This is a genomic window from Paenibacillus sp. MY03, assembly GCF_002165585.1.
Lineage (GTDB): Bacteria > Bacillota > Bacilli > Paenibacillales > Paenibacillaceae > Pristimantibacillus > Pristimantibacillus agaridevorans.
The window spans coordinates 1-57671 of the sequence record NZ_MXQD01000043.1 but is presented as its reverse complement, the minus strand read 5'-3'; the positions used below and the strand labels follow the sequence as shown (position 1 = coordinate 57671).

Sequence of the window (57671 nt, the reverse complement as noted above, 5' to 3'; positions counted from 1 at the left end):
GCGGAAAACCCCGCTTTAATGAGCCGCGCGATGCGAGATCCGCAGAATAAAGCGGAAAACCCCGCTTTAATGAACCGTGCGGTGCGAGATCCGCGCTAACGCTCCAACTATCTGCGGAAGTGGCGGGTTTGATAGTTGTAGTTATGGGCTCTTCCGCCTCAAGCTATCGTTATCCGGCGGATACCGAATAACAGATCGTTTAAAGGATAATGAGGGGGAAGCAAATCTGAGTTGCGGCACACAAAAGTTGGCGCTAGCACGGAAAGGACAGTCAGGATGATCTACCCTGACGGTTTTACTTAGCGGGAGTAAAGTTTGAACGGATACGTTGCACAGACCGAGGTTCGACCTTGCTGCAGTAGACATCAGGTTCTGTAGTCGCACCGTTATTTTTACCGAAAATTTGTCCCTAGGCACTTGAAATCGGATGGGAAGTTGAGTATGATAAAAATGGTTGTTAGCACTAGAGGCTCACGAGTGCTAACGAATTAAAATCATGCGACAAATTTAGAAGGAGGCTATTTTCAATGATTAAACCTTTGGGTGAACGCGTATTGATCGAACCAATCGCGAAGGAAGAAACGACTGCAAGCGGCATCGTATTGCCGGATACGGCGAAGGAAAAGCCGCAAGAAGGCAAAGTCATCGCGGTAGGCAGCGGATCGCTGAAAGACGGCGTACGCGTTGCATTGGAAGTAAAAGAAGGCGACCGCGTTCTGTTCTCCAAATATGCGGGAACTGAAATCAAATACGAAGGCAAAGAGTATTTGATCATGAAGGAAAGCGACATCCATGCGATTTTCGGCTAAGAGAGCCGGGTTCCAATAAGATTTAGATTCCGTATACTTTATTCTAACCAATCGGGAGGTTAACGATTATGGCTAAAGAAATTAAATTCAGCGAAGACGCTCGCCGTTCCATGCTGCGCGGCGTTGACGCTCTTGCTAATGCAGTAAAAGTAACGCTTGGTCCTAAAGGCCGCAACGTGGTGCTCGAGAAGAAATTCGGCAGCCCGCTTATTACGAACGACGGCGTGTCCATCGCGAAGGAAATCGAGCTGGAAGATGCATTCGAAAACATGGGTGCACAACTGGTTAAAGAAGTAGCTACAAAAACAAACGACGTTGCCGGCGACGGCACGACGACTGCAACCGTTCTGGCTCAAGCGATGATTCGCGAAGGTCTTAAAAACGTAACAGCCGGCGCTAACCCTATGGTTATCCGCAAAGGCATCGAGAAAGCCGTTAAAGCGGCCGTAACGGAGCTCAAAGCGATCTCCAAGCCAATCGAAGGCAAACAATCCATTGCGCAAGTTGCTTCCATCTCCTCCGCTGACGAAGAAGTGGGCCAACTGATCGCGGAAGCAATGGAGAAAGTCGGCAACGACGGCGTTATCACTGTAGAAGAGTCCAAAGGCTTTAACACGGAGCTGGAAGTGGTTGAAGGCATGCAATTCGACCGCGGCTACATCTCCCCATACATGATCACGGACACGGACAAGATGGAAGCGGTGCTCGACAACCCTTACATCCTGATCACGGACAAAAAAATCACGAACATTCAAGAAATCCTGCCTGTCCTGGAGAAGGTTGTACAATCCGGCAAGCAGCTTCTGATCATCGCGGAAGACGTGGAAGGCGAAGCGCAAGCGACGCTGGTTCTGAACAAACTTCGCGGTACATTTACTTGCGTAGCGGTTAAAGCTCCTGGCTTCGGCGACCGTCGCAAAGCGATGCTGCAAGATATTGCTGCCCTCACTGGCGGCCAAGTGATTACGGAAGAGCTCGGCCTTGAGCTCAAAGGCACTACAGTAGAGCAACTGGGTTCTGCTCGCCAAGTTCGTATCACTAAAGAAAACACGATCATCGTGGAAGGCGCCGGCGACTCTGCCGACATCCTTGCCCGCGTAAACCAAATTCGCGTTCAATTGGAAGAAACAACTTCCGACTTCGACAAAGAGAAGCTGCAAGAGCGTCTGGCCAAGCTGGCTGGCGGCGTAGCGGTAATCAAAGTCGGCGCGGCTACTGAAACCGAATTGAAAGAGCGCAAGCTCCGCATCGAAGACGCCCTGAACTCCACTCGCGCAGCGGTGGAAGAAGGTATCGTATCCGGCGGCGGCACGGCTCTGGTTAACGTATACAAAGCGGTTGCAGCTGTTGAGGCTAATGGCGACGAGGCGACTGGCGTTAACATCGTCCTGCGCGCTCTGGAAGAGCCAATCCGCACAATCGCGGCAAACGCAGGCCAAGAAGGCTCCGTTATCGTTGAGCGTCTGAAAAACGAGCCAGTAGGCATCGGCTACAACGCGGCAACTGGCGAGTGGGTCAACATGTTCGACGCCGGTATCGTCGACCCTGCTAAAGTAACGCGTTCCGCACTGCAAAACGCTGCTTCCGTAGCGGCTATGTTCCTGACAACTGAGGCTGTCGTAGCCGACAAGCCTGAGCCGAAGGGCGCTGGCGGCGCAGGCATGCCTGACATGGGCGGCATGGGCGGTATGGGCGGAATGATGTGATGAAATCATTATCGAAGTAATTCGATGATGAGCGACCGCGCATTAGCGGTAGATTTCATCGCCGATGGAGCAGAGTACGCTCCATGCGGTAATCAAGCTTAAACATAGCTCCCCGTGGTCACATTTTGGTTACACAGCAAAAATTAGAGGTTTCGCATGAGTTCACCAAACTTTTGCGAAGCCTCTTTTTTGCGTGGTCCCATGAAGGTAAAGATTAAAGTGATGCAGGTCCTCAGAGATGCACTGTATGCTCTACAGGGTTCAGCATCATATATTGAGCCTCAGCCCGCATCTTCTGCAACTCTTCAATGTATTTATCCCCAACGCTCGTATTGACTTCTTCCAGCACTAATATGTACGCGTCGATTTTTATTATGGCTTCTTCAGGGCTCTCGATCTTGGTATAGGTGAGTCGTACTTTATTTTCTTCAAAACGTATGTCCGGTTCATTGAAGAGGCCTCGATGACCGTCTACGATGTTGTAGTACATGCTCTGTTTGATTCGTTTCAAGACACTATCTTGTACGGGTAGAGGAGAGGAATCATAGCTCTCTGCAGGAATCGCGCAGGCAATTGCAAGCATCAGAATGAAGAAAATAGCTATTCCAAGTGTTGCCCAAAGTTCCGCTACAAGTGAGAATTCACTGTCATTGAAGTAGAGTATACAGACTTTACCTACCAGGTATATGACAAGCATCTTAAGAAGGAAGAACCGGGGCTCACGTAAAAACTTCATGCTATTCGCTCCTTTTGGTTAGGCAGAAAAAGAGGCATAACCAGTCGGCTATACCTAATAACTAATCTCGAAAGGCGGTTTTGTTGCAAGAGTAATGAACTCTCTTGTTTGTCCCATATTTGCTTCCATAGGATTCGTAAGCGTTGAATACCAACTCTGTATTCCTTCACGATTGTCCCCTCGAAGAATGATAGATGATATCGATTTCCCCAATTTTATCATAGTAAATTAGTCTATATATGAAACTTAAAGTTTTCTTTATAATTCGACAGTGTTTCTATCGACGATGATAACATAGTAGGAAAATAGTAACTAAATTTACGTAATTACTGTCGTAATTTGGTTGTTACGAAGGGAAGGTTAACGTAACTGGCAGGGGCTATAGGTCTTTGGCATTGGGAATGAGAGAGTCAGTATGGCAATTAAAGAGATTCATAACAGCTTCTAGAAGGGATGAAAGAGTTTGAAGCAGGCAATAAAACGTGGATGGAAGATAAAATCACGGATTCTGGCGTTGATGCTCGTTATCAGCATGATTGTTGGCTTGCTGCCAGTGAACTTACTTCCTGTGCAGCAGGCGGCAGCGGCCGAAACAAACGAGTTTCAAGATGTTAAACCAACGGACTGGTTCTACGATGCGGTTCTCTATGTCCAGAAGAATGGCATATTCAACGGGACGGGTGTTGACAGCTTCTCGCCCCAGGGTACGATGACGCGTGCCATGTATGTGACGGCGCTTGGCCGAATGGCAGGCGTGGATGTTAGCGAATATCCAATCTCGACCTTTGCCGATGTGCAGACGGGGATTTGGTATGCCCCATATGTAGAGTGGGCTGCTAAGAAAGGGATTACCGACGGCACGGGCAACGGGAACTTTTCTCCAGATGCAACCGTATCCCGGGAGCAGATGGTGACGATGACTTTGCGGTATTTTGAAAGCCATCAGATTCCCTATCAAACGAGTAATCTCGTAACCACGAAGCCTGCCGATCTCGCCAATGTGTCTTCTTGGGCTGTTGATGCGGTCATCAAGCTGTGGCAAGCAGGCTTGTTCGTCGGGGATGCCAATGGCAATTTCAACCCGCATGACCAAGCGACCCGTGCGCAAGCTGCCGTTACCTTCATGCGCAGCAATGTGGTTGTGGAAGCGTGGCAAGGGCAGAATCAAGCGACGGCGACGCCTAAGCCGACACCAACACCAACATCAACGCCTGAACCCAGCAGCAACACCGGCGGCAACAATGGCGGTGGCAATGGCGGTGGCGGAGGTATTAGCATTACTGAGTATGCGATTACGTTCGAGAGCAACGGAGGTACAGCGGTAACTGGCCAGACGGTGAGACAGGGCTCCAAGGCAGCGGTACCTGAAGTGCCGACAAAGGAAGGTTACACATTCGGCGGCTGGTATAGCGACAGCAGCTTGGCAATTCCCTACGACTTCACGGAAGCGGTGACGAGTAAGCTTGCGTTGTACGCGAAGTGGACGATTAAAAGCTTTACGGTGAGCTTTGACAGTAACGGCGGACCATTGGTTAATAGTCAGCCAGTGAATTATGGCGGTACGGTTACGGAACCTGACGCACCGACGCGGGAAGGTTATACGTTCGGCGGTTGGTTCAGCGACAGCAGCTTGACAGTCGGCTACAGTTTCGCGACGCCGGTAACGGATAACATGACGTTGTACGCCAAATGGACGGCTAAATACACAGTGAGCTTCAACAGTAACGGCGGATCGACGGTGATTGAGCAGACGGTGAACGAAGGCGCTAAAGCTGCGGCACCTGGCGCGCCGACGAAGAAGGATCATGTGTTCGGCGGCTGGTACAGCGATAGCAACTTGACGAACGCATACGACTTCACAACAGCGGTGGTGACGGGGCATATCACGTTGTATGCGAAGTGGACGATTGTTCAAAAAAACCGCTACACGGTAAGTTTCATCAGCAACGGTGGTACGGCAGTGGCTGACCTGACGGTGGAAGAAGGCGCCGTGGCTGCGGCACCCGACGAACCGACGCGGGCAGGTTATACGTTCGGCGGCTGGTACAGCGATAGCGGCTTGACGAGCCATTACGGCTTCACGACAGCGGTGATTGGCCCTATCACGTTGTATGCGAAATGGACGATTAATAGCTACACAGTGAGCTTCAATAGCAACGGCGGATCGGCGGTGAATAGCCAGTCCGTGAATTATAACGGCATGGCTGCGGAACCTGGCGCTCCAACCCGGACAGGTTATACGTTCGGCGGCTGGTACAGCGACGGCAATTTGACGAACGCCTACAGCTTTACGGCAAAGGTGACTGGCAATCTGACGTTGTATGCGGAGTGGACGATTAATAGCTACACAGTGAGCTTCAACAGCAACGACGGCTCAGAAGTGATTAGTCAGTCTGTAAATTATGGCGGATCCGCGACGAGACCTGCCGCCCCGACACGGGCAGGCTATACGTTCGACGCCTGGTACAGCGATAGCGACTTGCGGAGCCCTTACGGCTTCACGGCAGCGGTGACCGAAGACATCACGTTGTATGCGAAGTGGACGGCAAATAGCTACACGTTAAGCTTTGATAGTGACGGCGGAACGGCGCTAGCCTCTCAGACGGTACAAGCAGGAGAAGCGCTGAGTAAACTGCCTGCCCCGGCAAAGGACGGGTATATTTTCCAGGGCTGGTTTAGGGACAGCGATCATTTGCTAATTTTCGCAGAAGGAAGTTCCATTATCGAGGATACGACCTTGTATGCGAAGTATATGGATAGCGTGGATAATGCCGTACAGACTACGCCTAGCCACTCGATGCTGGATGTTTCGCCGAACTTCACGATTGCTGTTATAGATGCATCGGGCAATCTGACGGCATCCGAGGTTAAAGCGGGCATGACGTTCAAGGATATAGCGAATCCCGACTTCGCGGGGATTACTGTCACCCAAGGGAACGATCGCTTCACGGTAGCTTCGGCAGCCGAAGGCGGCGAGTTCGTCGAGGGCAACACCTACCAACTTACGTTGACGGACGACAACCTGCGTTTCCAAGGACAAGATGCGACGACGCGCATCTATGTGTTTAGCGTTGCCAAGCAAGAAGTCATGAATATTCCGCTCAATCCGAACTTGATCTATCTGGCCTTCGCCGAAGTCTCGGATATGATGCTGGATGGCGCGAATGTGAATTCGCCAGCCATACCTGTCGTCACGACGACGGTGGGCGGCAGCGGAAATACGCTGGCTGAGGCGAATGCAAGCAGTGGAACGTTCGTATATAGCGGGAGCGCCTCGATTAAAGTTGGCGATACCGTCGCCATCTATCAAGGGGTTCGCCCTGATCTTCGCACGGTAGAAACAACCGGCGAAGACGCTGGCGATGTTGCCTATGTCCAGATCACAGCGGTAAGCGGTACAACCTACGCTTATGGTCGTGCGGACTCGGATCAAGTGTTGTTCAAACCGGATGTGCTGCCGGTGAGCGTAGAGGCCGATACGGATGGAAATCCCGATAACAACTCCATCACGGTCGAGCACACCTTGATGAACTACAGCGACAGTATGTATGAGCCGCTTGGCTTGGATGAGCTGACTACGGTGGATGTGGGCGACTTTATCGGGTTTTATGAAGGCGAGTTCGCCATTAATGGTGAATTCGCTGATGAAGATTTGAGGATCGTCGGCTACGGGCTCATCACCTCCATTACGTCTGCGGCAGAGATGGACATCATTACGTATACCGATGCTACGGTAGAGGACGTTACAAATTCGTTCAACCTCTATCAGGAGCAAGCGATTAACGGAGACGTGCTATTGTCGGATGAGCAGATCGCGAGGCTCGAAGCGCAAATCGAGCAGCAAGCGATCGAGAGCGGATTCGTCGATCAAGCCGCGAACTATCTGAGCGCCATTGCTTTGGAGACGAATGACTTCAAGGCACAGTCGAAGGTAGGTATACTATCGGCAGACACGGTAACGGTGGAGAACTTGACCGTCGTTGCTTCGCTCGGCACGAAGCTGAAGCACATTAACGGCCGAACCTCCGGCGTGAGCGCTACCCTGCAAGTAGGAGCCGATATTGTCGTCAATGGCGAAGAGGGCGCCCTTGTCATCCATATGACGGGTACCTTCATTCAGGAGATGAGTCTGGATCTCGGCGTTAATTCGGAGACGAAATGGCACTGGTATACCGTAAATACTTTTTTTGGTAGGATCCCTTTATTCCCTGTCATTGATGATTATGTGATTACGGCGAATCTGGATGCCTATAGCTATACGGGGCTCAACATCACAGCGGAGATGGCTCTTGTCGAACACGACAAGCTGGGAGCTGCACTGGATGACTGGCTGGATGCGAAGACCTCGGGACTCTTTAGTCAAGTGCGGGACATCGCGACAGAGATCGAAGCGATCATGGCGGGCGTGCAAGATACCGACGTGGATGTGGAGACTCTGAAGGAACAGTATAAAGAGATGTTGGAGCAAGACACGGAATGGGTTCCGCTAATCGAGAAGGAAATTTTCGAGGCGAGCATGCGCGTAGCTTTAGGGATTGTAGAAATCAAATTCGAGGCCAAGTTTGTGGTCAGCGCTCAGGTCAACCTGACGATCGGGGCGGATTTCTACTATAAAATGGCGAAGCGTTACTCGGTGACTTTGCGCGTACTGAGTTTTACCGGCACGAGCAATACAGTCAGCTTGCCGGGAGACGGCGATTATCAGTTTACCTTCTATGTGATGGGGACGCTCGGATTACGAGCCGGTATTAATCTGGAGGTAAAAGCGGGGATTGGAAGCGTCGAATTAAATAGCATTGGGATTTCTGCAGAACCCGGTGTGTATTTGAAGCTATGGGGTTACTTCTATTACCAGTTAAAAAATGTGAGCGGGGTAAAAAGCACGAAGTCTTTGGGCGCCCTGTATGTTGAGGTAGGCATCTATTTGGAGGTTGAGCTCGGCGCCCAATTGGGCGATGGTTTGCTCTCGACCGGCGTGGAGCTGGTCGATGAAGAGTGGCCGCTGTATACAATCGGGGAGACCAATAATGTCTACAACTTTGACTATTCGCAGGATGAGGCGCCCCTATTGAAAATGGCAGCCCGGGTGACCTCCGTTGCAGTACCGGAAATGCTGTTCACCATGCGCATGTTTGATTTGAAGTCAGGCGAAACGGATACCGAGAAGTATGACCTCTCGAGGTTCGATATCCAGGTGGACAATCCGAATTTCAAGTATGATCCGGATACCCAAAAGATCGAAGTGGTGGACAAAAAGATTCCGGTGAGCGAGGGAAATCTGGTCATCACCTGGAAAGGAGCGCCGCTGTCGTTCACGTCGGAACCGCTCAGGCGCAAGATTCCGTTAAATTGGATGGCTCGAACCGGCGACTATATTCTAGAGCTGTACCCGCGGAATGGCGGAGCAACTCAGGTGATTGCCGCCCCTTATAACGCGGCGATAAGCGTAACCGATCCGGTATATACGGGATACACCTTTGACGGCTGGTATACGGCTCCTACCGGCGGAACGAAGATCACGATTCCGAGCCAAATGCCTGCCGAGGATATGATTCTGTTCGCGCGCTGGACCGCGAACACGAATACTCCGTATACGGTTAAGCATTACTTGATAGACCCGAACACCGGGACATCGACTTCGCCTGTGATTACGGAAAACTTGACCGGAACAACCGACACGAGAATCGTGATCAACTCCGAGAGGTTCAAGGATCAAGGGTATACGAATGGCACGGTAAGCGGAGCATTGCTCAAAGGCGACGGCACGACGGCTATCAGGGTTGAATATTATCCGACGAACCGAAAGATGACCTTCTCTTTGGGCTATGAAGGTGCACCGACAGGCAGTTCGATAACGGAACCGTTCGGCAAGAACATCGCCGGTCGGATACCGGTGCCGACAAGACCGGGTTATACGTTTGCCGGTTGGTCTCCGGAGGTTCCAAGCGTAATGCCGACTACGGACACGACTTATACGGCAAGGTGGACAGCCAAAACGGACACGCCTTACCAAGTCGTACATTTGCAGCAAGATATAAATATTCATAGCGGCACTTATACCGTTGTGGATAAAGAATCGTATCGCGGCACGACCGATGCCACGGTAAATTCGGCGGATGTAACGCCAAAGGTCTATGAGGGTTTTACCTTTGATCCGACTGCTGCGCAGACAGCTAGTATAGCGGGCGACGGCTCAACGGTGCTGAAGCTGTATTACAAGCGCAATAGCTACAACATGACGATAAATTACAATGGTTCCGGCGAAGCGAGCAAGGTAGTTAGCGTACCGTTTGGGGCAACGACGGGGCTACACCTTGGCACACCGGTTTGGCAGGGGCGTACATTCGCAGGGTGGATCTCGGACCCTCCGATAGCGGAGTCTTCGACAACGATGCCTGCCCATAATGTCGAATTTAAAGCACAGTGGACGCGGAACGGCTACACGGTAAGCTTCAACAGCAACGGCGGGTCGCCGGTGAGCAGCCAGACGGTAGAATATGGATCCCAAGCAAGCGAACCGGATCAACCGACGAAGGAGGATTTGGTGTTCGGCGGCTGGTATCGTGACAGCAACCTGCAGACTGTCTATGTCTTTACCGCACTGATCACAGATAATCTCACGCTATATGCGAAGTGGCTGCGCGGTTACACGGTAAGCTTCGACAGCAACGGCGGGTCGGCGGTGGCTGACCAGAAGGTGAACGAGGGAGACAAGGCTGCGGCGCCTGCCGCACCGACGAAGGAAGACTTTGTGTTCAGCGGCTGGTACAGCGACAGCGAGTTGACGAGCGCCTATGACTTCGAGGCCAATGTTGTGACGAGCAGCTTCCCGCTGTATGCAAAGTGGACGAGTGTTCCAAAAGTCAGCTACACGGTGAGCTTCAACAGCAGGGGCGGGTCGCAGGTGGCTACCCAAACGGTGTACGAAGGCGCCGTAGCTGAGCAACCTGTCGCACCAACGCAAGAAGGTTCTACGTTCGAAGGCTGGTACGACAGCAGCAGCTTGACAAACCGCTTCAGCTTCTCGACGCCGATCACGACTAACCTCACGCTGTACGCGAAGTGGACGGATAACATCTACACGGTGAGCTTCAACAGCAACGGCGGGTCGGCGGTGGACAGTAAATCGGTGATTCATAGCAATACAGTGACGCAACCTGTCGCACCAACTCGGGAAGGTTATAGATTCGATGGCTGGTACAGCGATATCGAACTGAACAATAGCTACATCTTCACGACTTCGGTGAGGGCTAACCTCATCTTGTATGCGAAGTGGACGGCCATCTACACGGTGAGCTTCAACAGCAACGGCGGATCGTCTGTGGCTGACCAGAAGGTGGCAAGGGGCGGCACTGCTTACGTGCCTGATCCATCGACGCGGGCAGGTTATACGTTCGGCGGCTGGCACAGCGACAGCGAGTTGGCGAACCGCTACAGATTCGATACACCGGTGACGGGCAATCTGACCTTGTACGCCTTGTGGACATTAAACGTCCACACGGTGACCTTTAACAGCAACGGCGGGCCAGTCGTGGAGAGCCAGGCGGTGGTTCCAGGAAGCAGCGCCGTGGCGCCTGCCGTACCGAATCGTGCAGGCTACAAGTTCGAGGGTTGGTACAGCAACAGCAGTTTGACGACGGTCTATAACTTCTCGGCAAAGGTGAACGCTAACCTTACCTTGTACGCGAAGTGGTCGCAAACATCGTGGCTGCAAGTCGGCGACGAGATGAATGCGGGAGCGGGGGATCAGTCCAAAGTCGTAATCGACAGCCAAGGCATTCCTTATCTGGCTTATGTGACTTGGAATTCCGAAGTATTCGTGATGAAATACGTGGATAACGAGTGGCGGTCCGTCGAAAGTCCAACCGCTCTCGAGAAATCGGGTTCGAGTACTGTATCGCTTGCCATAGACAGCTTGGACACGCTTTACGTTGCATATTCCAATCTATCCCAAAAAGCGGTCGTAAAGAAATATCATGAGGGCGCTTGGCAATCCGTAGGCAGCATAGAAGGAAGGGGGAACCATCCTTACATCGCCATAGACAAGGATAACACTCCTTATATAGCTTACATCGATGACTCCCAGAGCTCCTATAATTCCATATATGTGGCGAAGTACACAGGCAGCAATTGGGAGAGGATAGACGATGGTACAATAGGGTCGAGTACAACTCGTAATCTAATCATGTCGTTTGACCAAAGCAAGACCCCTTATCTATTCTATACGTATAGAGCCGGGGGAGTTGGGACAAAAACAAATGTGGTTAAATTCAACAGCGCTGGTGCGGCCTATGCTCAGGAGGAGATCAGTGACTCCCAGTTCCAGACAATCGGCATGTTTGATGCGTCATTCGCGCTTGATCCAAGCGGGGTACCTTATGTGGCCTATATGAGCAGTTCTACCAAAGTGACCGTGATGAAATATATGGGATCCACTTGGGAATCTGTAGGCACTTCCGGATTCACGATAACATCGGATGATTCGAAGGACTTATCTACCGTTATCGCATTTGACAGATCCGGTACTCCTTATGTTGCTTATCGAGATGCTGCAAGCGGCGGCAGAGTGACTGTGATGAAATACGGGGGTGGCAGTTGGAGTCTCGTAGAGAGGGCAGGCATCTCCGCCGATAACGTACATGGGATACGTCTTGCCTCGGACAGCAGCGACAACATTTATGTGAATTATATCGTAGTCTCAACAGGCCCAGTAACTGAAGGTAAAGTGTCCGTGATGAAGTATGATCCGGATTTCCATCAACCTTGACAGATCAGACTGGCAGAGCAGCCTTCTCCCATCGGAGTAGGCTGTTCTGTTATGAGTCCGACCGCGATTTTGCGGTGAATTTCATCAAATTAATATGAGGCTTCTTGCGAGTTCAGATCGAACTTTGCAAGAAGCCTATTTTAGCTTCGATCAGGGTCGTTCTGTCATGCAAAGCCCACAGAATAAGAAAAAATGAAGCAATTAAAAGAAATGCATCATGCATAATGAGGAAATGTGAATCCTCAGAAGGAAGGATGAATATTTCAATTCAGGTCGATTTGCAGTAGCTTTAGGCTATGCGAGATACCCAAATATCAGGAGGCGTTTGAGAAATGACCAATCGATTGAGGAATAACCTGAAGCTATGCGAAGTCTCCGATGCAAGTATGATTCTGTCGGGCCCGGTGTCTGCCCGAGGCCAAAATGCAGTTCATATATTAGTTGAAGAAATTGAACGAAGAACGGGCATCCGCTTATCTGTTTTGGAATCTGTTCCTAATGATCAACTGCCGCTCATCTCTATTAAAATGGTCAATTCCTCATCATCCCCAGCCTATGGTCGGGAAGGCTACCAGATTCGGATAAGTCAGTCGAACGGAAGACGGTTAATCGAAATTGAAGCGGCAGATGACAGAGGAATTCTGTATGGTGTTGGAAAGCTGCTAAGAATCATGGTTCTGACAAGAAACAAAATCGAAGTTCCAACTGATGTGGACCTGGCGGAAACACCGCATTTTTCCCTGAGAGGACATCAATTAGGCTACAGACCCAAAACCAATGCCTATGACGCTTGGACGCCAGAAATATATTCGCAGTATATTCGAGAGCTTGCACTGTTCGGGACAAATAGTATCGAACTTGTACCGCCGATCACCGATGATGAAAGAACAGGACCGTTAATGAAGTATGATCCGTTGTTTATGATGCGTCATGTTTCGGAGGTGTGCGATGCGATGGATTTGGATGTGTGGATCTGGTACCCGAATATGGGCAGTCCGGACAACTGGTATCCCGCAACCGGCAATGATGAAGAGTTTATGAAGCCGGAATACTTGAAGCGGCAATTGGAAGAACGAGAAGAGATTTTCAGTTCCATGAAGCGAATTGATCATATTCTGGTTCCCGGCGGGGATCCCGGAGCATTAAACGCTCAGGATTTATTTGATTTTATGGCGATGGAAGCGGAATTGCTAAATAAGTATCATCCCAATGCGAAGCTGTGGGTATCCCCTCAAGCATTCAATCCAACGGATGAATGGCTGGATACGTTCTATACGAATGTGAGGAAAGAGCCCGCTTGGCTCGCTGGAGTCGCATTCGCGCCGTGGGAGAAACATTCGTTGCCGGAATTACGAAGATTGATCCCTGAAGGGATGAAGATTCGCAATTACCCGGATATTACGCATACGATCAACTCGCAGTACCCCGTGCACAACTGGGACACGGCATTTGCGATGACTCATTCCAGAGAATGCATCAATCCTCGGCCAATGGCTATGAAGCATATTCATAATCTCCTAAAGGACGAAGGAATAGTCGGTTCGCTTACTTATTCGGAGGGCATTAATGACGATGTAAATAAATTTGTCTGGAGCGGACAGGATTGGAATCCCGACACGCCTGTTCTGGAGACGCTGAGGGAATATGCCCGTTTCCTCATTCATCCGGATGTGGAATACGGTGTCGCTAATGGACTACTTGCGCTGGAACGTAACTTCGAAGGACCGATGATTACGAATCGTCAAATCTCGCACACGTTGAATCATTGGCGGAAGATGGAATCCAGAGTGGACGAACAAGTTTTACAAAACTATCGATTCGAAATGGGACTGCTCAGAGCTTATTATGACGCGTATGTCCAAAGAAGGCTTATCCATGAGCAGGAGCTGGAGCAGCGTGCAATGGATGTTTTGTATCGCGCGAATGAGACAGGGATTATGCCGGCAATGGAACAGGCCGAAGAAACTTTGAATCGGAAATATTCACAACCCGTTTGTACGGATTACAGAGAAAAGTGTTTGGATCTGGCGGACCGTTTGTTTGCGCATATTGGCGCGCAGCTAACGGTGTCAAAACATCAGGGAGTCAGTATTACCCGCGGAGCTTTCGTAGAGGCGATCGACACCCCGCTAAACGATATGGCTTATCTATTGTCAGCCTTTCAAGTGATCAGGTCCATGGAGGAAGAGCTTGCAAGGAAAGAGGCCTTGGATGCCATCATTTATAGAACCGATCCTGGAGAGGGCGGGTTTTATACCAATTTTGCAGCAGACCAGTCGTTATTACGGGTTGAAATTGCCCATGAGTGGAAAGAGGATCCGGGTTATCTCAATACGGCGCTCATCAGACATAATCCGGGTTTGCTGGAAACGGCTTATTCCATTCTGAACGGCAGCAATTCGCATACGTTGCTTAGCCGGGAAACGTGTAATCGCATTCTTCCTGGTTTAACAAGTCCGCCGCTTGCCTGGATCTCCAATCTGTCTTCTTACTACTCGGCTCCAATCAAAGTAACCTATTCGAATTTGGACAGTCGCAGTTCCTACACCCTGCAAGTCATGGGACTCTGGGGAGGGCGCGTTGATATGCTTCTTAATGGCAAGAGCACGGCGGACAACAGGATCACGCACAGAGGACTGATGGAAACCTTTGAAGTCACTCCGGATATGATCCCGGACGGGAAACTAGAGATTGTTTGGGTTAACGAAGAATCGGGAATCGGCCCCTACATCAACGAATTGTGGTTGAAAAAAGATAACGGTTAAGGACAATCCTTAGTCTAAACTAGATTACATTAAAGGGATTGTGCTTTACTTGTGATAGATCAAACTAGTGATTTATCAAAGTTGAGGGGTATCCTATGAAAGCCAATCGATTGTTTTACCGCATCCTGCTTTATTTTCTCACATTGCTCGTTCCGTTGTTAATTGTGTCTTTTATCTTCTATGGATATCAAGCCATGCTGGCCAAGCAAGAAGACTCAAAAAAATTAATGTACTACTTGCAGTCATCGGCAAAAACCGTTGATTTGTATTTACGATCCGTGCATGAAGTCAGTCTCGGTTTGCTTAGCAACAAGGCGATTGCAACTGTTCTGAGACCAAACGATATGTTGACACTGGAACACAGAGTGCAAATGTCGGACATATCGGAAATGATTGCGAAATCCAAAAATATCATTGCCGAGTTTACGGAAAATATCTTTTTATACGTGGACCACGAACGGATTTATACGGTAGGCGGAGTTGACGACTTTTCGCTTTTTTTCGAAAAGTTCTATGTGCATCAGGAGTATCCTGTTGATTTTTGGAAAGGATTGCTTGATCGGCGGGAGTCTTTTGAGATTCTTCCCCCGACCCCGGTCTCTATTAATGGCCAGGGGAAGGGGAGGGTCATTCCCTTTATAACGAAATCGTACGTAAACAGTCACGATGCTGTAGTGGCGACCAATCTGTCCGAAAGCAATCTATTGAAACTATTTACGGAAAATACAATTTTTAGAGAAAGCGACTTTTTTGTTATCGATGAAAATCGGCAATTGATGCTTAGCAGCAACTCGGAATTGATTGGCGAGCATTCCTTCCGCCAATTGGATTTGGCATTTGACAATCACGAAAAAAATTATCGGGAAATTCGCTTAAGCGACAAAAAGTATTTGCTCGCCTATGTAAACTCCGAAAGATACGGATGGAAGTATTATTCGTTGACTCCGCTCAGCGCGCTGAATCAGGAATCACGGAGCACATTTCAATTCATTGTGGCCATTAGCGTAACCTTCTTAATTCTTGGCGTGGTGTTTTCGTTTATTTTCAGTATAAAAATTTATAATCCAATAAGGAAAATTAGCGAGATCGTAAACGGGTTCGAAGAATTGGACGAAAGCGTGCCATACAAAAATGATTTTGAATATATCGGCAAAAATATCCAGCAAATGCATGATAAAAGTACCCAAATCAAAAAACACAGTATGCAAATCTCCCGGGAGTTTCTGGATTACACCTTTTACGATGTGTTTACGGGAAGGCCGGTCGAGCCTGATACGTTGAACATTTTGAACAATATTCTTAAAAACGAATGGCTATTTTCCGGGAATCGCTATGTTTGCCTAAACGTCTGGTTTCAATTTTCGGAGGCATTTTATGAGGAAGTGCAGGATACGGATCGACTTATTATTTTAAGCAAGCTAAAAAATGTCGTCAGTGCCTTGAGCCGTGAAGATACTCGCGCATATGTGCAGGAATACAACGATCTTCTTTTTGTTTGTGTGGTCAATATGGACGAAGACAATGAGAAAGCGGCGCTAGACAACATTATTCAAAATATTTATGCCACTTTTTCGTTCGATTTCAAGTATTGCCGGATTACCATTGGAAGCGGTCGAACTTGCACCGAGCTGTCCGATTTAAGGCATTCTTTCAACGAAGCGATGACCGCGCTGCAACGTCGCAATGCGCAAGAGAAGTTTCAAGTTATTCATGCCGACGAGAGCAAGGTTGAGAATTCATTTCTGTATTCGTCTCTGGAGGAGAATCAACTGATCCATGCCATCAACTCCGGGGACTTGAATGCGGTAACCGACAATGTCCGACTCATTATGGAGAAAAACCAAAAAAATAACGCATCCTATCATGCAATGAACGGCTTGTATAACGAAATGATACGGACGGGATATAAGCTGATGACGGTAAAAGGCATGCATTACGAGCATATTTCGATGGAGACAAAAACATTTCATACTAGTCCGGACAAATTGGTTATTCGGAATGAAGAGCAATATGAAAGGCTTATGGCTTTTTATGCGCAGATCATTGAGGCGGAGAAGGACCGGAGCCAAAATTTGAGCTCCATTGTGATCACGACAATGGACTATATCCAGACTCATCTGGAGCATGACTTGTATTTGGAAAAGATATCGGAGCAAATGGGGATTTCTACGAAGTATTTGTCGAAAATCTTCAAGGAGCAGACCGGCAACAATTTGACGGATTATATCAGTTTATTGCGAATATCCAAAGCAAAACAATTGTTGATCGAATCTGATTTTAGCATTAATGAGGTAGCCGAGAAAGTGGGAATATTCAATAGAACGACCTTTTTGCGGACATTTAAAAAATATGAGGGAGTATCTCCTTTGGAATTCAAGAAGCTCAATGAACAAAAAAAAGACAAAACGTCTCCTCGAACAGAAAAGGGAAGTGATGGATGAATGAAGACGGAAGCTTTGGCCTGGAAACAAATAAAGAGCAGCGGCTATTTATATTTGATTTTTCTGGTGCCTCTCGTGTACTTTCTTATTTTCAAGTACGGACCGATGTTCGGAATTCTGATCGCCTTTAAGGATTATAACGTGTTTCAAGGTGTATTAAACAGCGAGTGGGCAGGCTGGAAGCATTTCGAGAGTTTTATTTTCGATCCGTATTTTTGGAAGCTGGTTCGCAATACCTTGCTTTTAAACATTTATATGATCCTCTTTTATTTTCCGGCGCCTATTATACTTGCTTTGCTTCTAAATGAAATTCGCTTTACGGCCTTTAAACGAGTGGTGCAAAGCATCAGCTATTTGCCTCATTTTTTATCTACAGTCGTTGTAGCCGGCATGCTCGTCAATTTCCTGGCTACGGATGGCTTGATTAATCAGATCATCGCATCTCTGGGCTTTAATAAAATCCAGTTTCTAATGCTGCCGGAATGGTTCCGGACGATTTATATCTCGTCTGATATTTGGCAGAAGATCGGCTGGGGATCGATCATCTATTTGGCTGCGTTAAGCGGCGTCGATCCTCACTTGTACGAAGCGGCAAAAATGGACGGCGCGAACCGGTTCAAGCAAGCCATACATGTTACTCTCCCTGGTATTTCTTCCGTTATCATGATTCTTTTTTTGCTAACGCTGGGCGACTTAATGTCGATAGGGTTTGAGAAAATATTGCTGCTATATACCGGTCCGACCTATGAAACAGCGGATGTGATCTCCACTTTCGTGTATAGGCGCGGCTTGCTTGGCGCTGATTTCAGCTATGGCGCAGCCGTTGGACTTTTTCAATCCGTCATTTCGTTTTTGTTGATCGTAGGCGCAAACTATGCAGCCAGAAAGCGGAATGCGACCAGTTTATGGTAGGCAAGGAGGAAGGAAATGAACTTAAAAGCTATAAAAGCAGGGAAGATATTTGATGCTGCGAATATGTTATTCCTGATTGCATTGTGTATAACCATATTGTATCCGATTTACCACATGTTCATCGTATCGATCAGCGATGGTCATGCCGTGCTCAGAGGCGATATCAAGTTGTGGCCGGTGTCTCCGTCATGGGATACGTATAAGGCCGTTTTAAAGGATCCGGATATCCTCAATTCGTATAAAAATACCTTTCTGTATACGACTATAGGCACTTTGATCAATGTGACCCTGACTGCTTTTTGCGCATATCCGCTTGCCCGCAAGAAGTTCTTTGGTCGATCCTTTTTCACCATACTGATCATTTTTACGATGTTCTTCGAAGGCGGAATCATCCCTGATTATATTGTGATTGACGCTTTGGGTCTCATCAACACGATGTGGGCGATCGTATTGCCTCCCGCGATTCATGTGTTTTACATGATAATCATGCGTACTTTCTTTCAGCAGATTCCGGAGGAAATTTACGAATCCGCTTACATCGACGGCGCAAATGATTTACGCATCTTTTTTCGTATCATCTTGCCTTTATCCGTACCGGTCATTGCGACGATTACCTTGTTTTATCTAGTTTGGCATTGGAATAGCTTCTTCCCTGCGCTGATGTATCTGAATGAGAAGAGCCAATATCCGATGCAGCTCATCATGCGAAACATTGTAATTGCCGGGAATGTAGCCGCGCAAGAATCGGCTGCTGCTTCGATGAATGCCATGATTACCGGACAAAACATCAAATATGCCGTTATTATTGTGACCATTGCTCCGATACTGGTCGTGTACCCGTTCATTCAAAAGTATTTTGTCAAAGGCATGATGGTTGGATCATTGAAAGGTTGATGCTATTGCATTTTTGAAAGGGGGGATGCGGGGCGTCTTTGCAAAAAGGGAAGTCATCATTCCATTGGGAGGGTTTTGTATGTTGAAAACGAAAAAACTTGCGTCAGGACTCATGTGTACTCTGCTTGCAAGTATGCTCTTGATCGGAGCTTGCAGTAATGGGAACAATTCGTCGCCGACAGAGAAAAAAGACGCTGAAGGCGGGAAACAATCGTCGCAACCATTGAAGTTAAGCTGGATGTTGGAGGACAATCCCAATCAACCCATTCTCTCGGACACTCCGGTCATTCGGGAAATACTTGGCCAGACCAACGTGCAATTACAACTGGAGGCGGTGCCGACAAGCAGCTATGAAGAGCGAAAGAGCGCGCTGATCGCAACGAATAATATTCCCGACCTTCTCACGGTTGATTTAAATGACATTCAGATGTTTGCCCGGACCGGGATTTTCCTGAACATATCTGATTATTTGGATCAGGCTCCCAATTTTAAAAAAGCGATTGAAGGCAGAGAAGATTATAAGAAGATGCTGGTGGATGGCAAGTTGTACGCTTTCCCGACATTGGAATATTATCGTGTGGCCGTAGCTCCCCAACCGCTTATGCGCGTGGATTTGCTGGAGGAGTTGAAGCTCGAGGAGCCCCGCACGTTTGATGAGCTTTTTGATGTACTGCTCGCTTTTAAAGAAGCGTATCCGGAGAGTATCCCTTTTGTCGGCAGTCGCAGAGGGACGACGTACATGCTGGGTCAACTGGCATACCCTATGGGAGCAGGGGGTTTCGAAGGTTTTTCGGAGACCGGCATGTATTTCGAACCGAGAGAAAACAAATACGTTTTTGGTCCGACAAGCGAAAACTATAAAGACGTCGTTGCTTACTTGAACAAATTGTACAGTCACGGGCTGCTTGATCCCGATTATGCAGTCAATACGCAGGAAATGGCTGTGGAGAAATTGTCTTCAGGACGGTCCTTATTTACTTATGACAACAACACGCATGCGGTAAGATTATTTAATCCGGCGATTGCCGAAATCAATCCGAAAGCCAAATTCGATATTATTGGTCCCCTGCAGAATCAGTATGGAGAAACGAGAAGCTTGCGATATGAACAAGATTGGCTTGGCACAAGCACCGCCATTAGCTCCAAGGTGAAAGATCCAGAAGCAGTCGTTCGCTTTATGGACTGGTTGTATTCGGAAGAGGGCATGCTGGCTACTAATTTCGGGATCGAAGGCGAGACTTATGAAATGAGAGACGGGCAGCCGTACATTTTGCAGAAAATTCTGGATGATCATAAGGATCAACAGGATGTATTCTCGGCTACTCAGAGTACATTGGGCGTGGGTTATCTTACATTTGCGAAGTATGTTCACGAAGGCACGCTGGCTGACATATCCGAAGATCTGCTTATTGAAATGTCGGAATATATTGACCGTCTTACCGAAGAAGGCACGATTCGATTTATGGGCATCGATCCTCCATTTACCGAGGAGGAATCCGAAACATTGAGGAAATTGGAAGTTCAAGTTACGACTATTTTCGAGCAAAATGTAGACAGATTCATTATGGGCACGCGGCAGATGAGCGAATGGGACGCGTTCCGCCAGCAGATGATGGATGCAGGAGTCGACAAGATCGAGAAAATTTATAATGATGCGTTGTCGCGTCTATAGGAGACACAAAAAAATGATCATCGACCAACTCGAAAATGCTGCTATCTATGCAGGACTTCAGGTCAAGCTTAAGGCTGCGCTGAACTATTTGCAAAGCAATCCCTTGAACGACTGGGAGCCCGGCAGATATGATATCGATGGCAGCGACATGTTCTTGCTGCTGCAACAGTACGAGACGCGCGAAGCGGAAGACAGCTTTTGGGAGGCCCATCAAAATTATATAGACGTGCAGTACATGCTGCAGGGAAGCGAAAACATGGGATTTGCCCATGCGAACCGATTAACAGTAAAGAAACCATACGATCCTGCTAAAGATTTTGTCGTCCTGGAGGGCGAAGGGGATACCGTGACCGTACATGAAGGAAGCTTCGCCATATTTTATCCCCAGGACGCGCACATGCCCTGTCTGTCTTGCGGAAAACCGGAGATGGTCAAAAAAGCCGTAATAAAAGTGAGGTCCGTATGAACAGTAAACAATTGATGAATGAGCTGAAAAACGGAGGTCGCGTGTACGGGACATTAATCGTATCGACTTCCCCCAGATGGCCTCAAGAAGTAAGCAAGCTTGATATTGATTTTGTGTTTCTCGATGCCGAACATATGGCGTTGGATCGCAATTTGTTGTCCTGGATGTGTCAGACCTACAAGGCGATGAATTTGGCGCCAATCGTGCGCATCCCTTCGCCGGATCCCTATCAGGCGAGCATGGCGCTCGACGGCGGCGCTTCCGGGATTATCGCGCCTTACATCGAAACGGCCGAGCAAGTAAAGGCGCTCAGGGCAGCGGTCAAACTCCGGCCGTTAAAAGGTCAGCTTGCAAGACGGCGCGCCGATTTGCAAGGCCAACCGTCCGATCCGGCGGAAGCGGAGTTAAATGAATATATCCAGGAGTATAATGAATCCAATCTGCTCATTGTAAACATCGAAAGCGTTCCCGCGCTAGAAGCGCTTGACGACATTCTTGCCGTGGATCAACTGGATGCGGTTCTTATCGGACCACATGATTTGTCCTGCAGTCTGGGAGTGCCGGAGCAGTATCGCCATCCCCTCTTCGTGGAAGCCGTCGAAACGATTATTAGCAAGGCGAGGGCGGCAGGGGTCGCTGCGGGGATCCATTATTTCTTTGGAATCGACCAGGAAATTCAGTGGGCGAAGGCCGGTTTGAATTTGCTTGTTCACGCTTCGGATATGACGGCTTTTATGGCGCGCATGTCGGACGAAATAACGGAGATTAAACAGGCGTTGGGCGATCCGATTCGTGAATTGCATAACCGTATAAATATATAGTCGATTTAAAAGCATGATGGAAGGTATGGTAAATATGAAACCAAAAGTGTACGTTACAAGACATATTCCGGATGAAGTTTTGGCAATGATTCGGCAGGCCTGCGAGGTGCGTGTATGGCCGGAGAGCGATGTGCCGGTGCCGCGGGATGTTTTGGAACGAGAGATTGCCGATGTCGAAGGCTTGTATTGTTTACTGACTGATCAGGTCGACGAGGCTCTTTTGGAGCGGGCTCCCCGATTAAAGATAGTCAGTAATATGGCGGTAGGATACAACAACATTGATGTAGAAGCGGCGACACGACGAGGTATCATGGTGACCAATACACCTGATGTACTGACAGAAACAACGGCGGATCTTACTTTCGCGCTATTGATGGCGACTGCACGGCGGCTGCTGGAGGCTTCGGAATACTTGCGTAGAGGAGACTGGCAGACCTGGTCGCCTATGTTGCTGACGGGTCAAGACGTGTTTGGCTCTACTCTCGGTATTATCGGAATGGGCCGCATCGGCGAAGCGTTGGTTAGGCGTGCCAAAGGCTTTAACATGAATGTGTTGTATTACAACCGAACACGAAAGGAAGAGACGGAAGAAGCTTACGGCATTCGATACACCGATATGAACGAGTTGCTTCGTATGTCGGACTTCGTTTGTGTGCTGACACCTTATACTCCACAGACGCATGATTTGATTGGCGCGGCAGAGCTGCGTCGGATGAAGCCGACAGCTGTACTTATCAATACCTCCCGCGGCGGCATTGTCAATGAGGATGCTTTGTACGAGGCGCTGCGAGACGGCACGATCTGGGCCGCCGGCCTGGACGTGTTCGAGCGCGAGCCGGTAGTCCCCGATCATCCGTTGTTGACTTTGCCAAACCTGGTCAGTTTGCCTCACATCGGCAGCGCCAGTGTTGCAACGCGTATCCAAATGGCGCGTTTGGCCGCTAATCAATTGATGGATGCGATCAGCGGTCATCGTCCGGCGCATCTGGTGAATCCGATCGTGTAGGAACCGTGAAGACAATAGCCCCTTCCCATCCTGTAAATCGGGATGGGAGAGGGGCTATGGCTCATTGCTATTCGTCATAAAATCAGCCGCTGACGGTTTCCATAAACAATTGATGAAGCGCTTCCGATTTCATCCCGGTAGTAACCTCCGCATTTGGCGTCCGATCGGATGCTATTGTCATTCCACGGGTCAATTTACCTGAAGTTTCTACACGAAGATGCATCGGACGGGTCTCGAAGAAAGAGCGATCAAAGCACCACGCAAGCGGAGCAAGATCATACATTACCGGTCCTGGCTTGCTTCCTTTGCTCGGCCACCACCGCTTTATGCAATCTCCGAGAAAAACGCCAAGCTCGGCGTTGCTGTTCTCGATTATACGGCAGTCCTCCGGGCACAGGATCAACTGGCGGGTTACGCTCCAGGTACCGAAGAACAGCGGGATACCGGATGTCAGCACCACCTCAGCCGCTTCCGGATCCCAAGTGATATTGTGCTCCTGACGGTGAACTTGCACCTCGCCGCCCATCAGCGCAATGCTGCGGATTTTGGATGCAATGGACGGCCGGAGACGCAAAGCCAAAGCAATATTGCTTAACGGTCCGATTGCCGCAATTGAGATATCCTGGGGGTAACGCTCAACCATTTGGATAATCAGCTCCGCCGCGTTTACCCTCTCTTCTTCCTGTTCACGCTCTTCGAGAGGAATCGCCGCGTATTGATTTAACCTTTTTTCGGTTGTCATCTTAGCAAGCTCTTCGTCGGACAAACCTCGCATCGGCAATTCAATGCCGGAACCGACTGGAATGTCTGTTTTCCCGATCAACTTCAACAAATGTTTGACTATTTTTGAACGTTTCTCGGCCCAGGGCGTTACGGTCGTGATGGCTTTAATGTCCAGGTGCGGACATAGCAAAGCAAACGTCAGCGCAAGCACATCATCCACATCGTCTCCGATATCGGTATCTACGATTATTCGGTTCATGAGATTCTCCTTAGGTTATTAAAATGAACATCGCTGGAATATTAAGGTTCTGCCCCATTATTGAACACGCAAACTTCGTTTGTCAATAAGTATTCTCTGCTCCTGCATGTTTTTTTGATAGTATGCTTCATTCCGAATAAAGTGTTGCAAAATGATACAGTTAAAACGGGAAAACAGACTATTAATTAAAATTTTTATGAGATATACTAAATACAAAATCGATATTATGTTATTTAGTTGCATAATTAAACAATAAACGATAAAGGGAGGAGCAATCTTATGAGCATCAAAACTTTAGTCGTGGCGCCTTATGCTGGACTGGCAGAGCTGACAAACAGCTTGAAAGCCGATCTGGAGGAGTTCGATATTACAGTCATACAAGGAGATCTCTCGGAGGTTCTCCCCCAAATCGATAGCTTTCATTTACAGGGATACGACTTGATCATTAGCCGGGGGGGAACGGCGACTCTGCTTAGTAAACATTCCTACCTCCCCGTCATTGATATTCAGGTATCCGGCTTTGATATATTGCGAATGCTGACATTGGTTAAGGGATTTCAGGCGCCCGTGGAGATGATTGGTTTTCGGAATGTGATTGAAGGGATTATCTCGGGTTCGAACTTGATGGATATGGATATATCCTACACGGTTATCCATCATCAGGACGAAGTTGATCAAGCCCTGCAAGCGGCAAAATCAAAGGGAGTCAAAGTGATCGTTGGAGACAACATTACCGTAAAGAAGGCAACGGGGCACGGAATGCAGGGGGTATTAATTACTTCTGGTCCAGAATCCGTTAAAGCGGCATTTACCCAAGCCAAGCAAATCTATAAGATATCCCAAACCTATAAGGTTAAGAACCAAGCATTCGAAACCCTTCTGAGCACGATGGAGACGGGATATGCGATCGTAGACCAAGAGGGGACAGTCAAATATGCAAACCAAGCATTTAGGGATTTATTGAAACTGAAAGAGTCGCAATCCAATCTATTTCGATCCTACCCCTATTTGCAAAAACTGCTAGTTAATCTAGGCCAGGGAATTACACTGGATCATCAAATGATGATGGTTGACCAAGAAGGACAATTCGCTCTTACCGGAGATGAAATCCCAATGGAAAGCGATTTGAAAGTGTATTACTTAAAGGCCAGACCTGCCGCGCAAGCTGCTGATGCCGACATACATTTCGGCTATTCCGCCGGATTAAACCATACATTCCCGCCATTAATAATGACGCAAGCCGTTTATTCGAAAGAAAAGGCGAGCTATACACTTCCGATGGCCGTTTATGGAGAAGAGGGAGCGGGCAGACGGCTGTTTGTTCTTGGCAGCTTGATGGATCATTCGAAGACTATGGTTGAGATCAAAATATTCAAATCGGCCGAGGCATCGTTCAGAGCATTGTTAGCCCTGATTTCGATATGCAATGAAGATCAAATTTTATATATTAGCGGCGCCGAGAACTTGACGCTTACAGCGCAAGAGGAGTTCGCAATTGCGTTAGAAAAGGTCGCGGCCAAGACGGTTTTCTCCTTTCTCGAAGATCCCGTCTTTATGCTGGAGCAAACGCAAATCGATAAGAAGCTTTACAACTTCTTCAAAAAACAGATTGTTTACATTGCTCCTTTACATGAAAGAAGGGAGGATTTAGAGGAATATATACGCGCTTTTCTAATCTCATTCAACGAAAAATACGGAAAACAAATAGTGGGTGTTCGACCGGAAGTTATAGAAGCGTTACATGATCACTCATGGGCAAACAATTTATTCGAGCTCAAAGATGTTATGGAGCAGTTTGTCCAACATACTTCCAGTGAGTACATTGATACGAATGTGTTGCCCATCCTTTACGGCTTGCAGCAAAATCAAAAAAACAAGGGTTCCTTAGATCCAGAGCTTACAGGACTGAATTTAAATCAAACTCTTGATCACATAGAAAAAGACATTATTCAAATCGTATTGGAGCAGGAAGGCATGAATCAATCGCACGCTGCCAATCGATTGGGCATTAATCGTTCGACCTTATGGAGAAAGCTGAAGGGATAGGGTGTGTGCTAGTGAAGGTTGCTATAATCGCGGATGATCTTACAGGAGCAAATGATACAGGCGTGCAGTTTTCTCGGAAAGGGTTATCGACCACGGTTTTATTGGACCTTAAGATTCAAATTTCCAGTAAACAGGATGTTGTTGCATTCGATACAGACAGCCGTTCTTTATCTAAGCAGGAAGCCGTTGAACGGGTCGATAGAGTATGTGATTACATTAAACAACAAGAAGTGCTGCCCGAAATCATCTATAAGAAAATTGATTCCACGCTTAGAGGGAATATAGGCGGGGAATGGGATGCCATTTATCGCGCGTTTCAACCGGACTTCATTGTGATAGCACCTTCTTATCCCAAGATGGGAAGAGTCATGAAAAGCGGAAGCATGTTTGTTAATGGATCATTGCTTCATGAGACAGCTGCATCGAAGGACCCCAAAAATCCGTCAACGAACTCCTATCTTCCGGAGTTGTTAAAGGAGCAATCGGAAAAACCGTTCGCTCTCCTGACAACCGAGCTGCTAAGAGGCGATCGCGCACGGCTGACCGAGAGAATGAAACAATTATATGAAGCGGGCATTCCTTATCTGCTTTTCGATGCCGAAACGGACGAGGATCTGGCGAACATAGCAGGATTATTCCGAGGGGGGGATTACCATGTGATTTGGTCGGGATCAGCAGGATTGGCCTACGCTTTAACGACCCAAGTCTCGGCAATGGAATCGAATAAAGCACAACCTTCCACTGATTCTGATTTGGTTATGGTTGTAGTTGGCAGTGTGCACGCGGCATCCAGGCGGCAGTTGGATTACTTATTGCAGCAAGAAAATAACATAGGGATCGAGTTGAATTCGTTATTGGCATTGACGGAAGAAGGACGAAATACAGAGTATGAACGAGTTTCCGATTTGGCTCTTCAAGCTCTACTCGTTCAACAAAATGTCATTCTTTATTCGTCAGCCGGTCCCGCAACGGTACAGAGCGCTCGAAGGCAAGGAAGAGAGCAGGGCATGGACGCCAATCAAGTAAGCAACACGATAAGCGACGCACTAGGAAAGGCGGCGGCACGCATTATTAAGCAATGCGGTATATCCAACCTGGTGCTGACAGGCGGAGATACGGCCAAGCAGGTTTGCTTGCATTTGGGGGCAGGGGAATTCGAGTTGATTACAGAGATTGAAGCAGGCGTTCCTGTGGGCAGATTATCTGTTCACAAGGGAATTAACGTGATTACGAAAGCGGGTGGCTTCGGCGGAGATGAAGTATTGCAGCGAGCCTTGGAAACGTTTACAGGGGGTGGGAGACAATTAAACCGATAATAGGAATAACAATGGGGGATGCAGCAGGCGTCGGACCGGAAATCATTGTTAAGGCGCTTCGGCATCAATCGATTTACGAAAAATGTCGCCCCGTAGTCATCGGCGATGCCCGGATTCTGCAGAGAGCGATAGAGGTTGTTCATGCGTCGGACATGCGGCTCCATAACATGAATGAACTGAAGGATGCGCGATTCGCTTATGGCAGTATGGATTGTCTGGATCTCGCTCTTTTGGAGAAAAATATTCCGTTTGGAAAGCTCTCTGCCGCAGCTGGCAATGCTGCCTTTCATTATGTAGCAAAAGCAGTCGAATTGGCCAAGGAGGGATTCATAGATGCCATTTGTACAGCGCCTCTAAATAAGGAAGCGCTGCAACTGGGAGGACATCCCTATCCGGGACATACCGAAATATTAGCAGACTTAACCGGCACGAAGGAATATTCGATGATGCTCTCGACGGCTAAGCTGAAAGTCATCCACCTGACTACTCATGTTGGATTGCTGAAAGCCATCGAAATGATTACGCCGGATAGAACCTTTAATGTCATTCGGCTTGCTTACGATACGTTGAAGAGAGCGGGAAATGAGAATCCCAAAATTGCTGTTTGCGGAATTAACCCGCATGCAGGAGAAAATGGATTATTCGGAAATGGAGAGGAAGAGGAGAAGCTGGTACCGGCTATTGAACGCGCAGTCGCGCTAGGGATTGATGTTACGGGCCCCTATCCAGCAGATACTTTGTTCTTCAGGGCTATGCGCGGCGACTTTGATATTGTTGTCGCTTGTTATCATGATCAAGGTCATGCACCCGTAAAAGTACTGGGCATTGAATCGGGAGTGAACATCACTGTCGGATTAAACGGCGGCATTATAAGAACCTCCGTTGATCATGGCACGGCTTTTGATATTGCAGGTCAAAATCTGGCTGATGAAAGCAGCTTGATTGAAGCGATTCATTCGGCTATAGAATTGTCGCCTTTAACCTTACACGACTAGGAGTGATTACTTATGGAATATAACAAACCCGTAAGACCAGAGAATATGGAGCATGTTACGATTTATAGAAATGATGGGGAGTTCAGCTCATGGCCTTTTAACGCGGGCATGTGGAAGATTAATGAAAATAATATTCTAGTAGGGTTTATGAATATTCCATGCGATTATTCCAATCCCGCCAATCGCAAGCATGGACGGGTCGAAGTATATAGTAAAATAAAGTCTGTACGAACAAGGGATGGCGGACACACATGGAGCGAGGCGTCGGAAATAGCCGATAATGTGAAGACAACCCACGATTTGCTGTTTGAAAGGCCATTTGCATATACCGAAGGTTTCGACTTTAATGATCCAAATGTTTTATTGGAATGCTGGTGTTCGCCTAATTCCGGAGAGCCGAATTCGACTGCATGGGTAAAGATGTCCAGAGATGGCGGAGAAACTTGGGGAAAGCCGGCTGCTCTTCCTAAATGCGATATTCCGAGATACCAGGGAAGACCTTCCTATATCGTTCGTCCGGATGGCGTGGTGCTCCTGTTTTTAACGGCGCAACCGAAAAATAATCCGCATGACCGTCCCGTTGTGTTCGCCTCTTTTGACAATGGAGTAAGCTGGTCGCTTATTTCATTAATGCCGAACAGCAATGAATATCGGATGATCTGTCCTTCCCCAGTATTAATGAAGGACGGCACGATCTTGGTATCCGTAAGATGCAAACCAGACATGATTGCGGCATGGGATGAATTATATGCGTCGGATGATGGCGGGTTGACCTGGCGTTTTGTCTCGCGAATTAATGATCATGGGGATACCGTTCATTTGACTCTAATGGAAGACGGACGATTGTTTGCGGTATATGGCTATCGACGTCCTGGTTATGGCGTACGCGCTCGAATTAGCGAGGATAACGGCGCGACATGGGGACCCGAGCTGATTTTGCGCGATGATGGCGGGAGTCTTGACTTAGGTTATCCTCGAGCAGTAGAGGTGCGGCCGGGAGAGCTATTGATCTCTTATTATTTTAATGACAAAAGCGATCCGATTGGCGTTCGCTATATTGGCGGAACGATTTTAAGAGTATAATTGTAGTGTTGCAATCAATTGAATAACATAATGCCAATTACGCCCTCAAACGATGAGTTGAGGGCGTAAAATCATTATTAATGGAGGCCAATATGAAATATCAACTTAAATTCGGCGTTCTAAAGCAGTATTTTATTTGGAATGTGCTTATGATTGTTGTGATCATAGGCTTGATCGGATTAATACTGATGGGCATGATCACGAATATGGTAGAAAAGGAAATGTCGGATATTAATGCTCGGCGGATGACTTATGTGAACTCGATTATCGAGTTAGGCGTGCTCGAGCCGGCTGAGAAGATTGTGTTAGAGCAATTGCTTGCCCCGCAGAATTTGGATTTTTCCGGAGGGTATAGCCATGTCGAAGCGAACAGACAGCTAAAGAAGCTGATTGCCGTGCTGCCGTTCGTTGAATCTCTTAATATTTATTATCCAGGAGAGAAGACGCTGATATCCAGCAGAGGCATTAAATATGAGTATCAGTCCACGGTTACAAACGAATTTGTGAATCATTTCATGACGGATCAGAACGGCAATAAAAAATGGTTTCCATTTAAGGAGGACGCTAATCTAACCTTCGAAAGAACAGGAGAGGTCATCAGCTACGCAAGAGCTTCGGCATTAAAGCAGGACGGGGAGCCCGTATTTATTTTTTATATTAATATTTACAGCAAATATATTTCCAATATGCTGCGCAGCCAGTTGATTAATCCGAACGAAGCCATACTCATTCTCAATCATGACAATGAAATTGTTGTGCAGTCGGATCCTTCAGCTCGCTATGCTATGACTCAGGCAAATGATCTGATCGAAGCAAGTCAAAAAGAAGATAAGCAGCTGAATATTCGTGAGATCAATGGACAAAACGTTATGCTGCTTAACCATACATCGAGCTATAATGATTGGACCTATACATTAATCATGCCGCTTAGCGATTTTTTTCGCGTATCCAGTTATATTCAGAACATAATCATCTATGTATCGTTAGGCACTTTGATTGTAGGTCTCTTAGTAGCCTTATTTGTCGCGATCAATCAATATAGACCCATTAAACAAATTATTGCCCACTTATTGCATACGAGCGGCACCCATGAGTTGAATGGCAATGCCTACGCTTTTATTAACGATACGATTAAAAATATGCATGTATCCGTAAATGCCCTTAGGATGCAGGTAAACAAGAGCAGGCTTAATCAATTGCTGCGAGGCATTATCGATGACGAAAGCAATGCAGAGATAAGCCATATCCTGCATGAAGAGCAAAGTGTCGTTGCAGCTTTTCAAATAAATGAGTTGGACATGAATGAAAGCGTATTCGAGCAATTGGAATATGCTGTTGTTCAATCGGGATTAATGACGGATTATAATGTGCTGATCACTTCTTATTCCAAAGATATCATTGTTGTGGTTATTAATTTTAAAACCGACGAAAATGTTGTGTTCGAACGAATTGAATTGGCGACTTCCCTATTAGCAGGCACATTCGCATTTCCGATCCGTGTAGGCGCCGGATCGATTGTCAGAGGACTAGGCCAGTTGCACTCCTCCTGCGAGCAGGCGCTCAGAGCGCTCAAGCATCACTTCTTAACAAAGGAAAAATCCGTGGTGTTGTATAGCAGTGCTGTCGCGAGCATGGGAGAGTTTCGTATACCAGAGCTTTATCGGCAGCTTGTCCAGGCCTTCGAAGCTCATAATGTTCAAGAGATACATCGTTTGCTTGATTGTATCGCCGTTAAGCTATCCAAGCAAAGCTGCCGCATAGAGAGCGTGGAGCTCATCATCCATCAAATCATGCAGCTCGTGACCCAAAAGATGATGGAGGTCGAACCAAAGAGCGGGGAAAGTATGCTCGTTTATAAAAACGTTCCTGAGGAGTTCTATGGCAAGGGAGATATATTCGAGGCTTTAGAATGGCTGAAGACGTTTATTGCCGACATTTTTTCCTTGCATGTAGAGGAGAATACGAACCATATCCTTATGCAGAGTGTTAAGAGCTATATCGATACACACTATCATGAGGAGATTTCATTAGAGCTGCTTTCTCAAAAGACGTTTATAAGTGCCACTTACATTTCGGCTTTGTTTAAAAAAACCTTCCATATCGGGGTATCCGAATATGTATCCGAGTTGAGAATGATGAAAGCCAAAGAGCTGCTTGAGAGCAGCAATTTAAAGGTAGAGGAGATTGCCGGCAAAGTCGGGATGACCAATAGCACCTACTTTATTACACGGTTCAAACGCAGATTCGGGATGACGCCGAATCAATATAAATTACATGTTCGAAGCAGTGAAATCAAGGAATTAAGGGAATTGAAGGAAGTGAAGGAATCATAAAAAAGTGAAGTTTTCCCCGAATCCCCCGCGTTTTCGAGCAAATGATAAGAAAACGAAGGTATCCCAAATTGTTGAGATTGTTTCGTAAAGCGCTTTCGTTTAAATTGACTTCGAAGGCATGAAAGCGGTTGCGAAAAAGGGGGTGTTTACATGGGCTCAGTAACCTGGAAGTCATACGTGAAGTATAAATTTTTATTCCTATTGCTCCTCCCGGCTTTAGCGTACATGATTATTTTTAATTATGCGCCAATGTATGGAGTATTAATTGCTTTCAAGGATTATTCGTTTACGAAAGGCGTTTGGGCAAGCCCTTGGGTCGGATTCGAGCATTTCCACCAGCTGTTTAATGCAAGTACAAACTTCACCCGCATCTTGCGCAACACCGTCGTGATCAGCGGCCTGAAGATGATATTTACTTTTGGCGGCGCAATCGTGCTCGCGCTGTTCATCAACGAGATTCGCAGTACGGCATTCAAGCGTATTACGCAGAATATCAGTTACCTGCCGCACTTCTTATCCTGGGTGATCATTGGAAGCATCATGATGGAGATGTTATCTCCGTCCAACGGCGTCGTCAATAAAATCATCGAACTCTTCGGGGGTCAAACGATCTATTTTTTGGCGGACAAATATTGGTTTTTGTCCATCATTGTTGCATCGGATATATGGCAAAGCATTGGCTGGGGCTCCATCATTTACTTGGCCGCCATTAGCGGCATCGATCCGCAGCTCTATGACTCGGCGAAGATTGACGGTGCAGGTAGAGCTCGCCAGATGTTCAGCATTACCCTCCCCTCCATTGCCAATGTCATTGCGATTATGTTGATTCTGCAGGTGGGCAGTATTCTGAACGCGGGCTTCGATCAGATCTTTAATCTTTATAATTTCAAGGTGTTCGAGGTCGCCGATATACTAGATACCTATGCTTATCGAGCCGGACTGGAGCAAGGGAATTATAGTTTATCCACTGCAGTAAGCTTATTTAAAAATGGCGTTGGATTAGTACTGGTTCTGATAGCGAATAAAATTGTCAATCGAATGGGCCATACAGGATTATGGTAGAGGAGGCAAGCTGTGGGGAAACAACGTCTTTCTTTGTTCGACATTTTTAACTATGCCGCACTTACTATTTTCTGCTTGTCCATCCTGTACCCGTTCGTGTATTTGATCAATATGTCATTAAGCACGTCAGCAGGGTTGTACAGCAGGGATTTTGCCTTATTTTTGTGGCCGGAAGGTTTTACGTTAGAAGCGTATCGCAAGTTCTTGTCCATGAATTATGTGTATTCGGGTTATGGAAGCACGATATTCCGGACCGTCGCAGGCACGGTTTTATCGCTAATTGTAATGTCTGGCGCAGCGTATGCGTTATCAAAAAAATATTTGCCGCATTTGAAGATTTACACCACGATATTCGTTATTACCATGTTTTTTGGCGGCGGTCTCATCCCATCTTATTTGTTAATGCGCAATCTTGGATTGCTGGACAATGTTTGGATTCTCGTACTGGGACCTATGGTCAATGCTTTTTATCTGTTGATTATACGTAATTTCTTTATGAGCATTCCAGAGGAGCTTGAAGAATCTGCCCGTCTTGACGGGGCAGGCGATATTAAAATATTTACGCATGTTATCATCCCGCTTTCGCTGCCTGTCATCGCTACGATCGGCTTATGGCAAGCCGTAAACCATTGGAATGCTTGGTTCGATTCATTGATTTATATCAATTCTATGGACAAACATGTCATCAGCGTTCATATTCGTCGACTGGTGATCGAACAGAATGCAGCAATGAATGATCAGCTTATTAACAGCTTGGGTTCCGTCCAGAAAAAAGATATGCCGGCGCCGGAATCCATTCGCGCTGCGGCGATTATGGTAACCATTGTTCCTATTTTATGTGTGTATCCGTTTATTCAGAGGTTTTTTGTACGAGGCGTTATGGTTGGCGCGGTTAAGGGTTAAATGAATCCAAAATTGGGGGGAAGTATCAATGAAGAGGAAATCCAGCATAGTACTTACGGTGATTTTAGTTTTCGCCTTGTTAGTTTCAGCTTGCGGGAAAAACGAGCCATCAAACACATCAGGATCAAATGCAAGCCCGATCTCGAGCCCGGATTCAAAAAACAATCAAGGTTCCAATAACGACGCCGAAGCAAAAGAAGCGACTGTCGCCTTGAAGTGGCAAGGTCCGAACTATCCATTTGAAGATGGCACCTACGCGCAGAAATTAATGGAGGAAACGTTTAATGTCTCGATTACGCCGGTTCGTATCGATGATAGTCAGCAGCTGAATCTTCTACTTGCCAGTGGTGATATTCCGGATATTATGTATATTAGCACAAGCGAATTGGTTGGTTACGTAAAAAACGATGTCCTTGCGGGCATTCCGCTCGATATGGTTAAGAAGTTCGCGCCAGACTATTATGACATCGTCGTCAAACAAGATCCGAATGTGTTCACATATGGCAGCTTGGATGGTACTCTTTATGGTCTGCCTCGTTTAGATGCCGCTACTGCGCCATATGCCCTTTCAATTCGTGGTGACTGGCTGAAGAATGTCGGCAGCGACGTTCCAAAAACGCTTGAACAATTAGAAGAAGTTTTCGTGAAATTCCGCAATAATGACCCGGACCAGGATGGCAAAAAAAATACCTATGCCATGTCAATGGGAAGCGACAACGTTCATTCCTGGTTTAACTCGCTCTTCGGCGCGTACAACACAAATCCCTTCCTCTGGCTTGAGCGCGATGGCAAGCTCCAGTACGGATTTACATTAAATGAAACCAAAGAAGCCTTGAAGCTTCTTGCGAAATGGAAGAGCATGGACTTAATCGATCCGGAATTCATTACCGATAAGTCAAGAACGAGCGGGCAAGACGATATTTCTTATAAGTTTTCGGCAGGCCGCATTGGTTATGCGGACAATATCTCATATGATGACCAACAGTGGGACAACGATGGACATCTAAATGCGAAGTGGGTAGCGCAGCATCCGGAATGGCAAGAGTTTTTCGGCGATCCAGCGAATACGTATGTGACGGAACCCTTCTATTCCGTTCCTGAATCGGGACCGCAGCCCGTATATGTGAATATGGCGCCGCCAACCGGACCCGATGGTCAATCAGGCACATTAGTGGGTAATCTTCTATCGCGTTTCATCGTTTTCGGCAAGCAAGTGGCCAATGATGATGAGAAGATGGAAAGGTTGCTGACCATACTCAATACGCTTGTGTCTAATGAAGATGTATACGTTTCGATCGAGTTTGGTGCGGAAGGCAAGGTTTGGGAATATAACGATGCCGGACAGAGGGTTATGAAGGAAGGCTGGACGGAGTCGGCCGAATATCATCCACAAGGTAAAAACCTGGGCACGGGACTATTCTTCGATCTATTGTTCGCGACCAATCCGGATTTCTTGTCGGCATTCGGAGGTCCGCGCGCGGTACAACGTTATGAGAAGACCAAGCCGATAACCAACCATACAGGTATTGGCAATGCCGTGAAGGCGCCTCTTGCTTCCGAGTCGAAATATCCGGATCTTAGCGCAATGCTGCAAGAGTATATTATGAAAGCTATTTTGGGCGAGGTTGATATCGACGCGACTTACGATTCTACCGTTGCCAAGTGGCTTAGCGCCGGCGGAGAGGTATTGACCCAAGAGGCGAATGATTGGTTTGCAAGCACGAAGTAATGATTTAATCCATGGATGGCATCATAGAGAAACCGTCAGAGCGTTATGCTCTGACGGTTTTTTTATCTCGTTCCAGCTTAATTGTATTATGGATCAGACCAGCTAGAATCAGGATTCGCGTTCCCGTTATTTGATGTGGAAACCGAAGACGAGCTCTTTTCTTTTTATGCAACGCCATAGGCCGAGCGGTTCTACCGCTTCTCCAGCCGCTTGCGGTATTCCGATGGGCTACAGCCTTCGAACTTCTTAAACAGACGGCTGAAGTAGAAAGGATCGGTGAACCTTAGCATTTCGCCGATTTCCTTCGCCAGCAGCTCCGGGTCGGAACGGATTAGCTGCTTGGCCTTCTCGATCTTGAGATATGCGAGATATTCGATCAGCGGCATTCCTCTGTATTGCTTGAAGAGCTTGCTCAAATAAGGGGCGGTGAGGCCGATGCCGGAAGCGAGCTCTTTTGGATCGAAATTGCGATGGGAATTTGCCTTCAGATAGTCGTCGAGTTTGCTGACGACGCCTTCCGGAGAGTCGCGCGAGATGCTGTTCTCCACGAACAAAACAACTTCTAGCCGCTCGATTAGAGAGTCGCTCCATATTTCGTTAGGAGTAACGCTTTCCATACTTTCGTCGACGACGGAATCGATATCGACGTCCCTCCTCCAATACCCATTGCCGACAGCGTGGAGGGTCCGTTTCACAAGGGCCGTGAAGTCCGGGACGGGAAGCTGGGCCGAGTGCCATTCTCCGATCAACGAGGACAACTCGGCCTTGAACAAGCTTTTCTGCTGCAGATGAACCATTGATCTTAAGGAGATCAATCTTTCGTTTGTCAGAACGGTAACAGGAGAACCGGCTTCCGACGCATCTGGTGTTTCGTTCTCCCTTATCAGCTTGGATACGCCGTGTTCGGCCCTTCGCCGCAGCAAAGCCCGGAGAGAACCAAGCGATCCTGCGATGTCGCCCAACCGGGCAACCGGTGCTCCGATTGCGATGTTAACTGTTTTTCCCGATCTTGCCTCCAGCAAACGCTGCAACGCTTTCGCCAATTGCTCTCTTTTCGCTATCTCCCCGTCGTCGTCCCGATCCCCATCGACAATCACGATTTTCTCCGAGGACGTTTTCCCGCTCCATACTCGGACCGTAGTGCCAGGATCCGTTAGCGTGGCAAGCTCCGACTCCAAGTCGGCAGGGTTTGCTTCCGCCCCGGACGCTCCCCCGCACAGCGCCACAAGCAGCCCCAACGAGCGGCCGGCGAACAACCCATCGGATTCGTCGCGGAGTTGCTCCCCATGCAGCGCGGAGAGCAGCAGCGACCGCTTTTTCTGCTCTTTCCGCCCCTCTAGCATCGCTCCGAGCTTGGCCAACACCTTCCGCACATCGTCTGGCGACACCGGCTTCAGCAAATAGTCGTAGGCCTGAAATTTTAGCGCTTCCTTGGCATAGTCGAAATCCCGGTAGCCGCTCAGAATGACGAACGGGAGCTCAGGATCTTTTTGCCGGATCGTCTTGATTAATTCCAGGCCGTCCATGACCGGCATGCGAATGTCGGTAAACAGGACGTCCGGGGTTTCCTCTTCCAGCTTTCGCAGAGCGTCGGCGCCGTTGATCGCGGTAGCCGTCACCCGGAAAAGCGAGGAGTTTCGTTCGATCTCATACCGAATGTCCCGAATCAAAGGAGGCTCGTCTTCGACTACCATTACCCTGTACATGTCCGTCCTCCGTTCCCGTTTTGATTTTTCCGCCAAAGCTTACCTTCAGTCCCCGTTCCGGAGCGTTCTCGATTTTCATCGTCGCGCTTTCCCCGTGCAGGAGCATCAGCCTTGCATACGTGTTGACGATGCCCAGACTGTACGATTCCGTACGGACCTCGTCTCCCGATCGCCTCTCGTTGGAGAACAAAGCCTCGATCTTCGACCTCAGCGCCTCTAAAGCCAGCTCGTCAGCTCCAGCTCCATCGTCGAGGATAGATATTTTCCAATGTCCGTCCGCTACCCGTCCCTCGATCCGTATATGCCAAGGAGGAGGAACGGAGGCGAATGCATGCTTCATCGCGTTTTCCACGAAAGGCTGGATCGTGATTCTCGGAAGCTCAATGTCCCTCAGCTCAGGCTCGATGTCAATCTCAAAATCGAAATGCTCCTCGTAGCGGTATTTCAACAAATTTAAATAATTGCGCGTATATTCGATTTCATCCTCGACCCGAACAAAGTCGGAGGAGGTCGTATAGCGAAGCTGCGAAGAGAGCTGCCTGCACATTTCCGCGACCTTTTCGGGCTGCTCGCCGTGTTTGGCCGAGGCTCCGATCGTCGCTAACGTGTTATGGATAAAATGCGGATTGATCTGGGATTGGAGAGCCAGCAATTGCGCCTTGGCCTCCCGTTCGCCCGCCTCGGTCAACTGCTCGATCGACAGCTGCAAGCGCGAAAACATTTTTCGGAACAGCCGATCGAGCTGCTGCAGCTCGTTGTTTTTGTCCGTATAGTCGATGTTCAGCGCCAAATTGCTTAAGGTCACCTGCTTAAGCGAGCTGCCCAGCGTCCGGAGAGGGAGGGTAAGCCGCTTCGAGCTGTGATGAAGGACGATCAGCGTCGCCAGCAGGACCAGTAAGCCTGCGCCGACGATCAGCGCGTTAAGCCGGCCGACGGAAGCTAGCGCCTGCTCTCGAGATTGGGCGATGGTCAGCACGTGGCCGGTCAGCGGAGATTGGCGGTAGGTAAGCAGCATCGGCTCGCCCCCGCTGTTGCGGACCGAAGCCGAGCCGCTGGATCCTGCAAATACGTAAGGCTTGTACAGCTCTGCATCTTCGGCAGAGGCCGAGGCATCGATGGACGGTCGCGGATAGAACAGGTCGCCTGTCGGATCGAATATATAGAACTCCGAATCGATCGCCGGGTCGGGTTCATATAGGCGAGCTAGATCGCTATACCTTTGCTGCACTTCGATATAACCGTACTCTCTACCCGCCGCATCCTTGATTTTGCGGCTGAGAGAAAATACCGGAACCTGAAGCTGCGACCAGTTGTCGAGATGCGGGGGAAGCAGCGTGAAGCTGCCGTCTCCGTCCGCAAGCGGTGCGAAGATCGGAATGCCTTCCAGGCCGGCCTGGAAGAGCGCTTCCGCGTTGTCTAACGACTGCGGCGAGAGGGCATACTTGTGCTCAAAATTAAAGGCGACGATTTTAAAGGCGGAGCTGAAAGGACCGTTGATCGAGGAAATCGTGTTGGTCAGCTTCCTTGTGTCTTGAACCCCAAGGCCCGGGATGCTGGCCGGGGTATAGAGATGCTTAGCCAGGTTTTCATCCAGAAGCAGGCTGACGTTGATCCGTTCCATATCCTTTACGCGCCCGTCGAATTGCTCCGTAATTTTCTGAAGCAGGCGTTCGGTGCCGGTATAGACTCCTTTTTGGACCATTTTTGACGAGTACACGGCCAAGGCGGCGACAATGCAGGCGATGATTAATAGAATGAGGATCGAATAGGTGACGAAAATTTTCGTCTGGAGGCTCCCGTTTTTCAGCATTCGCCAGCCCTCTCTTTCGCAATGATCCGACTCTTCTGCCTAATGTAACAGACGACTTGACAATTCGTCCAACCCCCGGGAAACGCGTTATTTTTGTGCCGAATCGTACATGCGGTTTTCCTAACGAGTCCATTCTTCTCCGAGCTGAATGCGTTTACAATAGAGATCGGGACATGTCCGACGCTCGACAAAAAAGATCATAATTTCATTAAATGAACGGGGGAATCAGCAAGTGAATTTTCGTCTACAGAAATCTGCGTTAGCCCTTCTAACATGCTTTGTTTTGCTTTTCCTTTCGGCTTGCGCGTCCGGAAACAAGGCCGAGCCGTCTGCCAGCGGTTCGCAGCCTGCATCCGAAACGCCGTCTGCCAGCAAAGAGACGGCTCCGGAGAAAGTGACGCTTTCGATCATGGTCGGAGGCAACAACAAATTTTACGAAACGATTACTAAGGAATACACGAATCGCAATCCGCACGTAACCTTCGATTTGCAGACTGTGGATGGAAGCCAGTACGACACTTTGCTCAGAACGCGCATCGCAACGAAGAATTTGCCGGATATCGTCGGACATAACGTCTCCGACATGGCGAGAAGATACAACCCGACCGACAATTTTGTCGACCTATCCGGCGAACCATGGGTCGGCCGACTCGTCAATCCGGATATCCTCAAAATCGACGACAAGATTTACAACCTGCCTTTCGCCGCCTCTGGCTCCGCGCTGGGCATCGTCTACAACAAAAAAATATTCGCCGATCTAAACCTGAGCGTACCGAGAACGTTCGAGGAGCTTTTGCAAGTATGCGAGACGCTGAAGACGAATGGCATCACGCCGTTCTATCTGGGGAACAAAGACGGATGGGTCGCGCAAATCTGGGGACTGACCACGTTTTCGGAGGTCGTCAAGAACACCGATATCATGGATAAGATTAACGCCAATCAGCTCAAGCACGCAGACGTTCCGGGCTTCGAGGAAGCTTTGGGGCAGATCATGCAGTTGTTCGAGAAAGGTTATGTGAACGAAGACCATCTTTCCGTAGGTTTCGACGGTCTTGGGGGAGCGATGAATTCGGGGAAAGCGGCTATGACCGTGCTCGGAGATTTTATCGATGCGGGCGAGCAAGTGGGCGACTACGGTATTTTCGCGACGCCGGGCGTGGACAACCCCGATCTGACCGTCGGTACCGTAACGGGCTGGTTCATCTCCAAAAACTCCAAAAACATCGAAGAAGCGAAAAAGTTTCTGGACTTTTGGAGCCAACCGGACATTATCGGCATTCAGTACGCGGAAGATCCGAGATTCTCGGCGTTCAAGGACGTCCAGGTCAGCTTTAACCCGCTGATGCAAGCGGAATACGACGAGTACATCTCCCAAGGTAAGGTCGTGCGTCAATATAACGATTTGATTGCCGTGGATACGTCCGAGCTGTTCCGGCTCTATCAGGACATGTTCGGCAAAGGCAAGACACCGAAGCAGGTGCTTGAGGCTTGGGACGAGAAAGTCGCCGAGCTGGCCAAAGCCGCCGAGCTGCCGGGATGGTAAGCGAAACGGGTTAGCTGCCGAAGAAGAGGCCGACGACAAGGAAGCCTCTTCTTCCTTAATTACAGACTCGGAGGAAGACGCCATGAATGCTAGACGGCTTTACCCGCATTTTTTTCTGTACCCTGCTCTGCTCATCTACTTGGCTCTGTTCATTTTTCCGACCTTGTTCAGCTTCATTTATTCGTTTACGGATTGGAACGCTTATCGCGATACGATCCGGTTTACCGGGCTCGACAACTTCGTCAAAATTGCGAAAAATGCCGACCTGATGCTGTCGATAGGCAATACGGTGTTGTTCGCGGTCGTGACCAGTATTGGGAAAAACGTGCTCGGCATGCTGCTCGCAGTCGCTTTATGCAGCCGGATCGGATTCAAGAGACTGTTTCGCACCGTCTTTTTTCTGCCGACCGTGCTCAGTTTTATCGTCGTCGGCGTGCTGTTTACAGCGCTGCTGCATCCCGATGGTTTCCTTAACCAGTTTCTCGGTTTTATCGGGCTGGGTGGGCTGCGGCAGGAGTGGCTGGTGGACCGGAGCGTCGTCATGTATACGGTCAGCTTCGTTGACGTGTGGAAGGGCACCGGCTTTCATATGATTATTTTCATGGCCGGGCTGCTCGCGATTCCTCGCGATTACGGAGAAGCGGCGCAGATCGACGGGGCGAATCCGCTTCAGGAGTTTTTCCGCATCAAGCTGCCGCTCATGATGCAGGCGGTCAGCGTCAACGTCGTACTCAGTCTGATCGCCGGCTTCAAAGTATTCGAGCAGGTGTTCGTGCTGACGAACGGCGGACCGGGTTATGCATCCTCGGTGCTTAACTCGATCGCCTTCCAGATGTTCGGCGATGGTCGTTGGGGGCTGGGCACGGCGATGAACCTGATCCTGTTTTTGCTCATTACGTCCTTCTCCATCCTGCTGCTGACCTATTTCAAAAGAAAAGAAGTGGATATCTAACATGAGAAAGCGGATAGGAAAACCTCTTCTGGAGCTTGTGCTCGCCGTTGCCGCCTTCTTCTACTTTTTTCCCGTTCTGATGATGATTCTCGGCTCTTTCAAGAGCAGCATGGAAGCCTCCGCCTTCGATAGGCTGTGGCCAGAGGTGTGGGAGTTCGGAAACTTCCGTCAAGTGCTGTCCGGAGAGAGGATCCTGCAGTCGCTGCGCAACAGCGTAATCATCTCCTCGTTTTCGATTGCGCTGACGCTTGTACTGGCGGCGGTCGCATCCTTTGTCACGGCGAGAAGGCAAAGCCGGTTTGTGTCGGGGGTGTATTTTTTGTTCATCGCGGGCCTCGTCGCTCCCCTGATGTACATTCCGACGATCAAAACACTGCAATTTCTGAGTTTGATGAATACGTTCACCGGTTTGATTCTGGTCGTCGTCGCTACGAATCTTCCGTTCGCCGTCTTTCTGTTTACGGGCTTTATCAAAGGCATTCCGCGCGAGCTGGACGAATCGGCTTTCGTCGACGGCTTCGGCACAATGAGAATTTTCTGGTCGATCATCCTGCCATTGCTCGCACCGGTCATCGCGACTCAATCGATCCTGATGCTGGTCGGCGTGTGGAACGATTTGAGCATGCCGCTGTTTTTCCTGAACGACAGCGGTAAATGGACGCTTCCGATGCTCGTTTACAATTTTATCAGCCAATATGTTCGGAACTGGAATCTGGTGTATGCGTTTCTGATTTTGGTTTCGCTGCCCGTGGTCGCCTTGTTTATCGCGGGGCAGAAGCATTTCGTGTCAGGACTGATGTCCGGCGCGGTCAAAGGCTGACGATGCCTGAAATCTCAAGATGAGGAGAGGAATTAACATGAACCGTTTTTCCGTGGCACTTCGAATCTGCTTGGCAATCGTATTAGGCTTGACCGGGACGATAACCATTACACAGGGGCCTTCTTCCAAAGCGCACGCGTCCGGAAACTGGCCCGTCACCGCCACGATTTCCAACGAGAACGGCGGACCGGTGTTCAAAATTAACGGTACCCCCGTCGTCCCGCAGTTTAACTACGGCAGTACGATGAAAATCCATCCGAACTACGGCCCTTTTCTGGATACGATTACGATGGCCGAATCGCGCGACGTGCATGTGACGTTCTGGATTAACGTGCTGGACGATATGGCCTGGAACGAACAGGTCAACGAGGACGTGTTCCAGCGTGATCCCAACGCTTACGGCATTATGCGCATCGGCATCGCTGACGGGCAGCTGTTCGATCTGGCGGAGGATCAGTACGCGGTGACGGAGCGGGGACTGCGTTCCGGATGGCCGTCCTTGGCGTCGCAAGATTGGCGGGATCAACTTGACACCCTGGTCGTCGATTATATCGCCTGGCTGAAGCAGCAGCCTTATGCGGACCGGATACTGGGCTTTCAGATCATGAACATGGATAGCGGAGAATGGTACTTCGACTCCAACAGCGAGGGAAGAATCGGAGCGGGAGAGGACTACTCGCCTCCGATGGTAGCGGCGTTCCGCCAGTGGCTAACCGATAAATACGAGACGGATGCGGCTCTGCAAGCGGCTTGGAATGATCCCGGAGTCACGCTTGCCACGGCGGGCATCCCGACCTTGGAAGAAAGAGATCATTCGGAGGAGAATTTTTTCCGTTCGATAGCCGCCGAAGGCAAGGCAATCGACTATCAAACGTTTTATAGCAAAAAAATAGCCGAGACGATCGATTACGCAGGAGGGCTGTTCAAGCGGGAGACCGGCGGTCAGACGCTGCTCGGGTCGATGTACGGCTACCACTACGTCGCCGCCCACTACGCCCGCCCATCCAACAACGGCCATTATGCGCTAGGGGACTTGCTCGCCTCCTCTACCGTGGATTTCATCAGCGCTCCCGTCAAGTACGGGGATCGGGCTATGGGCATCAACGCGGGGCCGATGGGATCCTTTGACTCGCTGGCGCTGCACGGTAAAATGTTTATTTTGGAAAACGACACGCGCACCCATCTCGTCGACGGCTTGCCCTTTCGAGACGACATTATGTTCACTCCCAGAACGTACTCGCTGGACGAAACGCTGGAAGCGCTACGGCGGGAGACAGGCAACCAGATCGTCACCGGGGGCGGCCAGTACCTGATGGATATCAACTCCAAGGGCTGGTTCAAGCAAGAGGAGATTTGGGACGAATACCAAAAGCTTCTGGGCGTGCAAGCGAGCCGGTATTTGCAAAGCGCCGACCGGCAGTTCAAGCCGGACGTGGCGGTCATCGTGGACGAGAACTCGCTTCCGTATCATACGTTAAACGTCAACCAGATAACGCCGACCAACAATCCTTACGGCCCGGAATACTATCTGGATTACGGTTTCTTTCATCTGTTCGAGCAGCAGCAGAGAGAAATGGCCCGGAGCGGCGTGAAGTTCGGCTATTACGTGATGTCCGATTTGCCGAACATCCCCGATTCGGTCAAAACGTTCGTGTTCCTTAATGCTTATCGCGCTACATCGGATCAGCGGGCAGAGATCAACGACTTGAAGCGGGACGGCAACGTGCTCGTCTTTCTGCGCGCACCCGGCTATTTCGACGATTCCGGATCCAGCGCCGCGAATATTTCCGACCTGATCGGCATGACCGTCGCCAAGTCCGATTATTCCAGCGCAGCCACGATCATTTCGAACTTCTCCGATCCCGCGACCGAAGGCAGCGGCGCGATGACGATCGGAGGTTGGAGGATCGGAGAGGACAGCGGCGCCGTGGAACCTGAATATGCGTACACTCCGTCCTTCCATGTCACCGATTCTGCCGCCGTTAAGCTCGGTTATTACGATGGGGAAACAGGCAAAACAGCCTTCGCCCGCAAAGACATGGGGTCGTGGACCTCCATTTTCAGTGGTTCCGGAACACTCAAGGCTGGACTGATCCGTTCGATCGCCAGCAATCTGGGCGGAGCCCATGTGTATTCTTATGACGGCAAAGACAATATCCGCACCGACGGCAAGCTGCTGATGATCCATTCGGCTACGGGCAACGCGGGGATAAAGTCGATTGCGCTGCCGAAGCCATCGAGAGTGGTGGACGTGGTGAATCGGGCGACGGTAGGGGAGAACGTGAGCTCTTTCCGCTTCGATATGGAGGACGAGGCGACTTCCTTGTTCGCCGTCGTTCCCTACGTCACTGCGGCCGTCGAAGCCGAAAGCGGCTCGGTCGTCAGGACGGGGACGTGGAATGATGAGGCAAATCCGTCTTACTCCGGGGGCACTGCATTATCGTCGAACGTTCCGGGCTCAAAGCTGACCTATTCTTTCTCCGGACCGTATCTGTCGCTGATCGCATCCGCCGGGCCGGACGGAGGTCGGATTGACGTCGAGATTGACGGCGTAAAGTATCCTTACGCCGAGCTGTACGCTCCTCGGACCGAGCACGCCAAGGAGTTCGTTCTGGCGCTGGATCTGCCCGCCGGTACGCATAGCGCCACGCTGACCGTATCAGCGGATAAGCATCGCCTATCCACGGGAACGGCTGCTGTAGCCGATGCGTTCGTCACGGCTTCGGCGCCGACGGCGGCTGTGCCGGCAACGGATCCCGAGACGGGCCGCGAGTCGATTCTGGCGGGGGAAACGCCGACAGGGGCGAGCAACGATGCCCGCTACGAGCTTGGAACCCGGTTCAAGACGACCGTGGACGGAACGATTACGCATGTGAAGCTGTACGCGCATGCCAATGAAGGCGGGCAGCATGTCGTCTCCATCTGGCGAGTGGATGACGGGGTGCAGGCAGCCGGTCCGTTCAACTGGACCTTCCCTGCGGGAAACGAGGGCTGGAAGCTGTTTGAGCTGCCTTCGCCTTTGGCCGTTAAGGCCGATACCGACTATATCGTCTCCGTGACGAACAGCGCGGATGACAAGTTTTACGTCTACACGCCGCAAGACTTCGCCGAGCCGATCGAGCGAGGACATCTGGTCGCCTACTCCGGCAGCGGCGTAAGCACGGCCTCGATCGGAACGATGCCAACGCATTCGTTTAACGGTACAAATTATTTCCGGGACGTCGTCTTCGAGCCGAACAATGGCACAAGCCTGCAGGCTGGACAAACCCCGGAGCGTTTTGACAGCGATGAGGTGTACGAACTCGGGACCCGGTTCTCTGCCAACACCAACGGTTATGTGACCAAAGCGAGAATCTACGCGCATAAAAACGAGGCGGGCATTCATCGGGTATCGTTATGGAACGCCGATGACGGAACGCTGCTGGCCGGGCCTTACGATTGGAACGTAAGCGCCGGGACGTCCGGGTGGAAGGAGTTCGCCCTGCCGGCGCCAGTCCGGATCAAAGCCGGCAGCGACTACATCGTATCGGTCACGAACAGCGTGAGCGACAAGCTGTATGCCGTAAGCGGACAAGGGGGTCCTGCGGTTCCGACCGGGAGCGGACGTTTCGTAGCCTATGGGGAGGGAGTCAACACGACCTCGCTCGGAACGATGCCTACATTTGCGTTTAATGACGCGAACTATTTCCGGGATGTCGTCTTCATGCCGGACCACGAGCAGACCGTTCTGGGCGCAGAGGTTCCGCTCGGCTTCTCCAACGACGCCCGTTACGAGTTGGGGACGAAATTCCAAACGACGGCGGACGGCCGTATCGTCGGCGTTCGCCTGTACGCCCATCCCGACGAAGGAGGAGCCCATCTGGTCTCTCTCTGGCGAGTAAGCGACGGGCAGCGAATCGCCGGTCCATATACGTGGAACGTGTCCACGAGGCATCCCGGATGGCGGGAGTTCCTGCTGCCCGAACCGGTTGAAGTCTCCGCCGGAACGGATTATATCGTCTCGATCACGAACGGGCCGTCGGATTATTATTATGCGGCTTCGCCGCAAGGCTTCGCCCAACCGTTCGTCAACGGGGATCTGGTCACCTACGAGGACAGCGGAGTGAGCACGACCGTGATCGGAACGATGCCGATCTACACGTTTAACAGTACGAACTATTTCCGAGACGTTTTGTTCGTGCCCGAAGTTGGCAACCCTGAGCCGGACAGCTACAGCATCGCGGTTGAAACCGAAGGTCACGGCACAGCGAGCGCCAATGTCGCTTCTGCGGGAGTGAATACCATAGTTGAGCTGAACGCGACACCAGAGGCGGGCTATATCTTCAAAGAATGGAAGGTTGTCAGTCCGCAAGGGTTAACAATCGATGGAAATACATTCACCATGCCTAATGAGGCGGTAAATGTAAAGGCCGTATTTGAGGAAAAACCTGCAGCAAATTATGCACTTGCAGTAAACGGAAGTTACGCAGCCGAATCGGGGGCGGGCACTTACTCGGAAGGTGCGGTTATTACCATAAATGCCGGCAGCCGCAGCAATTATACGTTCGGGGGGTGGAGTTCTAGCGATGGTGTGACTTTTACCGACTCAGACAACCCTGTCACTACATTTGCCATGCCCGCAAAGAATGTGACGGTAACAGCGGAATGGAAAAGCTCCGGAAATAATAACGGTTCAACAGGCAATAACGGAGTCAGCACGCCTTCCACACCAGCTTATAACGCAGTCATCAAAGTGATAGATGCGTCAGGCAACGGTGCAAAAGATACGACCCTGCCCATTAAGGTTGATGCAAAAACTAGAACTGCAGTTTTAGAGACGGCTTCAATAAACAACCTTTTATCAAATGGCGGAACTTCCGTGATTACAGTCCCATCCATCACGGACGTCGATATCTATACCACGGGTATTCCAATTTCATATCTGTCAACGACTGATAGGCAAGGCGCTCTGAGGGTTAATACCGATAAAGGCAGCGTTACTGTTCCATCGAATATGCTGACGGGCGCAAAAGGAGTAGCTGGATCAAAAGCGGAAATCTCTATCGGCGAGGGTAATAAATCCGTACTGCCTGAGGCATTAAAAAAAGCCATTGGCAAAAGACCGCTGATCAAGCTTTCCATGTCCATAGACGGGAAGCAATTAGAGTGGAACAACCCGAACGCATCTGTGACGGTAACGATACCTTATTCACCGTCAGCAGCAGAGCTTGCCCATCCTGAAAAAATTATAATTTGGTTCATCGATGGAAGCGGTAAGGCTATAGCGGTTCCCAATGGACATTATGACGCGAGCGCTGGCACAGTGACTTTTACCACCACTCATTTCAGCGACTATGCTGTGGGATACAATCCGGTTGGCTTTGCAGATGTAGCGGCAAATGCATGGTACAACAAGGCAGTGGGCTTTATTGCGGCAAGAGGTATCACTACAGGTACAGGCAACGGCAATTACAGCCCCAATGCACGGCTGACTCGAGGTGAATTCCTTGTCATGCTGATGAGGGCTTATGAGATTGCCCCGGATGAAAATCGGTCAAATAACTTCGCAGATGCAGGGAGCAAATACTATACCGGCTATCTGGCTGCGGCAAAAAGATTGGGAATAGCCGAAGGCATAGGAAATAATAGGTTTGCGCCCAACAGGGAGATTGCTCGGCAGGAAATGTTTGCTCTGCTGTACAACGCTTTAAAGGCCTTCGACAAGCTGCCGCAGGGCAATTCCGGCAAAACACTTTCAAGCTTCGGCGACGCAGGGCAGATTGCTTCGTGGGCAAAGGACGCTATGACATTGTTAGTAGAAACCGGAACCATCGGAGGAAGTGTTGGAAAGCTTACGCCGACAAGCACTACCACCAGGGCAGAAATGGCACAGGTGCTTTATAACTTGCTGTCAAGGTGAGTTTTGCCTGTGCCGGAAAAATAGTTGTACGGGAAGGCAAGGTGCCGATGGCGGGCCTTGCCTTCCCCTTATCGCGAATATCGGACAGGGGGATTGTTGCAGTGGGAAAAGAAGAAAGCTATCGTCTATCGGACCATCTCGACTCCGGCTTGCGAATATTGGTACCCAAGTCGACTCATGAAGTGCTGCTTTTCGCGGCGTCCGAGCTGAAAACGCATCTGGCTCTTGCCGGGTATTCTTGTTCGATGGAAGAGGGGGAAGACGGAGGCGGTGCGATCGTGCTGCGCGTGCTCGACACGGCGGACGGTAATCGGGAGGAAGCGGACGGGTTTCGGATATTCGCCGAGAACGGCGGCGCGGTCATTGTTGGCGGCAGCCCGAGAGCGGTATTGTATGGCGCGTATCGCTTTTTGGAAGAGCATGCGGGAATCTCCTGGCCAACTCCTGCACATCGCTCCGTTCCTGTGGGCGAGCCCGCACCGGTCGTCGGCAGCCGACGCTACAAGCCGGCGTTTTCGAGAAGGGGGATCGTGCTGGAAAGCTCGGAGACGTCCGAATACGCCAAGGCTTTAATCGATTGGTCCGTCAAAAACGGCTTAAACGATCTGTTTTTTACGATCGAGCTGTGGGAGCGGTTTGAGGAGCAATTAAGACCCGAGCTTGCCAGAAGGCAGTTGAAGCTCACGTTGGGCGGCCATAGTCTGGGCAGGTTTTTCCCGGCGGCGGAGCTTTATCCGGAGCATCCGGAATGGTTTGCTCTGGCGGGGGAGGATGGCGCGCGAATGATCGATCAGCCGTGCTACTCGTGCGAGGCAGGCGTCGAGGTCATGGTCGGAAACGTCGTCTCTTTTGCGGAAAGGGAGCTGGAAAAAGGCGACGCGCTGCGAACGTTATCGCTATGGCCCAACGACAATAAGCATGTATGCGGCTGCTCCGCTTGCCGCGGAGCCGGGTTCATGACCGCCTATATCGGGTTTCTCGATCGGCTTCGCAAAGCGTTCGACGCGAAAGGCATTAAGGTGAACGTAGAACACATCGCCTATAATGCGCAGTTGGAGTGGAGCATGCTGGAGGACGTTCCGACATCAAGCGAGTTGGACACTTTGATCGCCTGCTGGGGACGGAACTACCGGGACTCATTCGAGGAGCCTATTCTGCCTCGCGACGTAAGGTTCAAAGCGGCTGTCGACCGATGGGCGGAGGCGTGCGGGACGTTCGGAACGGGACTGACCGCGTTCGAATATTATTCCGATTATTGGATGCTGACCGCCCTGTTTCCGCCGCTGTTCCGGACGATCGGAGAGGACATGGCTTCCTTTCGCCGCATTGGGGCGAGCGGCGTCATGAGCCTGATCGTGCCTTACGGCAAGTCGGTCCGCATCATCCGGGAGGAAATCTCCGGACAGGCGGTGACCGCGGCCGACGCCGGGCGGGAGATGGATTCGGAGCGTGCCGCGATGTGGCCGAATCTCTATGTTTTTGCCCGGATGGCTTGGGAGGAAGAAGAGACGGAGACGACGATCGAAAGCCTATGCCGTCATTTGTACGGTCCGTATGCCGAGATTAGCCGGCAGCGTCTGGATCGGCTGTCGGATGCCCTGGCCGGACTCACGGCTTACAATACGGAGTTTTTCAAGCTCAGATTTATCGATACATGGCTGAGGACGGACGGGGAGGATGTTTTCGGCTGGCAGCCCGCTATGGACGACGGAGCCGTTCCGCGGGCCCGGATCGACGAATGCCGGCGTGCGCTGGCCATTCTGGAAGCGCCGCTTGAAGCAGCCGGCCCGTCGTATCATGAGCCTGCCGGCCTGTTGTCCGACGAACTTGGGACAGCTGCCCTGTCCTCCGATGACCCTGCCGCCGTCGCTTCGTCCTCCATCGAGCTTAGCGCCGACGCGGCCGAATTGATGCGCTACTACGATTTTGTCTCGACCAAGCTTCGTTCCATCCACTCGCAATCGTCGGGCCAGCTTTGTGCCATCGAGCGGCGGTGGGAGGAGGCCGCGTCCCATTGGCGGGAGGCTTTGGAGAGGGAGAATTTAATCGACGGCTGGGATCGGGAAAGCTGCGCGGAATGGCTGGAGGCGGCGATGAATCATGCTCGCTAATAACCGGATTTGGACAAAAGGAAATTTGACGTTCTGGTCGTGGAACGACCAACTGGAGCGGGAGGAGATTGGCCGGCAACTGGGCGAATTCAAGCGAGCGGGCCTTCACGGTGTCTTCCTTCACGCCAGAGGCGGACTGCAAACGCCGTACCTTGGAGACGAATGGATGGAAGCCGTAGGCTGGGCGGTAGAAGAAGCGAAGCTGCTGGACATGGAAATTTGGCTTTACGACGAAGATGCGTGGCCCAGCGGATTTTGCGGGGGCAAGGTGCCCGGCGAAGGGGAACGATTTCAGCAAAAATGGCTGTGCCGCGAAATCGTCGAACCGGCAAGGTTTCGGCTGACGGACCGTAGTCTGGCCTGCTACATCCGGGATGGGGAAGAGGGACCGTGGCGGCAGATCGCGCCGGAGGAGGTTTTGCATGCGGCTTCCCAGGTGCTCCATGTCTATTATGACGTTAATCCCTACTATACCGATCTTCTCAACCCCGAGGCCGTCGCGTTCTTTATCCTTCATACGCATGAAAAGTACAAGGAGCGCTTTGGCCAAGAATTCGGGAGTACGATTCGGGGTGTTTTTACCGACGAGCCCCAGTACGCGGTTGGCCAATGGCCTTGGTCGCCATCGTTGACCGCGGCTTTCGAAACCGGCCGCGGCTACGACCTGCTGTCGGCGCTTCCCGCGCTTTGGTTCGAGCAACCGGATACGGCAAAGATCAGGCATGACTATTGGCAGACGGTTACGAAGCAATTTGTCGCCTCATACACGGCTCAGATCGGCCTATGGTGCGAGAAAAACGGTTTATGTTTCACGGGGCACATGGCTGCCGAGGATACCCTTCTTTTCCAGATGTCGCAGATCGGCGCGGCGATGCCTCATTACGAATGGATGCAGATGCCGGGTATCGACCACCTTGGTCTGCGGCTGACCCGCCCCGTTCTGATCAAGCAGGCGGCGAGCGCGGCGCGCCAGCTCGGTCGGAGGCAGGTGCTGGCGGAGACGTTTGGCTGCAGCGGCTGGGGAGCGCGTTTCGAAGATTTGAAGTGGATCGCCGATTGGCAGCTGGCGCTCGGAATCAACGTGCAGTGCCAGCACCTGGCGTCCTACTCGCTGCGAGGCGCACGCAAACGGGATTATCCGCCTTCGCTGTCGCCGCATCAGCCCTGGTGGCCGCATTTCGACTTATTCAATCGCTATGTGGAGAACCGCCAGAACAGATTGACCGCTGGAACATCCGCGGCGGACATTTTGGTCATTCATCCGATTACCAGCGCGTGGTGTCTCTACGAGCCGGAACGGCCTCATGCCGTGAGAGAGCTTGACCGGAGGTTTGGGGAAATTTCGCAGCTTCTATTGGACATGCAGCGGGAGTTCGACTATGGAGACGAGACGCTGCTGAGCCGATACGGCGAGGTCGAGCAGGGCCGGCTAAAGGTGGGCGAATGCCGGTACAGCCTCGTTTTTCTGCCAGCTCTGTATTCGCTGGAGAAGAGCACGTTTGAACTGCTAAGGCAGTTCGTGGAGCAGGGAGGAACGGTCGTCAGCGCGGGGGAATATCCGGGCCACATCGAGGGGGAGCCCTCGGAGGCGCTGCGGGAATGGTGCGAGGTGCATGTAAAGCGGATCATGCCGACGTATAAGGCGTTTGAGTTCGTGCTGCGGGAAACGCCCTCCCTGTATCGGCTTGCCGACGAAGCGGGGCGACCGGCCAAAGACATCATTGCTCATCACCGCAGAACTGAGGACGAGGGGACGCTGTTTCTCTTTCACGCCCGCCGGGATCCCGGCCTTCGGAAACTGGCGCTTACGTGGGACGGGGCTTGCGAGGTGTGGGCGGTCGATGCCCTTTCGGGCGAGAGGAACGTGCAATCCGTCGCGATAGCGGACGGGAAGACGAGACATACGTTCACGCTCGGTCCTGGCGAATCCATCCTGTTTGCGGCGAAGAGACTTCCGGAGGCTGCGCCAGTCGCCGAAGAGCGCTTGGAACGCAAAGGGCTACGAAGCTCGTTCGAGCTCGGGGGAGCTTGGAGCTTAAAGCATCAGGTCCTTAACGCGTTGACCTTGGACCGATGCCGCTACCGGCTGTCGGGAGAAGAAGCGTGGAGCAAGCCGCTCGACGTGTTGCACGTCCAGCAGCTTCTGGTCTCCCGACGGGAGCGGCTGGATATCGAACTGGCTTTTTCTTTTTGCGTCCATCCTGACCTTGCTTGCCGCCAAGGGTTAATTCTGGCGGGAGAAGACCTGCATTCCTGCCGTTTCTCCTTAAACGACCTCACGCTCCCCTTACAGACAGAGGGGGCATGGTTGGACGCTTCGATCGAGAAAGCGGAGATCGGTCCCTACGTCAGGAGCGGGATGAACACCCTCGTCGTTCATAGAGTGTTCGAAGGCCGGATGGAGCATCGCTATTTGGACGATTCCGGCGCGTTCGAGACGGAGCGGAACCGATTCGTGCACAAGACGGAGTTGGAGAGCTTGTACTTGCTCGGCGTTTTCGAGACGGCGGTCGAGCCATCCTCGTATTGGAGCTCTTGGAGCCCTCCGCAAAACCTAGTGGAGGCACAGGTGGATGCGTACGAGATCCGACCCCAACGAACTCATTACCAGATCGACGAGCTGACGAGTCAGGGCTTTCACTTTTTTCAAGGAACGCTGTCGTTGGAAAAAGAGATCGAATGGGACGGTCGGGGGCAAAGCGCGTGGCTGCGTCTACAGGAGCCGACCACTTGCGTAATAAGCGTTGACGTTAACGGAACGAGCGCGGGAAGGCTGGCATGGGGAGCTTACGAATGGGAGCTTACGAACCTGCTGAATCCCGGAGTCAATACGATTACGATTCATTTGACCGGAACGCTGCGCAATTTGCTGGGGCCTCATCATCATTACTCGGGAGATCCATATTTCGTCGGGCCCAGCACGTTCCAAGGAAAAAAAGGATGGGAGGACGGAGTGACCGGATACGTGCATCCGGACATTACATGGGTGGAACGTTACGCTTTTGTCCCGTTTGGGACCGGATACAGTCCGGTACTCGAAATCCGGCAAAGCGATGAAGCTCAAGTTAAAAAACGTCATTTGATCACATAAATAACAAATAGGCTTCTCACGAGTTCAGACCGAACTTTGTGAGAAGCCTATTTTACCACGTCAGAATTTATATGGTTCCGAGCTTGCTTTGGAAGTGAAATTCTTATTGGCGATAAAACCTACATGGCTCCAAAAAGTAGGCGAACGAGCAGCTGTCGGCGTTAAAAACGCCGATGGAACGGAAAGTTACTCTGATTAACGTCCATAGGCGTTAGAAAGGTTATGGCTCCAAAAAGTAAGCGAACGAGCCGTTGTAGGCGTTAAAAACGCCGATGGACTGGAAAGTAACTCAGATTAACGTCCATAGGCGTTAGTAACGCTTAAGGCTCCAAAAAGTAGGCAAACGAGCAGCTGTAGGCGTTAAAAACGCCGATGGACCGTAAAAAGGCAAATATGCCTCAATCCAACTCTTTATCTAAAACATGTTTAACTAAACGACGAACTTCATCTGTTGACGTGGTATCCATTAATTGGTTTCTTAGTTCACTTGCGCCTCTAAATCCGCGAACATAGATTTTGAAAAAGCGAAGAAGCGGTTTAAATGGACGTCGTTCGATTTCTTTTGAATATTTATCGTGAAGATCCAGCTGTAAAAGAAGCAAATGGAGAAACTCCTTTGCGCTATGTTCTTTAGGTTCTTTTTCAAATGCAAATGGGTTGGTGAAAATGCCGCGGCCAATCATGACGCCATCAACGCCGTATTGTTCGACTAATTTTAATCCTGTTGCGCGGTCAGGAATATCTCCATTAATGGTCAGCAATGTATTCGGAGCAACCTCATCGCGTAATTTTTTGATTTCGGGGATGAGTTCCCAGTGGGCATCTACTTTACTCATCTCTTTTTTTGTCCGAAGGTGAACGGAAAGGTTCGCAATATCTTGTTTTAATATATGTCCCAACCAATCGCGCCACTCGTCAATTTCATGGTAACCTAATCTTGTTTTAACGCTTACCGGTAATCCGCCTGCTTTTGCTGCCTCAATAATTTCTGCCGCAACTTCAGGATGTTGGATTAATCCGGCGCCTTTTCCATTGGATGCGACGTTTTGCACCGGGCATCCCATGTTTAAATCGATGCCTCGGAAACCAAGTTTTTTCATATCCATGCTCATCTGTCTAAAATACACGGGTTTATTGCCCCAAATATGAGCGACAATCGGTTGCTCATCCTCTGTAAACGTTAACCGGCCACGAGTACTGCCTCTTCCTTCAGGGTGACAATAACTTTCCGTATTTGTAAATTCCGTAAAAAATACATCGGGTTTTGCAGCTTTGCTAACGACGTGACGAAATACTACATCCGTGACATCTTCCATGGGTGCCAGTATAAAAAATGGCTTCGGCAAATCAAGCCAAAAATTTTGTGCGTTACTCATTGTATCTTCTCCTTATGCAATCTATATAAAAACGACTTTAGCTATAGCAAAGTCCGTTATCCATCATACATCGTATCATTTTTTTTCGTTTGATGCACAAAATCCATTGTGTGAGTGAACGGACTGGGCCGATCACGGACATTCGGAGGATACGCATCTGTTTGCAGGGCGTGAGTTCATTTATAATGAAGGGGCAGCTATTGCTAACGTATTTGGTTCGATACAGGAGGATCAATAAATGGAAAAAGTATGGCTTGCAGAAGAAATTGCAGCGGCGTATGCAGCAGGTTTAGTGCAGGTCATCAATGCCAATGAGTTTGCACCTGAACAAGAAATTACGCGCGAGCAAATGGCCTTGCTGCTCGTAAGAGCTTACGAGTACAAGCATGGGTTGAGTAATGCTGAAAGTGATAAACTACAGGGCTATGCTGATCATGCGAATGTATCCTCGTGGGCAGCAAGCGGAGTGGACAAAGCGATTCAAGCGGGATTGATGAGAGGGAAATCGGAGCAAGTATTTGATCCGAAATCCGATAAATTGCGTGCAGAAGCAGCGCAAGCGATATGGAATTTGATTAAAAGCAAATAAGCGGAGGAAAAACTGAAGTCATAGCTGTTAAAAACGCTGTCAACCTAAAGGAGCATCAAGCTCCTTATGGAAGGCAGCGTTTTTTTTGTTCGAAAATAAACGTTTAGAAAAGATTTATTTTTTTCCCTGCTTTTATTTAAATAGTTTTCTCTAATCTGAGTTTGTGAATGAAAAGGAGGAAGCTGTCTATGAAAAAGAGTTTATTTATACTTGTCATCCTTTTTTTGTGTGGTTATATCGCGATTCAACAGAACACGCAAGGTACGCTGAAGAAGTCAGGCAACGAATACGATCAGGCACAAGAAAAAACTCTGGATGAGGAGTACCGAACCATACGAACCATAACAATCGCAAAAGATCAGGTCTATAAGGGCAATCTGGTACTTGTGAACAAAGAGCACCCCGTTCAGCAAGAAACGATCGAATCCGATATCGTCCAGCTCTCTCGGCATGTAGATCTGGTACAGGGATACCGTTTGCTGGATGACACTATTCGGGTGTCGGAGAGTGTGGGACGGGTATTTATGGAGATGGTTCAAGCGGCACAAAAAGATAACGTAAACAATTTTATCATCAACAGCGGATATCGAAGCATGGAAGAACAGGAGCAGCTCCATAGTGAAATGGGTTCGGAGGTTGCCATGCCCGCGGGCCACAGCGAACACAATTTCGGCCTGGCTCTCGATATCGGGTCTACCGAAATGAAAATGGAGCTTGCACCCGAGGGGAAATGGCTGGAGAAAAATGCTTGGAGGTACGGATTTATTTTGCGTTATCCAAGGGACAAGACAGAAATTACGGGCACCATATACGAACCTTGGCATTATCGTTTCGTAGGGCTACCGCATAGTGCGATTATCAAGATGCACAACTTTTCACTGGAGGAATATTTGGCTCACCTGAAAGAGCAAAAACAGGTCGCGGTTCCTATAGATGGCGAAACCTATGAAATCCACTATTACCCGATTTCCGCAGAGACAACAATTGATGTGCCAATCGATAAAAACTATCAGATTTCAGGTGACAATATGGGGGGAGTTATTGTGACCATTTCCTCTGAAAAGTAGTAGGGGTTGATCATGATTCATCTCTATCCGTTTCTTGAACTGCTAAATTTCTCGTTCCAGCGGGTGTTGCCTGGACATGGAGATTGAATTAAACTGAATCGAACAAGTATAAATATGGAAATTGCTAAATTAGCTGATCAACCAGGGGGATGGAGGTTATGATGTGGCGTTTTCAAATAAGAAAGATTACGCGGCTCACGTTGTCGGGTTGTTTTCGAAAGTAGCCGATCAATACGGATTTGTGAATCCAGAATCGTTAAACAGAAGCGGTTAGAAAACGATTGGAAGGTGATACATATGAATAGAAAAATTGGCGAATTTATGATTTGGGCTAATGAAAACAATTGGGATATAACCGAAAAATCTGGGCATCAATTAAATTTAGATAGCAGCATTATATCTAGATATCATGAAATCCCAAATGAATATTTAGATTTTTTAAGTGTGGTTAAAAAATGTACTACACCAGATGAAATGACTTGGTTTATTAGTGAGGACGAGTTTAATAATAGCTTGGATACTGAATTTAAATGGAATGAATTTGAATTGCTCAGTTTAGAATCAGCAATGGATGATGATCGTTTGAAATCAGAAATAACGGCGTGGTGGGATAACTACTTGCCAATCGTTATGTCAGTTAATGGTGGGTATTCCTTCTATGCGATTGATTTAACAAATGAAAAAGGTGCTATTGTACGTGGCTATGAGCCCGAATTCGAAGAAGTTGAAAAGGTAGCAAATTCTCTTGATGAGTTTTTTGAATTGATTATGGCAAATTCAATACAGTTGTAATCATAAATAATTGTGTTAGACCGCTGCCTGTGTTGGGTGAGCGGTCTATTTTAATTTCGTTTGATTAAAGGCTGTCGACATAGAGAGGATAAGAAAAGGGCAATTGGATGCCTGCCACTTAACATTTAACCAAAACGAGCATCCAGCATTCCGTTTTCACTGATTTATTGGATAACCATTTGGCCAGGTGCAGACCTATTTAATGGATTGTGTATGATTTTTCATACACGTTTGGCCAGGTGCAGGCCTATTTGGTGGATTGTGTATGATTTTTCATACACGATTGGCTATGTGCAGGCTAGTTTGGTGTATTGTGTATGATTTTTCATACACGTTTGGCCAGGTGCAGGCCTATTTGGTGTATTGTGTATGATTCTTCATACACGTTTGCCCAGGTGCAGGCCCCTACCCATATAATCGGGCCATAAAGACAACGGGGCTACCTTAAAAGTTCACTTCTCGGACAGCCCC

General features: G+C 49.5%; 34 protein-coding genes (1 of these 34 running past the window's edge). 29 read left to right on the top strand and 5 right to left on the bottom strand.

Translation table 11 applies throughout. The features are described from left to right. From B1748_RS27305 to groL, 3 genes are all read left to right on the top strand, one after another. On the top strand, window positions 1-99 hold the 3' end of the coding sequence (locus B1748_RS27305; protein ID WP_087571122.1) for a hypothetical protein. Its footprint begins 150 nt before the window's first position; 99 of the gene's 249 nt are visible here — the last part of the coding sequence; the start codon falls outside the window, past its left edge; its stop codon occupies window positions 97-99. 428 nt (window positions 100-527) lie between these two features. Beyond that, window positions 528-809: a co-chaperone GroES gene (groES, locus tag B1748_RS27300; RefSeq protein ID WP_087571121.1), complete on the top strand. Its 282-nt coding sequence runs from the start codon at window positions 528-530 to the stop codon at window positions 807-809. Between the two features lie 68 nt (window positions 810-877). Continuing rightward, window positions 878-2515, top strand: coding sequence for a chaperonin GroEL (gene groL, locus B1748_RS27295; protein ID WP_087571120.1), 1638 nt, complete (start codon window positions 878-880; stop codon window positions 2513-2515). A 232-nt stretch (window positions 2516-2747) separates the two neighbouring features. Here the strand turns inward: groL and B1748_RS27290 are convergent, their stop codons facing one another. Then, complete coding sequence (locus tag B1748_RS27290) at window positions 2748-3251, bottom strand: hypothetical protein (RefSeq protein ID WP_087571119.1); 504 nt, start codon at window positions 3249-3251, stop codon at window positions 2748-2750. 463 nt (window positions 3252-3714) lie between these two features. On the opposite strand from B1748_RS27290, the gene B1748_RS27285 reads away from it, so the two are divergent. The 9 genes from B1748_RS27285 (at window position 3715) to B1748_RS27245 (ending at window position 22995) form a co-directional block, all read left to right on the top strand. Next, complete coding sequence (locus B1748_RS27285) at window positions 3715-12018, top strand: InlB B-repeat-containing protein (protein ID WP_087571118.1); 8304 nt, start codon at window positions 3715-3717, stop codon at window positions 12016-12018. Window positions 12019-12350: 332 nt separating this feature from the next. Then, window positions 12351-14783: a hypothetical protein gene (locus B1748_RS27280; RefSeq protein WP_087571117.1), complete on the top strand. Its 2433-nt coding sequence runs from the start codon at window positions 12351-12353 to the stop codon at window positions 14781-14783. A gap of 95 nt (window positions 14784-14878) precedes the next feature. Then, window positions 14879-17224, top strand: coding sequence for a helix-turn-helix domain-containing protein (locus B1748_RS27275; protein ID WP_087571116.1), 2346 nt, complete (start codon window positions 14879-14881; stop codon window positions 17222-17224). Next, a complete protein-coding gene (locus B1748_RS27270) occupies window positions 17225-18136 on the top strand; it encodes an ABC transporter permease (RefSeq protein WP_087571115.1) in 912 nt (303 codons plus the stop codon). 15 nt (window positions 18137-18151) lie between these two features. After that, a complete protein-coding gene (locus tag B1748_RS27265; RefSeq protein WP_087571114.1) occupies window positions 18152-19030 on the top strand; it encodes a carbohydrate ABC transporter permease in 879 nt (292 codons plus the stop codon). 79 nt (window positions 19031-19109) lie between these two features. Further along, the gene (locus B1748_RS27260) at window positions 19110-20702 is read left to right on the top strand and encodes an extracellular solute-binding protein (protein ID WP_179215856.1); all 1593 of its coding nucleotides are present in this window, start codon (window positions 19110-19112) and stop codon (window positions 20700-20702) included. Window positions 20703-20715: 13 nt separating this feature from the next. Continuing rightward, window positions 20716-21168, top strand: coding sequence for a NanQ anomerase/TabA/YiaL family protein (locus tag B1748_RS27255; protein WP_179215855.1), 453 nt, complete (start codon window positions 20716-20718; stop codon window positions 21166-21168). Next, window positions 21165-21989 (top strand): HpcH/HpaI aldolase family protein, encoded by an 825-nt coding sequence (locus B1748_RS27250; protein ID WP_087571111.1) that lies wholly within the window; start codon window positions 21165-21167, stop codon window positions 21987-21989. Before B1748_RS27255 ends, B1748_RS27250 begins: the two co-directional genes overlap by 4 nt. 34 nt (window positions 21990-22023) lie before the next feature. Further along, on the top strand, window positions 22024-22995 hold the full coding sequence (locus tag B1748_RS27245; protein ID WP_087571110.1) for a 2-hydroxyacid dehydrogenase: 972 nt from the start codon (window positions 22024-22026) through the stop codon (window positions 22993-22995). Window positions 22996-23077: 82 nt separating this feature from the next. Here the strand turns inward: B1748_RS27245 and B1748_RS27240 are convergent, their stop codons facing one another. After that, complete coding sequence (locus B1748_RS27240; protein WP_087571109.1) at window positions 23078-23977, bottom strand: nucleoside hydrolase; 900 nt, start codon at window positions 23975-23977, stop codon at window positions 23078-23080. 339 nt (window positions 23978-24316) lie between these two features. On the opposite strand from B1748_RS27240, the gene B1748_RS27235 reads away from it, so the two are divergent. From B1748_RS27235 to B1748_RS27200, 8 genes are all read left to right on the top strand, one after another. Continuing rightward, on the top strand, window positions 24317-26023 hold the full coding sequence (locus B1748_RS27235; protein WP_179215854.1) for a PrpR N-terminal domain-containing protein: 1707 nt from the start codon (window positions 24317-24319) through the stop codon (window positions 26021-26023). 11 nt (window positions 26024-26034) lie between these two features. Next, a complete protein-coding gene (locus B1748_RS27230) occupies window positions 26035-27339 on the top strand; it encodes a four-carbon acid sugar kinase family protein (protein WP_179215853.1) in 1305 nt (434 codons plus the stop codon). Continuing rightward, on the top strand, window positions 27327-28334 hold the full coding sequence (gene pdxA, locus B1748_RS27225) for a 4-hydroxythreonine-4-phosphate dehydrogenase PdxA (RefSeq protein ID WP_373271309.1): 1008 nt from the start codon (window positions 27327-27329) through the stop codon (window positions 28332-28334). Before B1748_RS27230 ends, pdxA begins: the two co-directional genes overlap by 13 nt. Before the next feature lie 12 nt (window positions 28335-28346). After that, complete coding sequence (locus tag B1748_RS27220; protein ID WP_087571105.1) at window positions 28347-29417, top strand: sialidase family protein; 1071 nt, start codon at window positions 28347-28349, stop codon at window positions 29415-29417. A 92-nt stretch (window positions 29418-29509) separates the two neighbouring features. Beyond that, window positions 29510-31750, top strand: a complete 2241-nt coding sequence (locus tag B1748_RS27215; protein WP_179215852.1) for a helix-turn-helix domain-containing protein — start codon at window positions 29510-29512, stop codon at window positions 31748-31750. Window positions 31751-31900: 150 nt separating this feature from the next. Next, window positions 31901-32812, top strand: a complete 912-nt coding sequence (locus B1748_RS27210) for an ABC transporter permease (RefSeq protein WP_087571103.1) — start codon at window positions 31901-31903, stop codon at window positions 32810-32812. 12 nt (window positions 32813-32824) lie between these two features. Next, window positions 32825-33715, top strand: coding sequence for a carbohydrate ABC transporter permease (locus B1748_RS27205; RefSeq protein WP_087571102.1), 891 nt, complete (start codon window positions 32825-32827; stop codon window positions 33713-33715). A 28-nt stretch (window positions 33716-33743) separates the two neighbouring features. After that, complete coding sequence (locus tag B1748_RS27200; protein WP_087571101.1) at window positions 33744-35444, top strand: type 2 periplasmic-binding domain-containing protein; 1701 nt, start codon at window positions 33744-33746, stop codon at window positions 35442-35444. A gap of 191 nt (window positions 35445-35635) precedes the next feature. On the opposite strand, the gene B1748_RS27195 is transcribed toward B1748_RS27200, so the two are convergent. Both B1748_RS27195 and B1748_RS27190 read right to left on the bottom strand, forming a co-directional pair. Continuing rightward, window positions 35636-37150, bottom strand: coding sequence for a response regulator (locus tag B1748_RS27195; RefSeq protein WP_087571100.1), 1515 nt, complete (start codon window positions 37148-37150; stop codon window positions 35636-35638). After that, window positions 37092-38960, bottom strand: a complete 1869-nt coding sequence (locus tag B1748_RS27190; RefSeq protein ID WP_087571099.1) for a cache domain-containing sensor histidine kinase — start codon at window positions 38958-38960, stop codon at window positions 37092-37094. Before B1748_RS27190 ends, B1748_RS27195 begins: the two co-directional genes overlap by 59 nt. 232 nt (window positions 38961-39192) lie before the next feature. Here B1748_RS27190 and B1748_RS27185 point away from each other — a divergent pair, with 232 nt between their 5' ends. The 6 genes from B1748_RS27185 to B1748_RS27160 all read left to right on the top strand — a co-directional run bounded on the left by B1748_RS27185 (window position 39193) and on the right by B1748_RS27160 (window position 53376). Continuing rightward, a complete protein-coding gene (locus tag B1748_RS27185; RefSeq protein ID WP_087571098.1) occupies window positions 39193-40503 on the top strand; it encodes an ABC transporter substrate-binding protein in 1311 nt (436 codons plus the stop codon). An 82-nt stretch (window positions 40504-40585) separates the two neighbouring features. Beyond that, on the top strand, window positions 40586-41455 hold the full coding sequence (locus B1748_RS27180) for a carbohydrate ABC transporter permease (RefSeq protein WP_087571097.1): 870 nt from the start codon (window positions 40586-40588) through the stop codon (window positions 41453-41455). Between the two features lies 1 nt (window position 41456). Then, a complete protein-coding gene (locus B1748_RS27175; RefSeq protein ID WP_087571096.1) occupies window positions 41457-42275 on the top strand; it encodes a carbohydrate ABC transporter permease in 819 nt (272 codons plus the stop codon). A gap of 37 nt (window positions 42276-42312) precedes the next feature. Then, window positions 42313-48174 (top strand): DUF4082 domain-containing protein, encoded by a 5862-nt coding sequence (locus tag B1748_RS27170; RefSeq protein ID WP_179215851.1) that lies wholly within the window; start codon window positions 42313-42315, stop codon window positions 48172-48174. 101 nt (window positions 48175-48275) lie between these two features. Further along, complete coding sequence (locus B1748_RS27165) at window positions 48276-50285, top strand: DUF4838 domain-containing protein (protein ID WP_179215850.1); 2010 nt, start codon at window positions 48276-48278, stop codon at window positions 50283-50285. Then, a complete protein-coding gene (locus B1748_RS27160) occupies window positions 50275-53376 on the top strand; it encodes a glycosyl hydrolase (RefSeq protein ID WP_087571093.1) in 3102 nt (1033 codons plus the stop codon). Before B1748_RS27165 ends, B1748_RS27160 begins: the two co-directional genes overlap by 11 nt. A gap of 398 nt (window positions 53377-53774) precedes the next feature. On the opposite strand, the gene B1748_RS27155 is transcribed toward B1748_RS27160, so the two are convergent. Next, on the bottom strand, window positions 53775-54752 hold the full coding sequence (locus B1748_RS27155) for a tRNA dihydrouridine synthase (protein ID WP_087571092.1): 978 nt from the start codon (window positions 54750-54752) through the stop codon (window positions 53775-53777). A gap of 238 nt (window positions 54753-54990) precedes the next feature. On the opposite strand from B1748_RS27155, the gene B1748_RS27150 reads away from it, so the two are divergent. The 3 genes from B1748_RS27150 (at window position 54991) to B1748_RS27140 (ending at window position 57200) form a co-directional block, all read left to right on the top strand. After that, window positions 54991-55341 (top strand): S-layer homology domain-containing protein, encoded by a 351-nt coding sequence (locus B1748_RS27150; RefSeq protein ID WP_087571091.1) that lies wholly within the window; start codon window positions 54991-54993, stop codon window positions 55339-55341. Between the two features lie 188 nt (window positions 55342-55529). Further along, complete coding sequence (locus tag B1748_RS27145; protein WP_087571090.1) at window positions 55530-56408, top strand: M15 family metallopeptidase; 879 nt, start codon at window positions 55530-55532, stop codon at window positions 56406-56408. A 297-nt stretch (window positions 56409-56705) separates the two neighbouring features. Continuing rightward, window positions 56706-57200 (top strand): SMI1/KNR4 family protein, encoded by a 495-nt coding sequence (locus tag B1748_RS27140; protein WP_087571089.1) that lies wholly within the window; start codon window positions 56706-56708, stop codon window positions 57198-57200. Window positions 57201-57671 lie beyond the last annotated feature (471 nt).

Coding starts and splice junctions, on each gene's coding strand:
- groES (WP_087571121.1), top strand. CDS start 528: ATGATTAAACCTTTGGGTGAACGCGTATTGATCGAACCAATCGCGAAG.
- groL (WP_087571120.1), top strand. CDS start 878: ATGGCTAAAGAAATTAAATTCAGCGAAGACGCTCGCCGTTCCATGCTG.
- B1748_RS27290 (WP_087571119.1), bottom strand. CDS start 3,251: ATGAAGTTTTTACGTGAGCCCCGGTTCTTCCTTCTTAAGATGCTTGTC.
- B1748_RS27280 (WP_087571117.1), top strand. CDS start 12,351: ATGACCAATCGATTGAGGAATAACCTGAAGCTATGCGAAGTCTCCGAT.
- B1748_RS27275 (WP_087571116.1), top strand. CDS start 14,879: ATGAAAGCCAATCGATTGTTTTACCGCATCCTGCTTTATTTTCTCACA.
- B1748_RS27270 (WP_087571115.1), top strand. CDS start 17,225: ATGAAGACGGAAGCTTTGGCCTGGAAACAAATAAAGAGCAGCGGCTAT.
- B1748_RS27265 (WP_087571114.1), top strand. CDS start 18,152: ATGAACTTAAAAGCTATAAAAGCAGGGAAGATATTTGATGCTGCGAAT.
- B1748_RS27260 (WP_179215856.1), top strand. CDS start 19,110: ATGTTGAAAACGAAAAAACTTGCGTCAGGACTCATGTGTACTCTGCTT.
- B1748_RS27255 (WP_179215855.1), top strand. CDS start 20,716: ATGATCATCGACCAACTCGAAAATGCTGCTATCTATGCAGGACTTCAG.
- B1748_RS27250 (WP_087571111.1), top strand. CDS start 21,165: ATGAACAGTAAACAATTGATGAATGAGCTGAAAAACGGAGGTCGCGTG.
- B1748_RS27245 (WP_087571110.1), top strand. CDS start 22,024: ATGAAACCAAAAGTGTACGTTACAAGACATATTCCGGATGAAGTTTTG.
- B1748_RS27240 (WP_087571109.1), bottom strand. CDS start 23,977: ATGAACCGAATAATCGTAGATACCGATATCGGAGACGATGTGGATGAT.
- B1748_RS27220 (WP_087571105.1), top strand. CDS start 28,347: ATGGAATATAACAAACCCGTAAGACCAGAGAATATGGAGCATGTTACG.
- B1748_RS27215 (WP_179215852.1), top strand. CDS start 29,510: ATGAAATATCAACTTAAATTCGGCGTTCTAAAGCAGTATTTTATTTGG.
- B1748_RS27210 (WP_087571103.1), top strand. CDS start 31,901: ATGGGCTCAGTAACCTGGAAGTCATACGTGAAGTATAAATTTTTATTC.
- B1748_RS27200 (WP_087571101.1), top strand. CDS start 33,744: ATGAAGAGGAAATCCAGCATAGTACTTACGGTGATTTTAGTTTTCGCC.
- B1748_RS27195 (WP_087571100.1), bottom strand. CDS start 37,150: ATGTACAGGGTAATGGTAGTCGAAGACGAGCCTCCTTTGATTCGGGAC.
- B1748_RS27190 (WP_087571099.1), bottom strand. CDS start 38,960: ATGCTGAAAAACGGGAGCCTCCAGACGAAAATTTTCGTCACCTATTCG.
- B1748_RS27180 (WP_087571097.1), top strand. CDS start 40,586: ATGAATGCTAGACGGCTTTACCCGCATTTTTTTCTGTACCCTGCTCTG.
- B1748_RS27175 (WP_087571096.1), top strand. CDS start 41,457: ATGAGAAAGCGGATAGGAAAACCTCTTCTGGAGCTTGTGCTCGCCGTT.
- B1748_RS27170 (WP_179215851.1), top strand. CDS start 42,313: ATGAACCGTTTTTCCGTGGCACTTCGAATCTGCTTGGCAATCGTATTA.
- B1748_RS27160 (WP_087571093.1), top strand. CDS start 50,275: ATGCTCGCTAATAACCGGATTTGGACAAAAGGAAATTTGACGTTCTGG.
- B1748_RS27155 (WP_087571092.1), bottom strand. CDS start 54,752: ATGAGTAACGCACAAAATTTTTGGCTTGATTTGCCGAAGCCATTTTTT.
- B1748_RS27150 (WP_087571091.1), top strand. CDS start 54,991: ATGGAAAAAGTATGGCTTGCAGAAGAAATTGCAGCGGCGTATGCAGCA.
- B1748_RS27145 (WP_087571090.1), top strand. CDS start 55,530: ATGAAAAAGAGTTTATTTATACTTGTCATCCTTTTTTTGTGTGGTTAT.
- B1748_RS27140 (WP_087571089.1), top strand. CDS start 56,706: ATGAATAGAAAAATTGGCGAATTTATGATTTGGGCTAATGAAAACAAT.